This is a genomic window from Gloeocapsa sp. DLM2.Bin57 (assembly GCA_007693955.1).
Classification (GTDB): domain Bacteria; phylum Cyanobacteriota; class Cyanobacteriia; order Cyanobacteriales; family Gloeocapsaceae; genus Gloeocapsa.
Genome location: RECR01000065.1, coordinates 1 through 57,671, shown reverse-complemented (window position 1 = coordinate 57,671; position 57,671 = coordinate 1). Strand labels below are relative to the sequence as shown.

The following is a 57,671-nucleotide window of genomic DNA, read 5'->3' as shown; positions in this document are numbered from 1 at the left end:
CCAACTATACCAAACTGTACCAGTATCAGCTATTTCTCAAGCCGAACAACAAGATCGTTTCTTAGAAAATAGCGAACTCAACGAATTAACTACCTATTTTGCATCTGGTAGCAAACGTCTAGAAATCGCCGAAACAATTACTGAAAACTCGGATCTAATCGTCTCGCGAGCAGCTAACCGCATTTTTGTAGGTGGTTCTCCCATGGCTTTCCTAGAAAAACCACCTGTAGAAGAAGCCCCCCAAATGGCGATGGCGGGAGTAGGAGCAACTACAGAATTAAAAGAAGGAATGAAATTAGGCACTGTTACTTACGCTGAAAGTAGTAGCGGTGGCGGTGGTTTATTCAGTGGATTACGTTCTCTATTAAGTACTACAAATACTGGAGCAACTCCTCCTGGATTTCGTCCTATTAATATTGCTCGTTATGGTCCTGGCAATATGCAAAAATCCTTACGGGATTTATCCTGGTTTTTGCGCTACGTAACCTATGCAATTGTAGCGGGAGATCCTAACATTCTCGTGGTTAACGTCAGAGGATTAAGGGAAGTAATCGAGAACGCTTGTTCTACAGACGCTACCATTGTGGCTTTACAAACCATGAAAGCCTGTTCTGTAGAATACTTCAGAAGAGATGATGAAGCCAAAAGCATTATCAACCAATATTTTGACGTCTTAATTAGCGAGTTCAAAGCACCTACCCCCTCTAATAAATTACGCCAAAGATCTAAGAGCGATCAACAGGGCTTAGAATTACCCCAGAGCTATTATAACGCTGCTCAAAAACGCCAAAAGTTCGTAATGAAACCAGGACTTTCAGCTTTAGAAAAACAAGCAGTAGTTAAAGCAGCTTATCGCCAAATCTTTGAAAGAGATATTACCAAAGCTTACAGTCAATCGATTTCTTATCTAGAATCTCAAGTTAAAAACGGCGATATCTCTATGAAAGAGTTTGTCCGTCGTTTAGGTAAATCTCCTCTCTATCGTCAACAATTTTTTGAGCCATATATCAATAGTCGTGCTCTAGAATTAGCTTTCCGTCACTTTTTGGGACGTGGACCTAGTTCTCGTGAAGAAGTACAACAATACTTTGCGATCGTTTCAGAAGGAGGTTTAGCAGCTTTAATCGACGCTTTAGTAGATTCTCAAGAATACTCCGATTATTTTGGAGAAGAAACTGTCCCCTATCTTCGTGGTTTGGGTCAAGAAGCTCAAGAATGTCGTAACTGGGGGATGCAGCAAGACTTGTTTAACTATAGCGCCCCCTTCCGCAAAGTTCCCCAATTTATTACCACCTTTGCTAAATACGATCGCCCCTTACCAGATCAACACGTTTACGGTTCAGGTAATGACCCCCTAGAGATTCAATTTGGCGCTATTTTCCCCAAAGAAACTAGTAACCCCGATACTCGTCCTGCACCATTCAACAAAGATACTAAACGGATTTTAATCAATCGTGGTCCCGGTATCTATAACCAGAATAGCAACCCCAAAGCCAGAGGTTTAAATCCTGGTTCATTAGGTCCTAAAGTTTTCCGTCTCTCGACTTTACCTAATAGTGGAGGGAGTAATGGTACTAGCGTCAAAGCGACAGAAGTCTCTACTCAAAAGGTAATCGAAGCTGCTTACCGTCAAGTGTTTGGACGTCTTCTCTATGAAGGTCAACGTCTCTCAGTTGCCGAAATTCGCTTAGAAAATGGTGATATTCCTGTACGAGAATTTATCCGTATCTTAGCTAAGTCGGAAGTCTTCCGCAGTATGTATTGGTCTTCTCTCTACATCACCAAAGCGATCGAATATATCCACCGTCGTTTATTGGGTCGTCCTACCTATGGTCGTCAAGAGATTAATAGTTACTTTGATATCTGTGCCAGAAAAGGTTTCTACGCTCTCGTAGATGCGATTATCGACAGTCCTGAGTACAACGAAGCTTTTGGGGAAGATACTGTACCTTATGAGCGCTATTTAACCCCTGCAGGCTTACAATTACGTCAGTTAAGACCTGGTAGTCTTGGTCTGGATGTAGGTGTTAAAGTTGAACCCGAAACAACTCCCCGCTTTATCGAATTGGGTGCGGTTACCGAGGTTCGCTCTGACAATGACATTCAAAACCGCATTAAACAAGGTGTTAGCACTCAACGTGAACAGAGCAAAGTCTTTAAACTGACTAATCTACAGGATCAGGTAGCTTTCAAAAATCTAGTTATGGCGGCTTATCGTCAGATCTTTGAGCGGGATATCGAACCTTACTTAGTTAAAGAACAATTCACTAATCTAGAAAGTAAGTTACGCAACGGTGAAATAACCGTGAGAGAGTTTATTACTGCTTTAGGTTGTTCTGAACTATATATCAAAGAGTTCTATACTCCCTTCCCTAATACCAAGGTAATTGAACTAGGCACAAAACATTTTCTCGGACGTGCTCCACTCAATCAGCGCGAAATTCAGAAGTATAACCAGATTTTAGCTTCCCAAGGAATTCGTGCTTTCATCAATGCCATGGTTAATAGCATGGAGTATCTGCAAGTGTTTGGTGAGGATACTGTCCCCTATCGACGTTTCCCTACTTTACCCGCGGCTAATTTCCCCAATACCGAAAGACTGTACAATCAATTGACTAAGCAAAACGACGAGATTGTTGTACCTAGCTTTAAACCAGTCCCAACCAAAATGTAGTAACTAAACCTACCTACTCATAATCTCCTAGTCAGTTTAACTAGACTGGGAGATTTTTCTGTTTACCTTCATTTACATTTATATAATTGTTACAGTGTATTTTACTGTTTCTGAAAAATATGTTAAAAAATGTTAAGAGATCATAGCAAAGATGGACATAATATCGCAAAATGATTGCGATGAGGTTTTTTTGAGTCCCGCCAAATTGGTGAAAAATAAGTAACCAATCTAGGGTATAGTTGACTAACTAACTCAAAGATCTTGTTGATATAACAACCAGTTTTAATCACTCTGGTTTGATTTTTAAGTTAAATCTCTTTTTTACGGAGGAATTTATCCATGAGTATCGTCACGAAGTCAATCGTGAATGCTGATGCTGAAGCTCGCTATCTCAGCCCCGGTGAACTAGATAGAATCAAAGCATTTGTAACAGGTGGTGAAAGCCGTTTACGCATCGCCCAAACTTTAACCGAATCTCGCGAAAGAATCATTAGACAAGCAGGCGATCAACTATTCCAAAAACGTCCTGATGTAGTTTCTCCTGGTGGAAACGCTTACGGCGAAGAAATGACCGCTACCTGTCTTCGTGATATGGACTACTACCTACGTCTTATTACTTATGGTATCGTAGCAGGAGATGTAACTCCTATCGAAGAAATCGGCTTAGTAGGTGTTCGTGAAATGTACAAATCTCTAGGTACTCCTATTGAAGCGGTAGCTCAAAGTGTACGTGAGATGAAAGATGTAGCGATCGGTCAAATGTCCGCTGACGACGCATCAGAAGCGGGAGCATACTTTGACTACGTTATTGGAGCTATGCAGTAATTTACACTGGTCCAATCAACTCTTTACCTAAGCAAAACCTTCAAATTAGGAGAAAATCATGCAAGACGCTATTACCTCTGTTATTAACAGTGCTGACGTACAAGGTAAATACCTTGATTCCACAGCTCTAGATAAGCTAAAAAGCTATTTCCAAACTGGTCAATTACGAGTTCGTGCTGCTAGCGTAATCAGCGCTAATGCTGCTACCATCGTTAAAGAAGCTGTAGCTAAATCTTTACTATACTCTGATGTGACTCGTCCCGGTGGCAATATGTACACCACTCGTCGTTACGCAGCTTGTATCCGCGACTTAGATTACTATCTACGTTACGCTACCTACGCTATGTTAGCAGGAGATCCTTCTATCCTAGATGAGCGCGTACTCAATGGTTTAAAAGAAACCTATAACTCTTTAGGTGTACCTATCTCTTCTACCGTGCAAGCTATCCAAGCGATGAAAGAAGTAACCGCTAGCTTAGTAGGTCCTGATGCTGGTAAAGAAATGGGCGTTTACTTTGATTACATCAGCTCTGGCTTAAGCTAGAAGCTTGAGACGTAACTCGCTCTTTCTCGATTAAGATAGAGGGTCGGGAAGTCTAAAGTGAGTGCTAGCTCTTGAAAAGCTTAGTCTTTGCTTATGAAGATGAGTTTTGTAGATCTGGTATTTAGGTTAGACTCCCGACCTTTGTTTTATCTCTACATAAAAAATAACCATATCAACAAGGAGAAAAACCACCATGCGTATGTTTAAGGTAACCGCTTGTGTTCCAAGTCAAACCAGAATCCGTACTCAAAGAGAGTTACAAAATACTTATTTTACTAAGCTCGTTCCCTATGAGAATTGGTTCACTGAACAACAAAGAATTATGAAAATGGGCGGTAAAATTGTTAAAGTTGAACTGGCAACTGGTAAACCAGGCACTAATACTGGACTTTTATAAGTTAGGGTTGAGGGTGGGAGTTGCTACCCTCTATCTCTATAGATTGAATCCAACCTAAAGCGGTAGGTTGTTGGTAGATTTTTTTTAAAGTATTAATATCCCTAGGGGAAATACCCGAAAACTGCTGAGATTGAGCGTAAAATAAAGCGTCAGTAGCTACTTGACTGTGTCCCCAAATACCTAAAGCGTGTCCTAATTCATGGGTAAGAGTGGCAATAACTGCTTGCTGATTTTGTCCTGGATTAATCTCGATGAGCATACGATGAGAGAGAATACCTTGGTTAAGATAGAGTTTATATGTAGTAAGACCTGCTCTAGCTCGGGTAATCTCTAATAAACCTGTATGGGGGTTACGCTCAATTTTAGGACTAGGAGGCGATCGCTTAATGATAATATCGGCTTCTGATTCCTCTTCTATTTGAGTTAGGGGTAAATATTCTCCCCAAGAAGCGATCGCCTGAACAACTCCTTCATTCCAGAGGTCATTTCCCCCTTCTAGATAAACTCTGACGGGAAATTGTGACCAGATTAAATATTCGACAACGGGAATAACTTTAACCTCTTCAAAATAATCCCCCTGGTTTGAATCAATCACCCATGCTCCCAGAGTAGGGGGTAAAGCATGAACCCCAAGGGTCGGGTATTCCTTCCCTTGAACCATTAATTTACTCAAACTCGCCACCAACAAGCTAGTACTGATGAGCAATACTAGCCAGTGGGTTACTCTGATAATTAACGTAGCCAACCTGCGCTCAAAATAATGCTTAAACTAATGAATATAGCAGCTAAAACCCAGGTAATGCGGTTAAGACTAGTTTCGGCACTTTTAGCACTAGTAAACAATTGTGCTTGTCCTCCAATTCCACCGATACCATCTCCTTTAGGACTGTGTAGTAAGACCATGACTATCAGCAATAGGGCTGAAATAGCCCAGATAATTTGAACGAGTTGTTCTGCTTGCATTGTTTTTGCTTATCCTTAATTTTGGGGTAATTATTTTTTTAGTTTACCCTTGCTTTTTCAAAAAAGCTATGTTATTCTGATAAAGGTGTGCAGATAAAGGGTCGCTAGCTCAGCGGTAGAGCACTCGGCTTTTAACCGATCGGCCCTGGGTTCGATCCCCAGGCGACCCATTTAATAAGTTAGCAACTAGTCTAACTGTTCCCAGTTGCGGGGTTTCCAGTTCCCTTGGAAAGTGGCGCTATATCGTAAGGTTGTGATTCTATCTCCCTGATAATCGCTAAACTATGTTGTAAAGCTACCAAGCGATCGCCCAACCAATTCTGAGGAGGGATAAGGTTACTAATCCCCAAACTTTCTAAACGGCGTTTAACCTTACCACCTGCGCCAACGATAAACACCTGACGACCATTATCTACGGCTTCACCAACAGCATTTTCAATCGCTAAAGAAGAAGTTACACCCAATAGAGGAACTTCGCTTAAATCTAAAATCAAGACGTCATACTGATTAATAGCGTTATGTTGACGAGAGATCGCTTTAGCTACTCCAAAAATCATCGGACCACTCAAATGGAATAAAAGAATACGACCTTTAGCTACATTGAGTATTTGTCTTTCTTCAGGAGTTAAGACAATCTCATCATCAGCATCAGTAATAGTTTTAACCGATTTAGAGCGCAATTCTGAGAGTTTATCGATGGTTAACACGTTAGCGATAAATACACCTACACCCACAGCAGCGATTAAATCCACAAAGACAGTCAAACCAATTACACCATAGACAATAGCCGCTGCTTTCCAAGAGATACGGTGGACTCTTTTCAGAAATTGCCAATCCATAATATTGATACCAACCTTAAAAGCGATACCCGCTAAGACTGCTAGAGGAATACTCGCCGTTAAAGGTGCAGCCCAAAGCACTACCACCAACAAGATTAAAGAACGTGATATACCAGATAAAGCGGTACGTCCACCAGATTGAATATTAACTACCGTACCCATAGTAGCACCAGCACCGGCGATACCACCAAACAAACCAGAAGCTATGTTACCCAAACCTTGACCGATTAACTCTTTATCAGAATTATGCTCAGTACGAGTCAAACTATCAGCTACTACTGAGGTTAACAAAGCATCGATACAACCTAGCATTCCTAAAACTAGAGCATCAACAACCATCAGTCTAAACTGACTAGCACCAAAAGTAGGTACTTGTAGAGAGGGCCAACCAGTAGGAATCTCCCCAATACGACGGATATCTACGTTACTGAAAAATAATAAAGAAACCGCTGTACCAATGATTAAAGCTACTAATTGGGGTGGGACAAATTTCTTGAATTTAGCCGGCATAAAAAACAGGATACCCAAAGTCATTAAAGCTAATCCCGTCTCTACTGGATTAATGTTCGCTATTAAATTAGGTAAATTCTGCAGAGTTCCTATTACCCCACCCTTAGGGCTAGCTTGTCCTAAAAAAGGTGCTGTTTGTAGTATAATAAGTATGACACCAATACCCGTCATAAACCCTGAAATAACGGTATAGGGCATCATCGTGATGTATTTACCCAACCGTAACAAGCCAAACAACACCTGAAATAATCCCGCTAGCATGACTACTGTGAAAGCCATCGCCATACCTTTCTCAGGAGTTTCTGCTGTTAGGGTTAACTCAGCAATAATCGCTGTCATTACCACTGTCATTGGTCCTGTGGGTTCAGAAATTAGCGTCGGTGTTCCCCCAAATAGGGCTGCAAAAAAGCCTACTAACACCGCACCCCATAAACCTGCACCCGCACCCGCACCACTAGCTACCCCGAAGGCTAAAGCCATGGGTAAAGCTACTACCGCTGCTGTGATTCCGCCAAATATATCACCCTTGATGTTTCTAAAGTGTATTAAATTGGTTATCTGCATCTTGTTTTCCCTAAAGATAAGTAAAAATTATCTGTTTGATATTTGTTTAATATCAGCATTTGTCTATGAAGATAATATTAAACATTGATTAAATTCTATGTTAAAAATCATATATTAAAACTTAAATTATTAAAAGACTATTAACATTTAAATTTTAAATTAAATAATTAGTTTTTTTTATATTACAAAGCAAGAGTTATTTAAAACCGTCGAAATTATTGCTATACTGGCTCTATCTACGATTCAATCAAGCTTTTTTTATGATATGGAAAATTCTGCATTAGATCATGTTCTTGTGGTGGAACGTGAAGGAAGTAGTACAGTTTTTATGCTGAATAATGAATCATTTTCGATTGGGAGACATTCTTCTAATTCCTTGGTAATCAAATCAAGGGTTATCTCTCGTTGTCACGCAACAATTTTACCGATTAAGTCTTATGATGAAGAAGTTACCTCTTTTTGGATTATTGACGGTAACGAACAGGGTATTGTCAGTACTAATGGTTTTACTGTTAATAGTGAACCCTGTTTAATGCACCAATTAAAACCAGGAGATCAAATAGATTTCCCTGATGGCACAAAAATTACTTATCAGGTTAAAGACAGATTTGAGGAAGAAGATAATAGCGATGATTTAGCCCCCACAGGCAATCTTTTACAACCAGATAAACAACCAGTAAATAATCAATTACCAGTTAAAACTACCTACGCAGATTTTTTCCCATCTTCTCGTTTAGATACAAGAATCTATGTACAAAACATAAATATGCTGTGTCTGTTGTTAGAAAAAGAATTAGAGATGGTGAGAGCTAAAAATACTATTTTATCTCTTATTTTTATTTACTATAACTCTAAAAAAATGCAGCAAATATCCCCAAAAAGTTATAATAAAATTTTAAGACTATATCAATTAATTGTTAATCAGAAAATTACTAACCCTTATGATTTTATCCTCTCATTTAATGATTTAGAAATAGCCGTTTTACATAACTGTAACCAAAAACAGGTTGCTGAATTAGCCCAAAATATAGCTATAGATATCTATATGACCTCTAAAAAGATTAACTTTTCTGAAACAGAGAATGTGATCACGGGAGCTTATAGTCAAGTACCACAAACCGAACGTAACGGTAAAGTTTTAATCGAAAGAGTCAATCAATTGTTAACAGAAAAAACTGATGGTAACTTATTTATTAATTTGAATTTATTAAGAATTTAATTCTGTAGTTGTTTTCATGGCCATAACGCAAGATGAGTTCGGTATTAGGTATTAGGTGTTATTCCCTAATGCGCGAATTAATTATTTTTTCGCACATTCTACATTCCCCTCTCCCTACTGTTATAAACTTCGTCGAACTGAGGTTAAAGCAACTAAAATAATTAACAAAAACCCCAGTAAATCAGTGCCTAGATGTTGATTAAATAGTAAAAAAGTAGCCACAAATAATAATAATCTTTCTAGCCAATTACTGGGGTTGAGAAAATAACCTTGAGTTGCAGCAGCAAAAGCAAACATCGCAATCATAGCAGTAATAAATACCCAAACTCCCTCCCACCAATTATCAACACCGATTAATAATAACTTACTATTAAAAATAAACAAAAAAGGTAAAATAGCCGTGCGCAAATCATAGATAAAACCCTGAATACCAGTAGCAATAGGATTACTACGAGCGATCGCCGCCGCAGCGTAAGCAGCTAAACCCACTGGAGGAGTATCATCAGCTAAGATACCAAAGAAAAAGACGAATAAATGAGCACCTAATAGAGGGATATTAAAATTAAACTGTTCAGCTAGTTGGACAATTACAGGAGCAGTTAAACTAGCCATAACGATATAATTAGCAGTAGTAGGTAAACCCAAACCCAAAATTAAACTAGCAATAGCAGTAACCACTAAAACTAATAAAAACTGTAGATAATTGCTAAAAACTTCAGGATTACCCCCCAACAAATTAACCACAGGTAAAACCAACCAGACGATACCCTGAGTTAACCAAGCGCTAAGAAAATCGATAATTTCGGTTAAGCGTAAACCCAAACCAGTTAAATTAACAATCCCCACAATAATTCCTGCCGTAGCAACAGCTACTGCGATACCAATCATATTGCGCGCACCCGATTCCAAACCCATAATTAGGGTATTGATAGTCTTACTCAGAGATAATTTAACAGACTCAGAATTTCTAAGGGAGATTAACAGAGATTTGATTAGTTGTAAACCAGCTACTAAGGCGATCGCATACATCACCGCGCCACCAGGGCTAAAACCTCTAATGACAATACCCCACATTAAAAAAGCCAGAGGAATCAGGTTATCAACACCCTGGAAAAAAGTTTCACGACGAGGAGGTAATTCAGAACGAGGTAAACCCCGTAAACCCAATTTCAGAGCCTCTAGATGTACAATATAAAATAATGCTAAATAAGAAATAATTGCTGGTATAAAAGCCGCCCGAACGATCGCAAAATAAGGTTGACCCGTAAATTCAGCCATAATAAAAGCAGCAGCCCCCATCACAGGGGGCATCAATTGACCATTAGTAGATACAGCCACCTCTGTAGCAGCAGCTTTAATCGCTGGATATCCCGATCGCTTCATCAAAGGGATAGTAAAAGTTCCCGTCGTCACCACATTAGCTAGAGACGAACCAGAGACTAAACCAGTTAACCCCGAAGCCACTACCGCCGCTTTAGCAGGTCCACCCCTAAACACACCCAAAAAAGCTGTAGCCACATCAACGAAATACTTACCCGCACCAACTTTATCTAACAGAGAGCCAAATAATACGTAGAGAAAGACAAATTGAGTAGAAACCCCCAAAGCTACTCCAAACACTCCCTCAGTAGTGATATACATTTGACTGACAATCCGTTTGAGATTATAACCCCGATGGGCGATCAGTTCAGGTAGAGTAATGGGAATCATTCCCCGTGGACCTGTTAAAGCGTATAATAAAAAGATTACAGCAATAATAGCTAAAGCAGGTCCTAAAGTACGACGAGTAGCTTCTAGAAGTAATATTAAAAAAACCGTACCGATAATTACCTCTCTATCCAAAGGGAGACCAAAACGCTGTTGAATACCTAGATAGTCAATCACCAGATAGAGACTAGTGAAACCTGCTGTTATAGCTAATAGATAGTCATACCAGGGAATTTTGCTTAAATTGCTCCTTTTGTGGCAAGGAAACAGTAGAAAAGTGAGTACTAAAGCAAAGGTGATATGGATAGCACGAGATCGCGTAGCATCTAACACCCAGAAACTAGCGATCGCCAATTGAAAAAGCGACCAACCTACAGCCAGACACACAATAACCCATTTCATCACACCATCGGGGTTACGTGAGCCTGTTTCTGTTTCCGCTACCAAACGTTCAGCTTCAGTTGTCCCGCTATTTTCTACCATGCTATTCTAACAATCCCGCCTCTTGGTAAGCCTTAATAGCACCAGGATGAAGGGGGGCGCCAATCCCTTGGATAAAGTCTTCTGGAGTGAGATTAGCTAAAGCAGGATGGGTAGCTTGAAAAGTCTCCAGGTTATCGAGGATAGCTTTAACGATTTTATAAACATCCTCATCAGGTACATCAGTACTAGTAACGAATAAAGCTTTGACACCAAAGAGGGTTAAATCCTGATCTTGTCCTTGATAAGTTCCCGCGGGAACTGTGGCATAACTATAATAGGGATATTGTTCGATTAATTCTTGTAATTCGGGATCATTTAACTCTACTAGATTAACATCAGCCGTAGTAGTGATATCTTGAATCGCAGCTGCACCAATACCTACTACGTAGAAAAAACAATCAATTCGACCATCTCTAAGGTAATCTGGTGCTTCAGCAGCTCTGAGATACTCTGCTTGGACATCTTGTTCACTCATGCCAAAGACTGTTAACATAGCTTGGACGGTATTTAATTGACCTGAACCTGGATTACCGAGATTGACTTTTTTTCCTGCTATATCGCGAAAGCTATTGACTCCTGCGCTACGATTACAGACTAGGTGCATTGGCTCGGGATGAAGTCCTATAACTGTGCGCAATTTTATTACAGGATTGCCCTCAAAAGCTTCCTGACCATTATAAGCTTGATAGACTACATCAGACTGTGCTACCGCTAGATCTAATTCTTGAGCATTAATCGCTTCAACGTTAAATACCGAACCTCCTGTAGATTCAACCGTTAAGCGTAAACCTACTTGAGCATCATTAACAATTTTAGCCGTAGCGCCACCCACTGGATAATATACCCCAGTTACTCCACCTGTCCCAATAGTGTAGAATTCTTGAGCGAGACTTTGATAACCAGGGATAACAGCGGCGATCGCCCCCACAACACCTAACCACAGTGATTTTTTCAACATAATTTCTCCTCACACAGTAAAATATCAATACAGGTTAATGTTAGTACATTTTCAGGTTGTCAAACCCAGATCAAGAGTTCCTAGGGAGGAGTTAATTAACTATTACATCTCTTGCCTTATTCGCGCATTCGCGCATTTCCCTCTTCCCTGGGCTACTAGATTAGAACCTAAGTTAGCATATTTAGGATAGCTACAGCTGCGCGATCGCACACTCCTACCTCTCCCAAACTAGTCGCCATAACTTGATAATCCGCTTTAATTTGGTTAATTTTAGCTGAATTAGTCAAAATTGCCAGAGCTTCTGTGACGATACCTTCACAACTAGCCTCTTCCTGCAATAATTCTGGCACAATAGCGCGATTCATTACTAAATTAGGAGGAGACATAAAAGGAATAGAGAACTTCAATAAATTACGAGCTACCCACATAGTCAGAGGATTAACCCGATACAAGACTACTTGAGGTACATTAAGTAAAGCAATCTCTAAATTAACCGTACCGGATTTAGTAATCGCCAAATCAGCAGCTGCGATCGCCGTCAGAGAACTTTCTCTAATAATTCTCGCTTTTAATCCATAAGTTGCGATCGCTTCTGCAATAGCAGCAGCATACTTAGGTAAAGATAGAGGAATCAGATACTCTAGAGGTTGAGACAACCTATCTTGGATAACTTTAGCCGCAGCAAACATCACAGGTAAAACATACTTAATTTCCTGTTGACGAGAAGCAGGAAACAGAGTAATAACCGTTGTTTGTGCGTCGATACCCAAATTTTGGCGCGCCATTTCCCGAGAAGGTGAATCAGCCAAACGATCCAAGAGAGGATGACCTACCCAGGTTACCCTAACACCTTGAGCGGAGAAAAAACGAGCTTCTTCAGGAAAAATTGCCAAGAGATGATCAGTAATTTTAGCTATTTCCTTAGTATCAGCGTTATTAGGAGACCAGACCCAAGCTTGAGGAGCGATATAATAAATAATAGGAACGTGGGGATATTTTTGACGAAGATAACGACCTATAGCTAAATTAGGACCGAGATAATCGATTAAAACCACTAAATCAGGAGGATGAGAGTTAAGATAAGCCTTAGCTTGACGTTGTACCCGCCAAGTCGGTAAGACTAGAGGTAGAGACTCTACAATACCCACCGAACCAATAGCGCTAGTATTCTCAATTAACTTAGCACCCTGTTGCACCATTTGTTCTCCACCTAAAGCCACAATTTCTAGATTGAGATTAGCTAGTTTAGCTTGACGAAACAAAGCAGCTACCAACATAGCGCCCTGTAAATCTCCCGAAACTTCTCCAGTACTAATAAAAATACGCATGATCTAACGTCCAGGAATAGGACCTCTGCGCCCTTGTTCAGTAGTTGATTTTAGTAAAAACTGATATAAATGTTCTAGACAGGAATCATCCCCGAGAGTTGGTAAGTTTGCCAAAGCTTGAGTAAAACTGTCACCCTTACGATATAGTAAAGAAAAAGCCTGTTTCAGTGATTTAATACCTTCAGGACTCACCCCACTACGTTTAAGACCAACTAAATTCAGGGTTCTTACCAAAGCGGGGTTTCCTTCTACCAACATATAGGGAGGAACATCGCGATCGATTCTACTCATACCCCCCAACATAGCCATAGTACCAATATGTACAAATTGATGAATACCCAAAACACCTCCAATTACAGCTTTAGACTCAATCACCACATGACCAGCTAAAGCCACACTATTAGCAATAACAATCCCATCTGCTAAGTTACAATTATGGGCAACGTGAACATAAGCCATTAAGAGATTATGATTACCAATCTCGGTAACTTCCCCCTCTGCGGTAGCCCGATTAATCGTCACGTATTCACGAATAGTATTATTATCCCCAATTTTTACCCGAGATTCCCCCCCACGATATTTTAAATCTTGAGGCTCTAAACCAATAGCAGCTCCTGGAAAAATACGATTTCCTGAGCCAATTTCCGTAGGTCCAGATATAATTACATGAGCACCAATACTAGTATTCGCACCAATTTTAACCTTATCTTCAATCACTGTATAAGGACCAATCTCAACACTGGGATCTATTTCAGCTTGAGGATGGATAACCGCTGTAGGATGAATTAGTTTATTCAAGAGAATCTCTCCAACTAATCAAGCAAGGAAAATAACATCTCACCATGAACGGTCAGTTGACCATCTACTGTACCTTCTCCTTGCATTTTAGCAATACGATTTCTTTTAAAACTCAATAATTCTACCGTCATGATTAACTGATCTCCAGGTACAACAGGACGACGAAAACGCACTTTTTCAATACCCGCAAAAACAAAGAATTTACCCTCCATTCCTGGCATTTTGGTTAAAACTACTCCCCCCACTTGTGCCATAGCTTCAACCATTAATACTCCAGGCATTAGAGGTCTTCCTGGTATATGTCCTTGAAAATATTCTTCATTAAAAGTAACATTTTTCAGTCCTACCGCTTTTTGACCTGGTACATATTCAAGAATGCGATCGACTAAAGCAAAAGGATAACGATGGGGTAAGATTCGTTGGATTTCTTCTACGGTAAATACAGTTTGATTTGCTGGCACAATGGTATTTTCTGACACATTTACTCCTTAATAGCTTGGGCTAACTGAACGTGTAATTGATGACTAGCTTTATAAGCCAGATAATGAGCAACAGGAATAGTTCCTAATAAACTAAGATCCCCTACTAAATCTAAAATTTTATGTCTAACTGGTTCATTCGTAAATCGTAAAGGAGGATTAAGCCATTGTTTTTGATCACAAACCAAAGCGTTTTCTAAACTCCCACCTTTGATTAAACCCGCTTGTTGTAAAGAGAGGATTTGACTAGCTAAAGCAAAAGTGCGCGCAGGGGCGATCGCCTCGCTGAAACTTTCCCCTTGAGGATTCCAGCTATACCATTGATTCCCTATCGCTGAGGTAGGAAAATCAATCCCGTAACTAAAACAGGTATAACTAGAGGGTATAGCAGCTACAAAAGCATCCCCCTGATGTCGCCAAATCGGTTCTGTAATTACAGGAGTGATTAGACTAGAATTCTCTATCTCAGTCAATCCTACTTTGTTAATTGCTTCTACCCAGATTTTAGCTGAACCATCTAATAAAGGTACTTCTGGTCCATTAATAGTGATACAGACGTGATCTACTCCCGTGGCTACTAAAGCAGCTAAGAGATGTTCTACTGTTCTTACCCTAGCTTCTCCTACCCCTAATTCTGTAGATAGTTGGGTTTGTTGGACATTTTGCACTACCGCGGGTATTTCTGCTGTTCCTGGTAAGTCTATACGCTGGAAATAGCGTCCTGTTGCTTGATGACTAGGTTGGAGAGTAACTATAGTTTCTACCCCTGAATGTAACCCGATTCCTGTTAGGGTAAAACTATCTTTGAGAGTATATTGCATTTTAGAATCTCTCCCCGATACCAAAGTGTATGCGACCATCTCCTTCATTGTTAATACCGTAATCTATTCTAATTGGACCTAAAGGGGATTGAATCCGAATTCCCAACCCATAACCGAAACCACTTCCAGGTAAATCTCTAATTGCAGAAGGATTCCCTGGTACACCGCTAGCAGTCCCTAAATCTGTACCTGCATCAAAAAATATTGCACCTCCGACGATCGCATAAACGGGAAAACGATACTCTATTGTAGCTTGCAAATAACTTTTTCCACTACCTACCTCACCTTCAGCATAACCTCTAACCGAGTTACTACCTCCTAAGACAAAAGCTTCATAAGGTGGTAAATCCCCAAGTACCGTCCCTCCCTGGACGTTAAACGCCAAAGCTTGAGGTTTATCTCTCATAAACTCAAAATTAAGGAACTTAACAGGAATAAAATAACTATAACTAGCCCTAACTCTATTTAAGAGAATATTTCCTGAACCAACCGGTACACTTTGTTCCATCCCTACCCTAAAAATAGAACCACTCGTGGGTTGAATAGGATTATTGCGTAAGTCTTGAGTAGCACTAAAGCGTAACAGAATTAAATCATCCACACCGCGATCGCTGAAAGCCAAATTAATGGAATTATCCTGTTTACGCGCGCGAGGAGAAAGATCCCCATCTGCATTTTCAATGCGCACGTTTTCGTATTGTATCCCTGTAGATAATACCCATACAGGACGTTCGTAAGGGGTTTCGGTCAGAGGTCGGGAAAAGTTAATCCCTCCCCCTGTTCTCACTATTCTAGGGCGATCATCTCCATTGGCGGTTCTAATCGCACTATTATCACCATCATAAACTAGAGAAATCGACCGACGTCGGAACAGATTAACGGTATAAGAAGTTCGATCATCGGTAGTAGCGATCCAAGGATCGGTAAAACTTACATCGAATAATAACTCTCTTTGCCCTACCTGAATTTCTGCTCCTATAGTTTGGTTGTTTCCTCCTAGGTTACGTTGTTGAAAACTGATCGTTCCAAATAAACCACTCGCTGAACTAATCCCCGCACCTGCTGCGATTGAACCTGTTCTACCTTCTACTACTTCTACGTTAACTATGACCTGACTAGGATCACTTCCTGGACTAAAGGATAAACGAATATCTTCAAATAATCCTAACCCAAATACCCTTTGTAAATCTCTTTGAGCTATATTACGGTTAAAAACATTACCTGGTTTTAGTTCAATCTCTCGGGTAATAATAAAATCTCTAGTTTTTCCCTCTACTGGTTCATTTTCTGCGTCAAAAAATTTAACCTGAATATCTTCTACTACCCCTTCGGCTATAATCAGGGTAACTACCCCGTCTGGTGAGATTTGGGGTGATCCTACTACCTGGGCTAAATCATAACCATTTTCTGAGTACCATTCGTTAATTCTAATAATTCCTTCTTGTAACTCTCTGAGATTGAGGATTCTACCGTATTGGGGAGAGAAAATCTCTTCGACTAAACTATCTGGTAAAGCTCGATCTTCTTCAGCAAAAGGAACGGTTTCAATGGCAACTTTGCTTAAAATGGGGTTAGCTTCTACTATAAAGGTTAACCTTACACCCAAGGGGGTATCTTCGACATCTACTTCTACTTCAGAGAAAAACCCTGTTACATAAATAGCGTTAATATCTTCTTGAACCTGTGAACGAGTAGTAGTTCTTCCTGGTCGCGTTTGAATGGTATTGTAGATTAAGGTTTCTAGTTCTCCATCTACCCCCACTACGTTAACTTCACCTACTAATACTCTTGGCTCTGCTTGAGGTGTAGTTCCTTGTGCTATTAAAGCTTTTCTGCCAGGTTTGTTTAGGGTTATACTATCAGCTTCTGGTCTAGGTATTTGGGCTATCAGGGTTTTTTCTGGTTTAATTAGGGATATCTCAGGCTCAAGTGTGGTATTCTGGGCTATGAGAGTTTTTCCTGGTTTGGTTAACTCTAATATTGTTTTCCCTTCACTTGGTTGCGTCAATAGGCTTGTACTGAGACTAACTGCAAAAAATAACAGAAAAAAATGGTTTTTAGGCACTTCCACACACCAAAAATAGGTTAATTTAAATTAGTCTAATGGTTAATTACTCTAGTTTTCACTTTTTGATAAGCCGCTTCGATCGCTCCTAGATCTTGTCGGAATCTATCTTTGTCTAAAACTCTAGCTTGGGGATCGCTTTCGTTTTGATCCCAGAGTCTGCAAGTATCAGGGCTAATCTCATCGGCTAGAATAATCTGTTTATTACCATCAAAACCAAACTCTAGTTTAAAATCTACTAGGGTAATCTCACAACTATCAAAAAATTCTTGTAAAGCTAAGTTAATTTTGAGCGCCATTTGCTTAATTGTCTCTAATTCTTCACTAGTAACCATTTCTAGTAAAGCTAAGCGATCGCTCGTTAATAACGGGTCTCCCAACTCGTCGTTTTTGAGGTAGAATTCTACTAGGGGTTGGGGTAAGATCCTACCGAGTGCTAAACCAGTCTCACGACATAAACTACCAGCGGCAATGTTTCTCACCACCACCTCTAAAGGAATAATTTTAACCCCTTTGACGCGCATTTCATTTGGTTTTGTTTGTTCGAGGTAATGGGTGGGTATTCCTTGAGATTCTAACCATTTAAAAATAGTCGCTGATACGGTACAGTTTACTTCCCCTTTCCCTTTGATTGTACCTCGCTTTTGAGCGTTAAACGCTGTTGCATCGTCTTTAAAATAAGTTAAGAGTACTTCTGGTTCAGTAGTACGATAAATTATTTTGGCTTTGCCTTCGTAAAGTTTCTCTAATTGTGACATAGTAATTATAAAAAAAAGGAGAGATTATGACTGATAACTTCGCTAAAAAAAATTTTCTCTATCCTAAAGCTAACTATAGAGGGGGTTTCTCCCCTGAAAATTTAGTTTTTAACGCTAATTTACAAGAATTTGCCCAAAAGGTAGTCTTTATCTGTAATCTAGAAACCAATGGGAAAATATCTACTAATGAAGCTTATCACGAAATTAAGCAACTCTGGAAAAAGCTTAAACAAAGTAAAAAAGAATTGAATATTAACAATGATTCACCTGACACTCAAGAGTAACTAATGCCTAAAACTAGCGCTATTAATACTATCTTTGTTGCTTTCCTGGTTATAGCTATTATAGTAGGTGCAGGTGGCGATCGCCTTGCTGAAGTAACTGAGGCTAGTTTTGAAGCAGCTAAAAATGCTGTTACTCTAGCTATTAATTTAATCGGTGTGATGGCTCTGTGGCTAGGTTTAGTCAGAGTCTTAGAAGCAGGTGGGTTAATGTACACGATCGCTAAGTTGCTTAAACCCATCATGCTCCACTTATTTCCCGATGTTCCCCCCAATCATCCCGCTATGGGTGCAATTACCCTTAATTTTGCTGCTAATTTCTTGGGGTTGGGTAACGCGGCTACTCCTTTAGGTATTAAAACCATGTTGGAATTAAATAAACTTAATCCGACTCCTGGAGTAGCTACTAATGCTATGTGTCTGTTTTTGGCGATTAATACTTCTAGTTTGACTTTATTTCCTTTAACGGTAATTGGGATAAGAGCTGCAACTAATGCTACTAATCCCGCGGCTATTTGGTTACCTACTCTATTATCTACTCTTATATCAACTATAGTCGCTATTGTAGTTTGTTTCTCTTTGACTTGGAATAGTCAAGTCTCTCCTATCCAAGATTCTATCTCCTCTGAAGCTTATTATCTAGATAATAATTATCAACATCTCCTCTCTTCTCCTAGTAGAGTTGGTAGAATTTGCGCTTGGTTGTTTGTGATTGCTTTTTTAATAGCGGTTATCTTTAATTTAGGTCGTCAAAATTGGTTAGAAACCGATATTCTCTCTCATTTGCTGATTCCTGCACTAATACTCTTAATCATTGCTTATGGTGTGGCTAAAGGGGTTAAAGTCTATGAAGCAGTTACCGAAGGCGCTAAACAAGGCTTTGAGGTAGCTATTAGCATTATTCCTTTTTTGGTTGCTATTTTAGTGGCGATCGCCATGTTTCGCGCTTCTGGGGCTATGGATATCTTGATTAATCTACTTGATCCTTATACTAACCTAATTAATATGCCTCCTGAAACCTTACCTATGGCTTTGATTCGCCCTCTTTCTGGTAGTGGAGCTTTAGGAGTGATGACAGAGTTATTAGAGCAATCACCCGATTCTTACCCTGCTTTTGTGGCTTCAGTAATGATGGGTAGCACTGAAACTACTTTTTATGTCTTAGCCGTTTATTTTGGTAGCGTTGGGATTATTAATATGCGTCATGCTATTATCGCTGGACTTCTCGCGGATTTGGCAGGGTTATTATCCGCTTGTTTTTGGTCGAGTATTTTCTTTAGTTAATTTAAATACATTAAGCTCATTAATAATGATCAAATAAGCATAAAATCTTAAATCTATGCCGAGAAAAATACGAGAGTTAAGGTAAAAATTGCCCGTGAAGGATTTGTTTATTTAGCCAAAAGAGGAAAAGGCAGTCATGAACGTTGATAGCATCCTTTAATCAAAAAAAACCTTAACAATTTACGGTAAAGATGGCGATGATGTTCCTCTTTATTTAGAAAGACAACTAACTCAATTACTCATTGAATTGCACCAATTAAGAAATAATGAAGATTTATGAATCAATATAGTATGCTTATTGAATGGTCTCAAGAAGATCAGTTATTTTTAGTAACTATTCCTGAGTTTTCGGCACAAGTTATCATGCCTTGTACTCATGGTAAAACTCGTCTAGAAGCCATTCGTAACGCCGAAGAAGTAATCGAAATGTATTTAGAAGCCTGGCAAGCAGAAAATCAACCTATTCCTCAACCAAAACCCCTACAAATTCTCTAAATGAAGAATGAAGATAAGACACTCTTGGATGCTAGCAATAGGGAAATGAAGAATGAGCGAATGTAGAATGAGACATTCAGGCAAAAGGCAAAAGTAGCATTATATATAAAACCTAACCCCTAAAACCGTTCCACCTAAAACCTAATACCTAACTCATTTTATATGACTAGTATCACCATTTAATAACATTTTCCAGCCTTCGGATGTACGCTGTATCTGTATTAAACAACAAAAACTGGTTTTGATTTCTGGAGTTTCAGGAACTAAAGTTTTAGCACTACCCACTACAGAAGCTGCATGACCAATAATTAGTATATCTTCAGAAAAGCTCTCGATTAAATATTTAGTAGTCATACTAACTCGTTGATTAAGTTGTGTTTCTGTTTCGGGATATTGGGGAATAACAGCGGATTTGTAACTATTGTCTATACGTGAATAACTTTGTGCTAAAATTTCCAGAGGGAGTGTTTCTGGTTGGGAAGACATCCAGTCAGGATTTAGCCACTCACTTAAACCTGCTTCTAATTTTAGGGGTAAATCCAGGATATCAGCAACAATATGAGCAGTTTGTACTGTACGTAAAAAGGGAGAAGCGAAAATATGGGCTATTGTAGCTGATTTTAGCTTTCTCCCGAGTTGTTGAGCTTGGATTTCTCCTTCTAAAGCTAAAGGAGGATCATAAGGTCTCTGGGCTTGATTAAACCAGTTTAAATCGATAAAGTCAAGGCGACTACCGTGTCTAGCAATCCAAATGGTTTGGCTCATGTAAATAAATCTCAAAAAACTTTACAAATGTTAATGAATTGATGTACTATTGTAAAGGTAGAGTTAATAAGTAAGTTTTTCGCTGAAATCAAGTCGATTTGGGTAAAAATACTTATCACTCATTATACCAGTAGTCAATATAGCAAAAATTGAATTCAAAGTTTGATTAACTAATTAAGCTGATATTAGCTCCTATCTCAATATCCTCACACTTACTGTGTTCTATTAGGAGGAATAGACTCCCCATTATGAAAACTGCTCAAAACGCAACTGACTCAGTTCGAGCTTACCTCAAAGAAATCGGTCGAGTTCCCCTGTTAACTCACGAAGAGGAAATTATTTACGCTAAACAAGTACAACGGTTAGTGGAATTAGAAAAATGCCAAGAAGAATTAGAAGCAAAAAGCCAAAAAACTATCTCAGAAGCCGAATGGGCAGAAGCTGCTAACATTAGCGTTCGCCAATTACGCCAAGAAATTTATGCAGGAGAAACAGCTAAACGTAAAATGATTGAAGCTAATCTACGTTTAGTTGTCTCTGTAGCCAAAAAGTATCTCAAGCGTAACTTAGACTTACTAGATTTAATCCAAGAAGGAACAATCGGAATGCAGCGAGGAGTAGAAAAATTTGACCCCACTAAAGGGTATAGATTTTCTACCTACGCTTACTGGTGGATACGTCAAGCTATCACTAGAGCGATCGCCGAAAAAAGTCGCACGATTCGTTTACCTATACATATAACCGAAAAACTCAATAAAATCAAGAAAGCACAAAGACAAATAGCTCAAGAAAAAGGTCGCTCAGCAACCATCACTGAGTTAGCCGAAGAGTTAGAATTAACTCCTAAACAGGTGCGAGAATACCTAGAAAGAGCACGTCAACCTCTCTCCCTCGATTTACGCGTAGGAGATAATAACGATACAGAATTAGGAGAATTGTTAGAAGATAGCGGACAATCACCCGAAGATTTTGCCAATTATGCGTCTCTCCAGTTCGATTTAGAACGATTGATGTCTGATTTAACACCACAACAAAAAGAGGTAATTAGTCTCCGTTTTGGTTTAACAGATGGTAAACCCCTAACATTATCTAAAATTGGTGTACAGTTAAACATCTCTCGTGAAAGAGTTCGTCAAATTGAACGAGAAGCTTTAGCTAAATTAAGGAAGCGTAAAGCTGATATGAGTGAATATATCGCTAGTTAAATTTAACTAATCCCCTCAGTTAGGGGATTTTTTCTGTCTATCAATTAAAATTATGGATAATTATTGGCAACTTCTTTTAGAATTGACCTTAGGCGTAACACTGAGTGCAGCGGCTGGATTTCGCGTCTTTGTCCCTCCTTTAATTCTCAGTCTAGGAGCACTGTTTGGTAATATTCAACTTAGTGATGATTTTCAATGGGTTAGCTCTCCTGAAGCGGTGATTTTATTAGCTATAGCTACCGTTGTAGAAATAATGGCTTATTATATACCAGTAGTAGATAACCTATTAGATACGGTACAAATTCCCCTAGCCTTAGTAATTGGAACTTTGTTAACCGCTAATAGTTTAGGGGATTTAGACCCAGTGGCGCAATGGACTATAGCTGTAATCGCAGGTGGTGGAGCTTCTAGCGCTATAGCGGGTATCAATGGAGCAGGTCGTGTTGCTTTAACTGGATTAACGGGAGGATTAGCTAATTTTTTACTAGCTACCCTAGAAGCAATTAGCGCCACTGTTTTAGCCTTAATAGTGGTAGTTGTGCCGATTTTAGCTCCTTTTGCTTTATTATTAGTAATAAGTTTAGTTGTATATATCCTGTTAAACTTTGCCAAAATCAAAGCCAAATTATTCTCCAAAAATGAGCCAAAAGGTAAAGAAACAACTTAAGATAGCAATAATAGGCGACGTCCATGACCAATGGGAAACAGAAGACGAAATAGCCCTAGATTATCTAGGGGTAGATTTAGTTTTATTTGTCGGAGATTTTGGTAACGAAGTAGTCCCATTAGTTAAGAAAATAGCCGCGTTGCCATTACCCAAAGCAGTGATTTTAGGGAATCATGACGCTTGGTACACAGCATCAGACTGGGGAAGAAAAAAAAGTCCTTATGATCATAGTAAAGAAGACAGAGTACAACAACAGTTAGACTTATTAGGAGAGAGTCATGTTGGTTACGGTCAAAAAGATTTTCCCGAGTTTAACTTGTCTGTAGTAGGAAGTCGTCCTTTTAGTTGGGGAGGACCAACTTGGAAAAATAGCGAATTTTATCAAGAACGTTACGGAGTGACTAACTTTACCGAATCTACCCAAAAGATAGTCACAGCAGCCAAACAAACCCAAGGCGATCGCCTAATTATCTTAGCCCATAATGGACCATTCGGATTAGGAGATCAACCAGAAGATTCCTGTGGTAAAGATTGGCATCCCCTAGGTGGGGACTTTGGCGATCCAGATTTAACAGAGGCGATCGCGCAAATAAAAGGTATGGGTAAAGAAGTGTTATTAGTAACCTTTGGACATATGCACCATCGTTTACGTCATACTCAATCAAGATCACGTCAAGCTATCAATAAAAGTCTAGATGGAACAATTTATTTTAATTCTGCTTGTGTTCCGAGAATTAAACAGACAGAAAGTGGTAAATTGCGCAATTTTTCCCTAGTTTATCTAGAAAATTATCAAATTAGCCAAATTAGTTTAGTTTGGTTAGGGGAAAAATATCAATTAATTTCTGAGCAAATATTTTATAATATTCAGAAATAATCACTATTGCAGAAAAAACCAAAATGTTGTAAATTGATCGAGACAAAAGTTAAGATCTTAACGGTGTGGTGTCATAGGAAAAATTTATGAGTAATACTAAAGAAACAGACTGGGAACTTTTCCAAGAAGGGTCATTTGTTGTTATTGAAGGTACAAATGGAGACGACCTCCTCACAGGAGGTGAAGGTAATGACTCCATTAGAGGTTTAGGTGGTAACGATACTCTTCTTGGTCTAGGTGGAGATGATATCCTCGAAGGTGGAACAGGTGACGATAGTTTAGAGGGTGGAGAAGGAGACGATACCCTAGACGGTGGTCCTGGCAATGATACCATGATTGGTGGACCAGGAGACGATACTTATCTAGTGAGAAGCTCTAACGATATCATCATAGAGCAACCTAATCAAGGGCTAGATACAGTCCTAGCTTTTGTTGATTACACTTTACCTGACAACGTCGAAAACATTGAGTTACAAGGTCGCGACAATCTCTCGGCTACGGGTAACGACTTAGACAACAGAATTCTTGGTAACAGAGGTGATAACTTCCTCTCAGGTGAAGGAGGAAACGACACTCTCATCGGTGGAGGGGGAGATGATACCCTAGACGGTGGGCCTGATGCTGATACCATGATTGGTGGACCAGGAGATGACACCTATATAGTCAGAAATACTGAAGATAGTATCATAGAGCAAGAGAACGCAGGGATAGATAATGTTATCGCCTTTGTTTCCTATACTTTACCTGAAAACGTCGAGAACTTGAGCCTAGAGGGAGATCAAAATATTGATGGGACAGGTAACGATCTAGACAATATCATCAATGGTAATAGAGGGAACAACCTACTCATAGGAAATGGAGGTAACGATACCCTCAGAGGTGGAGTAGGAGACGATACCCTCAATGGGGTAGAAGGTACAAACCTGTTAATTGGTGGAGCAGGAAATGATACTTATGTGCTTTCGAGTCGTCGAGATAGAATTGTTCAAGTCAGGGGTAATAGAAACGATCGCAACACTGTTATAGCACCATTTAGTTACATACTAGGAGACAATCTACATAACCTAACCCTAGAAGGAGATGACAATCTCAGAGGTGTAGGTAATGAACTAGATAACTTAATCGTAGGTAACGACGGTAACAACCTGTTAGTAGGTCGAGACGGAAATGATACTCTCATCGGTGGGGAGGGTAATAACACTCTCAACGGTGGACCTGGTGTAGATAGTATGATAGGAGGATCGGGAAATAACGTTTACTTTGTAGATGATCCCGAAGATATAGTTGTCAAACTATCACCCACAGGAACAGATCAAGTTCGTACCACCGTAGATTATACCCTACCTGAGAATGTCCAAAGATTAAGCATCATTAGTGACGATGATGTAGTAGGAATAGGCAACGATTTAGATAACTTTATCGTAGGGGGAGCAGGGAATAACCTACTTATTGGAGGAGAAGGAAGTGACACTCTCATCGGTGGAGATGGTGACGATACCTTAGATGGTGGTGGTCCTGTTCCTGATACCATCATCAATGAACCAGATGATGATGATAGTTTAAGTATCTCTAATGAAGAAGAGGTAAACGAAGGAGGTGAGACTCCTGACCAAGGAGAAGGAGGTGAGACTCCTGACCAAGGAGATGATGACGATACTTCTAACGGTGGAGATGGCGTTACTCGGGGTAACCGTTTAGTTGGAGGAAGAGGTAATAATACTTACATTGTCCGTAGTGAACTAGACGAAGTAATCGAACGTAGTACTGACCCCAATGAAATCGATACGGTAGAATCATTTATAGACTATACTCTCGGAGATAATCTCGAAAACCTGACATTACTAGGACAAGCGATTAACGGTACAGGTAACGCAGCTAATAACGTAATTATTGGTAATAGTCGAGATAACTTCCTCCAGGGTTTAGGAGGAGACGATAGCTTACAGGGTGGAGAAGGAAACGATACCCTCGATGGTGGAGAAGGTACAAATACCCTCAGAGGTGGACCTGGGGATGATACCTATATCATCAATAATTCTGAAGATGTAATCATCGAAAACAGAGATGAAGGAACTGATACAGTAATCACCACTGTTCCTTATACACTTCCTCGTAACGTAGAAAATATTATCTATGAAGGTGAAGGACCAACCACTTTAGTTGGTAATGATAATGATAACGAAATCACAGGAGGAGAAGGTAACGACTTACTCGAAGGTGGTGGTGGTGATGATACCCTCATCGGTGGAGCAGGAGATGATACCCTTGACGGTGGTTTAGGTGCAGATGTGATGATCGCTGCATCAGGTAGCAATACTTTTGTGGTTAACAGAACCGACGATGTAGTCATCAAAGAAAGTGCAGCCCCTGGGGAAATCGATACCATCATCAGTTCAGTTAGTTATGACATAGTTGAGAACGTCAATAACATCATCTTGACAGGAGACAGAAATCTCAACAGTGTGGGTAACAGTCTCAACAACGTCATGACAGGAAACGATGGGGATAACCTTCTAGAAGGGGGAGAAGGTAACGATACCCTTATTGGTGGAGAGGGTAATGATACCCTAGACGGTGGACCTGGTGCAGATGTCATGGAAGGTGGTCCTGGAGACGATACCTATATTGTCGATAACCCACAAGACCGAGTGGTAGAACTTCCCGACGAAGGAACAGACACAGTGATATCTTCTGTTGACTATGTTTTACCCGCTAACGTAGAAAATCTCACCCTGACAGGTAATGCTAGCCGAGGTACAGGTAATGATTTAGACAACGAAATTATCGGTAATGAAAATGACAACAACCTGATTGGGGGTGCAGGGAATGATACTCTTGACGGTGTTGCAGGTACTAACCGTCTTGAAGGTGGTCCTGGAGATGACACCTATATTATTCGTAGTACAGAAGACACGATCGTGGAAGCTCCTAATGGTGGAACAGATACGGTTATTTCCTTTGTTGACTATGTACTCAGCGATAACTTAGAAAACTTAACTTTAGAAGGGGAAGAAGCTGTTAATGGTACAGGTAACGCCCTAGATAACGTCATTACAGGGAATGCTAATAATAACCTGTTGATTGGTGGACCGGGTAACGATACTCTGATTGGGGGAGAAGGAGATGATACCCTAGATGGTACTGTACCTGAAGGAGAAACACCAGGAATCGATAGCTTAGTAGGTGGTCCTGGAAATGATACCTATCTCATTGACCATGAGGGAGACGTGGTAGTTGAAGAACGAGATGGTGGTATTGATACGATCTTTTCTTCTGTACCCTATGATTTACCACGCAACGTAGAAAATATCATTTTTACTGCTTCAGTGGGTGATATTGAAGTAACAGGTAACTCAGCTGATAACAGAATAGTTACTATAGATGGTAACAACCTTTTAAGAGGTTTAGAAGGAGACGATACCCTAGAGGGTGGCGAAGGTAACGATACCCTAGACGGTGGACCTGGAGCTGATTTAATGATTGGTGGTCCTGGTAGTGATACCTACATCGTTGATAACGAAAACGATCAAATCATAGAAGAGCCTAAAGGTCCCGACAGCGAAGACGTTGATGAGGTATTGGCTTCCGTTAGCTATCGACTTCCAGATAACGTCAATAATATTACCCTGACTGGTCGAGCCAACATCGACGCTACTGGTAACAATCTCGATAACGTTCTCACTGGTAATAGCGGTAATAATCGTCTCGATGGTGGACCAGGTGCAGATACCATGATAGGTGGTCCTGGTGGTGATAATACCTATGTTGTGGATAACGAAGGTGACGAAGTCATCGAAAGTAGTAGCAATAATGTTAGTACAGTTGAATCTTCTATCGACTATACCCTAGGGGATAATCTCAGAAACCTCATACTCACTGGCAACAATAATATTAGCGGTACAGGTAACCGACTAGACAACCAAATTACTGGTAACCAAGCCAATAACGTTCTTACAGGAGGTGCAGGTAACGACACCCTTGATGGTGGAGCAGGTGCAGATACCATGATAGGTGGTCCTGGTGATGATACCTATATTGTGGATAATTCCAATGATGTTATTATCGAAGAACCAGGGGAAGGAACTGATATTGTTCTGGCTTCAGCTAGTTATACTCTACCCGCTAACGTAGAAAACCTTACCTTAACTGGCAACGGTGCAATCGATGGTACAGGTAATGATCTAGATAACGTGATCATTGGTAATGATAACGCTAATACCCTCGAAGGTGGTGATGGGGATGACACCTTGATTGGTGGTCTCGGTAATGACAGTTTAGTAGGAGGTCCAGGAAACGATCGCCTGATTGGTGGAGCTGGTCAAGACACCTTGGTTGGTGGTCCTGGTGAGGATGTTTTTGTGTACGAATCTCCCGACCAAGGACCTGACTTAATCGTTGGTTATGTACCTAATGATGATACAATCGAAGTGTCTGCCCGAGGTTTTGGCGGTGGTTTAGAAGCAGGACGTACTCTGTCTGCTAATCAGTTTACTATAGGCTCTAGTGCAACTACCAGAGAACAACGCTTTATCTATCAGCAAGAAGGTAATCGCAACGTTCTCTTCTACGATCCCGATGGTAGTGGTCCATTACCACAGGTTCGCTTACTAGAGATGAGTGGACGTGTTGACTTAACTAACAACGATATTGTCATAGTCTAATTACTCAACAAATATCAACTAAAAGGGGGTAGCCAAAACTACCCCTTTTTTGTTATGATTTATTCCTGTCTGGAGAGATGGCAGAGTGGTCGATTGCGTCCGACTTGAAATCGGATGAAGCGCAAGCTTCCGGGAGTTCGAATCTCCCTCTCTCCGTTACTACTAATTAGGGCTTTCCTCAATCACCTTGTCGATGAGACCATAAGCTTTAGCCTCTTCGGCTGACATGAAGAAATCACGATCTGTATCCCTTTCGATTTTTTCTAAGGGTTGACCAGTATGATGACTCATCATTTGATTAAGTTCATCACGAATACGTAAAATCTCATTAGCTTCGATTTCAATATCTGTTGCTTGTCTTCTTCCTTGTATTCCACCTAGGGGTTGGTGAATCATAATCCGAGAATGGGGTAAAGCTAAACGTTTTCCTGGTGCACCTGCAGCTAATAAGAAAGCCCCCATAGAAGCAGCTAAACCTACACAAATAGTCACTACTTCTGACTTGATGTACTGCATCGTATCATAGATAGCTAGACCTGCGGTTACCGAACCTCCAGGAGAGTTGATATAAAGATAAATTGGTTTACCGGGATCTTCAGAATCTAGATACAACATCACCGAGATAATCTGGTTAGCTAAACCGTCATTAACACCTCTACCTAGAAAGATAATTCTTTCTCGATATAAACGGTTATATAAATCAATCCAGTCACTATAGGGTTGACCGGGTAAACGATAGGGAACTTTGGGAACACCAATAGGCATATTAACAACTTAAGTAAGTGAAGGTACAGGGGTAGGTAAGTCTTTACGACTAGTCAAAATCTTATCAATCAAGCCATATTCTTTAGCTTGTTCAGGATTCATGTATAACATTCTGTCAGTATCTCGCTCAATTTTTTCTAAGGGTTGACCAGTATTTTGAGCAAACATTTCTAGCATCATCTGACGATTAGCGAGAACTTCTTTAGCACGGATTTGAATATCTGTTGCTTGTCCTTGAGCACCTTGACGGGCTTGATGTAAGATTATAGTCGCATGGGGTAAGCTGGCTCGACAACCTTTTGAACCAGAAGCTAAAATCATTGCCGCAGTACCCATAGCTTGTCCAATACAGATAGTATGTACAGGGGGCTTAATGTATTTAAGGGTGTCATAAATAGCAAAAGCCTCTGTTTCAAAACCAATAGCTTCTCCTCCATACCAAGAAGTACCAGTGGAATTGATATACATATAGATTGGTTTGTCGGGATCTTCAAACTGAAGATAAAGTAATTGAGCGATAATCAACTCAGTAACATCTATCCCAATCTGATCCTTATACTCATCAGGAGAAATCAGAGGTAACCCCAGATAAACGATCCTTTCCTTTAATAGTAAAGAAGGTAAATCTGGTGGAGGGGTTCGATAAGAAGCATCCCCTGTATAGGGAGCTTGTACAGCTTGAATCGGTGAATCCATCATCAATAAATTAAGTCGTAACTCTTATTTGATTGTGACACATTTAACCAGATTTAGATTGAGAAGGTAAAATCGCTACGAGAATTACGGCAAAAAAATTAAAAATACCCCCCAAGAAAAACCATAACCAAAAATCTCTGTTCTTTTGTACAGCTATAGAACCACATAACCAACCAACAAAAAGACCCAAGGGGTTAGCAACCAGAGCGATACAGGCAAATACCCCCATTACGGTTCTGATGGTAATCAATGATGGATCTGTAGTTTGGACATTTACAGGAGTCACAGGGTTAGTTTTGACTACTGGTTGGACATTTTCTTTGACATATTGTGGACTGACAGCAGGTGAGGGACTGGATTTAGGTTTGATGTACAATGGTTTAATCTGATTAACTTCGGGGTTTAAATCGGCTAAAACCTCTTCTACAGATTGATAACGCTTTTTAGTCGCCTGTTGTACTAACTTATCTAAAATCTTGGCTAAATCATGGCTAATAGGATTATTCTTAGCTAGATAATCTCGCCAAACCCAATCATTTTCCGTAGTGCTAAACAAATCAAAAGGGTTAACGTTGGTCAATAAATGTAAACAGGTTACCCCTAAACTATATAAATCACTACTGAATCTGGATTCACCCCGCATTTGTTCTGGTGCTGCGTATTCGGCTGTACCAACAATGCAAGAATGATTATATCTGACATTGGGTTTAAACTCCTTAGAAGCACCAAAATCCACCAAAACCAACTTGTTATCTATTGCACGTCTGATGATGTTTTCTGGTTTAATATCTCTGTGGATGACTTGTTGAGAGTGAATAAATTGCAAAATTGACAAAATATCCGCTAAAAAAGCGCGTATTTCCTGCTCATTAAAAACCCCTTTACTCTCTAACTCCTGAGCTAAATTTTGACCTTCGATATATTCTTGGACTAGATATTGTCTCCCTTCATGGTTACAATAGGATAATAACTCGGGGATTTGGGGATGATCTCCTAATTCGTCCAGACGATGAGCCTCTCTTTTAAACAATTCAGAGGCTTTGGCGATATATTCTGGCTCTTGACTATCGGGAAGAGATTGCTTAATTATACAATAAGGTTTAGAGGGTTTAGCTTGATCAGTAGCTAAAAAAGTTTTACCAAACCCACCCTGTCCTATAATTTTAACCCCACGATAACGATCTTGTAGTAAAAGCTTTGAACCACATTTTTGACAAAATTTAGCCTCAGGGGGGTTTTTAGCGAGACATTCTGGTACAAGACATAGACTCATGGCTAATTGTGAGAGGGGAGATATATTAATATTATATCTTTGTTAATTTGTGTAAGCGGGGAAGAACTTATTAACCACGATCGCCAAAGGTATCATCGGTAACATCGGAATCAAGCAAATCAACCATTGGTTTAAATTCAAGGGAACGGTTTTAAACAAGGTATTGAGTAAGGGAACTTGACTAAACAAAATCTGTAAGGCGATCGCCCCGACAATACCCAAAATCATCGCGGAAGCATTACCTTTAGGAGTAGCTATACCGCGCAACTTATGAACTAAATCCACACCAAGTTGACTAATACTGAGTAGATAGACGATTCTCGCTGCTACTAAAGCTTGAATAGCCATAGTTCTAGCTAAATCCAAATTACCAGTACTAATTCTAATCCATTCAAAAATCCCAAAAATCAAGATCCAATTAAACACAGAAATCGCTAAAACCCTTTTAACCAGATTACCCGATAATAAAGGTTCATTAGGATTGCGGGGGGGGTGCTTCATTAAACCTAGTGAAGAGGGTTCAAAAGCCAAAGGAACGGTCATAGTCACCGAATTAATCATATTTAACCACAATACCTGTAAAGATAAAATGGGTAAATCTCTAGCTAATAAAGCACTAATCAAAATAGTCATGGATTCTCCACCGTTAACAGGTAAGAGAAAAGAAATAGCTTTTTGCAGGTTTTGATAAACCGTTCGTCCTTCTTCTACAGCAGCTTTAATAGAAGCAAAATTATCATCAGTCAACAACATATCAGCCGATTCTCTAGCTACGTCTGTACCCGCTTTTCCCATAGCAATACCGATATCAGCTTGTTTTAAAGCCGGTGCATCGTTGACCCCATCTCCCGTCATCGCCACGACTTCCCCTTTTAATTGGAGGATTTCTACTAATTGTAATTTCTGTTCGGGGGCGACTCTAGCAAAAACTACACCATCAACTACCGCCTCATTTTGTTGCTGATGATCCATTTTAGCGATTTGTACTCCTTCAAAAGCTAATAACTCGCCATTTTTCTGTATTCCCAAACGTTCAGCGATCGCTTTAGCCGTAGTCACATGGTCACCTGTAATCATTTTTACTTGAATACCCGCTTGTTGACAAGCCCTAACCGCGGCGATCGCTTCTGGGCGTGGTGGATCAATCATTCCCTGTAACCCTAGAAAAATCAAATTATCCTCTAAATCATCATGATCTAAGGAATGTTGATGAGAATTAGCTACTTTTCTGGCTAAAGCTAAGACACGTAAACCCTGAGAAGCCATTGCTTCTACCTCTTGATTAATCGATTGAGGATTGATAGGCATAATTTGACCTTCTGAGTCAAAAGTCTGCTGACAACGTGCTAGAATCCTTTCTACTGAGCCTTTGACGTAGATTAAACGGGGGGTATCCTCATGAGGTTGACTAGCATCGTGTAAAGTAGCCATATATTGAAACTCAGATTCAAAGGGAATAGAGTCTAAACGAGGTAAAGAATTATTAACAAAAGACTGAGTTAAACCCGCTTTATCAGCTACGGTAATTAAAGCACCTTCTGTAGGGTCTCCTACTACCTGCCAATAGTTACTTTTTTTCTCTAAGTGAGAGTCATTGCATAATAAACCTGCGATTAAACATTCTTTCAAGCTAAAATTTAAATCAGATACAATCTGATCAGATTCTGGAGAGATAATCTCACCCTCGGGACTGTAACCACTTCCTGTCACATTGTATCTTTGACCTCCTGTATAAATAGCTTGTACAGTCATTTGATTTTCGGTGAGAGTACCTGTTTTATCCGAACAGATAACCGTTGCACTGCCAAGGGTTTCTACTGCAGGTAATTTTCGTACAATAGCGTTACGAGTAGCCATACGATTAACCCCAATCGCCAAAGTAATAGTAACTACCGCGGGTAATCCTTCGGGAATCGCACTCACTGCTAAAGCTACAGCAGCTTCAAACATCTCTACATAGTCTTGACCACGTCCTATCCCTATAGATAAGGTTAAAGTAGCTAAGGCTAAAATTATATAGAGTAGAGTTTTGCTGAATTTAGCAAATTTACGAGTTAGGGGAGTAGTTAAATTAACTCGTTTTGACATTGACTGAGAAATTTTACCTACTTCTGTATTACTTGCGGTAGCAACTACGATACCTTTAGCTTGTCCAAAAGTGACAAAAGTCCCTCCATAACCCATATTAGTACGTTCTGCTAAGGGTATATCTCCATCGAGTAATTCTGTGGTTTTATTGACTGGTAATGATTCTCCCGTTAAAGCAGATTCGTCAACCTGTAGATTGCGAATATTGGTTAATCTCACGTCTGCGGGTATTTTATCTCCCGAGGTTAAGATGACTATATCCCCTGGTACTAAATCTCCTGAAGGAATGCGGATTTTTTGACCATCTCGTATGGTAATCGCTTCGGTGGTAACTGCTTTAGCTAAAGAGGCGATCGCACTTTCTGCTTTTGATTCTTGCACAAATCCAATTACCGCGTTGATAACCGTTACACCCCAAATTACCCCAGCATTAGTCCATGATCCTAAAAAGGCTTTAATCGTTCCTGCAATCAGCAGAATATATAATAATGGTTGATTGAATTGTAATAAGAATCTTAACCAAGCAGGTTTTCCTGGTTTGACTTCTAATTCATTCCTTCCGTATTGTTCATAGCGTTTGGCTACTTCTTCTGGACTTAAACCCGTATCTAGATTAGTCTTAAATAATTGACATATTTCTCTATCCGTAATTTCGTGATAGCTGTTGTCCTTTATTTGATTCATGATTTGGCATTATTTCCATCTCTCTTTTTCTATCTTAATAGTGCAATTAGATAAATTTGCTGTTATAATGATAAGTGACCTGGACCCATGGGATTGTAACGCCTAAACCTTGTCAGGACCGGAAGGTAGCAGCAATACGGGATGCTTATGATACGCGTGGAATCCGGGTCTTTTATTGTTTGAGATTAGCTTTAGCGTTACGTCTAAGCATATCTGGTTTAATTCTGCGTAACGAAGAACTTCTAAAGCGATCGTCCCATTCTGTCTCAGTAATCTCGGCTAATTCGGTTAGTTTTGGCGCTATATTTTCAGGATAGGGAAAAAAATCTTCACAATCCGTTACTTTAGCAAATCTTTGATTCCAAGGACAAACATCTTGACAAATATCACAACCCGCTACCCAACCTTGTAAATTTTCGGCGATGGTTGTAGGTAATTCTGGTGCACGATTTTCGATGGTATGATAAGCTAAACAGAGATTAGCATCCACCACAAAAGGTTGAGTAATCGCTTGAGTAGGACAAGCTTCTAGACAACGGGTACAACTTCCACAATGTTGAGTATGGGGTTGATCTGCTTCTAAGGGAATATTAACTAAAATTTCTCCTAAAAATACCCAACTGCCATAATTTCTAGTAATTAAATTGCCATTTTTAGCTATCCATCCTAAACCGGCTTGTTGTGACCAGACTTTCTCTAATATTGGTCCTGTATCTACATAATAGCGAGTTTTAATATCTTCTCCTTGACTTGATAACCAAGAAGATATTTGTTTTAATTTCTTACTAAGAACTTTATGATAGTCTCTCCCCCAAGCATAACGAGAGATTTTAGCGTATTCTGCTCCTTCGGGATGTTCAAAGGGGGTATAATAATTTAAGACAACACAGATAACTGATTGTACTTCAGGGAAACAGGCGCGAATATCTTGACGTTTGGGATTACTCATCCAAGTTAGATCGCCATGATACCCTAAATTTAACCAAGTCTCCAGGTGAAAGATAGCTTCAGTATTAAGATCATCTACTGTCGCTATCCCCACTTGGTGAAACCCTACTGAGAGAATTTTAGCCTTTATTTGTTCAGCATTGGGGTAAGTCATGAGGTTAAAGCTGATTTACGGGCTAATTGTTTAAAGTCTTTAATTGCTTGCCAATATTTGGTATCTCCTACCCTACTAACATCATTATGACCTGCTCCTGGTACAATTAATAACTGTTTGGGTGGGTTAGCGATAGCGTATAACTTTTTACTCATCTCTACAGGTATCAGGTTATCATTACTACCATGGATAAATAAGAGAGGCATTTTCAGTAAGGGGACTTTACTAAGAGAATCAAAACGCTGATTAATCAAAATTCGAGTAGGAAAGAAACTATATAAACCACCATGATAATTAGCCACTTCTAGTATAGAAGTAAAAGAACTTTCGCTGATTAATCCCGCCATTTGGGGTTGACGTACACCTAAATCAATGGCGATCGCCCCTCCTAAAGAATGTCCATAAACAAAGATTTGTCCCGGTTGTAACCCTCTATCTTTAACTAAATAATCCCAGGCTATTTGTGCATCTTGATAAACGGTAGCTTCTCTAGGAAAATTACCTTGACTTAAACCATAACGGCGATAATCAAGTAATAAGATCGAAAACCCTAAATTATAAAATTTGACAGCTAAGTCTAGATTACCACTAATATTAGAACCATTGCCATGGAGATATAATAAAACATCCTTACTAGACTCATTAGGTAACCACCAAGCGTGAATCTTTTCGGTTTCTCCCTGTTGATTAGTAGCAGATAACCAGATATCCTCATAGGGTAAACCTAATTCAGCTGGTGTTGCTTCAATCATAGCTGTAGGAAGGAAAATCAAGCGATTTTGCCAACGAAACAGAGCTAGACACAACAAAATATAGATAAGATAAACTATACTAAGCAGAATGATTAGATATTTTAGCCACATAAGATTAAAAACAGGTTAATTTTAAGGATAACATTTTACTATTTTTGGACATGGAAACAGAAAAAAAAACTCAAATAAATTTTATTCAAGAAATAATTCAACATGAAGGCATAGAAACAAAAATTGTCGAAGCTATCTCAGAAATAGGACTACCTTTTCAAAGCTTCTTACAAGCATCTCCAACAAGTAGAGAACAAGTACAACTATTAGTTAGGTTAGCTCACAGTCATAATTTTAGTCTCTATCCTATCTCACGTGGTCGCAATTTGGGTTATGGTTTTAACTTTCCCTGCAATCAAGAACAGGTAGTAGTAGATTTAGCTTATTTTAAGCAAATTGGCGATTATGACGCAGAATTAGGAGAAGTCAGAATTGAAACAGGAGTAACTCAAGAACAATTGTACTTGTTTCTCCAAGATAAACCATATTTAATGGATTCTACAGGAGCAGGGCCATTAGCTAGTGTACTAGGTAATGCTCTCGATGGAGGAATTGGTTATTCTCCCTATGGAGCGAAAAGATACGCTATTTTTGATCTAGAGGTAGTTTTAGCCAATGGTGAAATTATTTATACTGGTCATCCTTTTGCCATTGGTCCATCTTTAACACCTTTGTTTGTCCAGGGTAATTTTGGCATTGTTTTATCTGGTAAACTGAGGTTATTTCCTCAACCAGAATGTTTACTAGGATTAATTATTCAAGTTAAAGGGAAAGAGACACTCCCTGAAGTCTTAACAGGGTTAAAAAGCTTAAAAATTAATGGGGAAGTGAAAAATATCATTCACTTTGGTAACCCTATGCGTATATTTATGTCTTCTGTATCTTTGGAAAACCCGAGATATGCTTCTTTATTAGCCAAAGATTTAATTAGCGAAACAGATATTCCCTCTCAAGATTATTGGACGGGATTTGGTGCACTTATAGGCGATCGCGATATGATTAAGGTCTATCGTCGTAAAATCCAGAAAACCATCGGTAAATTAGCCAAAATTACCTTAATGGATGAAGGGAAAATTAGGTTATTACGTCGTTTTATTGCACCCTTTAGCCCTGGATTAGAAGATAAATTAGCGGGAGTAGAACAATTAATCAAGTTGCAATCTGGTTACCCAATCGCTAAACCTTGGGAAAATGTCCGTTGGCGTTATCAAAGCATCGAAGCAACGGGTATTATTTGGGTGGGAGTACTTATACCTAATAAACCAGAGGTAATTAACAATTTTTATCGAGAGTTAGAGATAATTTTTAATGAAGCTAAATTAGAATTACCTGTGACTCTATCTTTATTTGAACCTCAATCTCTAGTAGGAATCATCACCATATTTTACTCTCGTTTAGAGAAAGAATCCCTGCAAAAAGCCCATAATGTCTATGGAGAGGTTTTAAAAATGGTAGCAAGACAAGGATTAAGTCTGTATAGACAAGCAATTTTACCCGAATATACAGGAATTCCTCCAGAAAAACTCGCTTTTCTACAACAGATTAAAGCAGGAGTAGATAGTCAAGGAATTATCGCCCCAGGTAAATACGGAATTATTGCATAAGGAGTCAAAATGAGCAACTTCACACGTCAAGAATATGACAGTAGGGGAGCAATAGCTGTACCAAGCGATCCCTGCGGTATCGCTAGAATTGAACAGAGTTTACCAGAATTATACGAGTTAACTTTAAGTATTACGTCGGTGGGTACGGGCTTAAATTCTCATCCAGATTTTGCCGTCAAAGCAGCAGAGGCGTACTGCGTAGCAGCGAGTCAGGGTAATTTTGAACTAAACGTCTTTAAACCCGTAATTATCCACAACTTTTTACACTCTGTGGAATTATTACGAGATGCTTGTAGATGTTTTACTGATTATCTAGTAGTAGGAATTGAGGTTAATGAGACCAAAATTAACGAATTTCTCAATAATTCCCTGATGTTAGTAACAGCCCTTAATCCCCATATTGGTTACGATCGCTCGGCTCAAATCGCCAAAAAAGCCTATCAGGAGGGTAAAACCCTCAAACAAGCAGGAATAGAGTTAGGTTTTCTTACCGAGGCTGAATTTGATCATTGGGTGCGCCCTGAAAAAATGATTAAAAATATCTAAACCTGAACTACTCTAATCCTTGTTCTAGATTAAGGTTAAAGAGTAGTTGAGTAAATGAACTTATGCACAACCCTAAATCTTTACGAGTTTTTGGACAACCTGCCGAAAAGGGTAGATGGTTCTATGTTGTACTAGGACTACTGTTACTACTGTGTTTGGGCACGGTTTACTCTTGGAGTATCTTTCGTAAACCCCTAGAGGATTTATTTCAAATCAGCGCCACAGAGAGTCTTTTACCTTTTACGGTATTTTTAGTTTTATACTCTATGTTAATGCCTGTAGCAGGGTTTTATATTCAAAAGTTTGGACCAACTAAAATCGCTGCACTAGGAGGAATAGTTATGGGTATTGGCTATATTCTCTCTGGTTTTACTAATAACTTGCTGATGTTGACTATAACCTATGGGGTGATTGGTGGAGCTGGTGTGGGTATTGCTTATGGAGTTCCCCTAGCGGTTTCGGCTAAATGGTTTCCTGAGCGTAAGGGATTGGCTGTAGGTTTGACGGTGATTGGGTTTGGACTTTCTCCTCTGGTAACTGCTCCTCTTTCTACTAAGGCGATCGCTACTTTTGGTCTTCTGCCTACTTTTATTATCCTAGGAGTGAGTTTTATAATCATCATAGTAGCCATATCTACTACTTTAAGACTACCTCCGACTGGTTGGCAACCCCAAGGCTGGAATCCTCCTCTAACTAGCAATACAAACACAACAACACCAAAACAAGCTTGGCATTTTCGGGTATTTTATATTCTCTGGTTTTGTTATGCTTTAGGTACGTTTGCTGGTTTATCAGCTATTGGTATTTCTAGCCCTGTTGCTCAAGAAATCATTAAACTTGATCAAAATACAGCGGCTTTTGCTGTGTCTTTATTCGCAATTTTCAATGGTTTAGGAAGACCTCTATTTGGTTGGTTAACAGATAGACTCAAACCCAAGGGAGCGGCGATTATCGCTTATACTTTAGTCTTAATCGCTTCGATTTTGATGCTCAACGCTCAAGAAGGTCAAAACTTGACTTATTTAGTCGCTTTTAGTTTATTTTGGATGTCTTTAGGAGGATGGCTGGCGATCGCTCCTACTGCAACTATCAGTTTATTTAATCCCGATGACTATGCTAAAAATTATGGGTTAATCTTTACAGCTTATGGTGTAGGTGCTTTATTTGGGACTGTAATCGCTGGTCGCATTCGTGATTTCTTTGGTAGTTATACTTATGCTTTTTACCCTACGATTATTTTAGCTATCATTGGCATTATCGTTGCTCAATTTAATCTTGCTCCTGCTCTAAAAAAGGATCTACCCTCTTGACATCCTTACCAGTAAACGATTGCTTAAACTACTAATAATTTCATGCTTAAGTATATTGACCTTATACTCTAATATAGGGTTTAGAATCAAAATCAGAACATCGTTAACTTTTCAAGGAAACTAGAGATGAAAGTAGAGATTCTCGGTATAGGTTGTAAAAAATGTCACGAATTAGAAGCCAATGCTAAAGAAGCTTTGCAAAAGGCTAATTTAGTAGCTGAAGTTGACCACATTACTGACACGATGGAAATTGTCAAACGAGGAATAATGAAAACCCCCGCTCTAACTATTGATGGTAAAGTAGTCAGTCAAGGTAAAGTGCTAAATTCCGAAGAGATTCAAGAGTTATTAACTACTTAAAAACATTTAAACTCAACCCTAGGGGGCAATTTTTGCCCTCATAATAGCTATTTTTGATAAATTGAGGACAAGATGATGAAAACTTCTATTTTTTGGAAAGAAGAAGGTAAAGCATTATTACTAATAATCGTAACTTTTTTGATTTGTTTTTACCTACCTGTGGAAGCAATCCAAAATAATCAACGGCTAACAAATGCGGTTTGGGAAGCCCTTTATTTAGTACGTTGGTACGCCCAAGAACACGTTTTACTATGTTTAATTCCCGCTTTTTTTATAGCAGGAGCAATAGGTGTTTTTATTTCCCAAGATTCGGTCTTAAAATATTTAGGAGCTAAAGCTAATCCTATTTTAGCTTATGGTGTTGCCTCTATTTCTGGAACAATTTTAGCGGTTTGCTCTTGTACAGTTTTACCTTTATTTGCGGGAATATATAGAATGGGAGCGGGATTAGGTCCGGCGATCGCTTTTCTTTATTCTGGTCCGGCGATTAATATTTTAGCGATTATTTTAACAGCTAAAATTTTAGGTATTAAACTAGGAATCGCTAGAGCAATTGGCGCGATTATTTTTAGTGTAATTATCGGTTTAATCATGGCTTTTATTTTCCGCAAAGAAGAGTTAGAAAAAATCGAAGCACTACAAAATACTGAAGAAATAGAGGTAAATCGTCCTTTATGGCAAAATGCCCTGATTTGTGGAGCAATGGTGATAATTTTGGTCTTAGCTAATTGGGCTAAACCAGATGCTTCTGTGGGGATTTGGTTTACTATTTATAGCTGGAAATGGTTATTAACTGGTTTAGCTTCTTTACTCTTAGCAATAATGCTAGTTTTATGGTTAGAAATTAAACCCTCAAAAATGTTATTAATAGTTGGAGTTGTTGGAGTTTTAGCTTGGCGTTTTCCTACTCAACCGTTAATCCCTTTTGGTATGGGAATTGTCGGCTTATCTTGGTTAACGATGACTACAAAAGGAGAGCCTAGAGAATGGTTTGAGGCTTCTTGGGATTTTGCTAAACAGATTTTTCCTTTGTTATTATTAGGGGTATTAGTGGCGGGATTATTATTAGGAAGACCAGGACATGAGGCTTTAATTCCTTCAGTCTGGATTGCTAATGCTGTGGGTGGTAATTCCCTTTTTGCTAATTTTTTCGCTGCTTTTGCGGGAGCTTTTATGTACTTTGCTACCCTAACGGAAGTACCTATTTTACAAGGTTTAATTGGTAATGGTATGGGTTCAGGACCTGCATTGGCTTTACTATTAGCAGGACCTGCTTTATCTTTACCCAATATGTTAGTAATTAAAAGCGTTATTGGTCTAAAAAAAACAGCTTATTTTGTTGGTTTAGTGGTGTTGATGGCAACTTTTACGGGTTGGATTTATGGATCTTTGGGATTATAATAAGAGGAAAAACCATGACTTTTTAACTTTTTTATTGTTCCAAGTCGGTCATATCTTGCAGTAATTCCCTTAAAGTCAAGGTAACACCACCATCGGGACGAGGTTTTCTATCCCAATTTTGCACAGCTTCTGCTAACTCTGGTTGAGTAAATAAAGTAGTTAGATTCTCCTCAATTTTTTCGTCTTCTTGATATTCTGCTAAGGTAGGACCGATAATATCTTTCCACATTAATTCAATCAGAAGATAGGGCGATCGCTTTTCTACGGATAAGAGAAACCATTCTAGTATATGTAAGATAGTGACAGAGGATTTAACCGAATCAGGGAATAAATAATCACAACCCTGTTTACACTGACAATAAAAATCAATAAAGGTTTGAGAGGCTAAATCAGTATATTTCAACTTCAGGGATTGCATTTTAACGATGAGTTCTTTAGTATTGTTAGTTACGTCCATAAGATTGAGTAAAAATAGATTTGCTCTAATCTTAAGCTAAAAACCCCTAAGTTTTTAACCCAGGGATTCTTGACTAAAGTTACTGCATTTGTTCGAGAGTCTTACCCTTAGTCTCCTTGACTAAAAATAGCACAAAGAAAATAGAAATAGCAGCAGCGGTTGTATATAACCCATAAGCTGCTCCTAATCCTAAAGTTTTTAACAGAGGTGGGAAAGTGGTAGAAACGACAAAATTAGCAACCCACTGCATACCTGCAGCTACAGACAAAGCAGCGGCTCTGATTTTATTATTAAACATTTCCCCTAGTAACACCCAAACCACAGGACCCCAAGAGAAACCGAAACAAAAGACGTAAAGATTAGCAGCTAAAAGGGCTACTATTCCACCTGCACCAGTTAAACTAGGCTCACCGGTAGCGGGATTGATTGGTGCATTAGCAAAAACTGTCGCTAAAGTACCTAGGGTGAAAAACATCCCAATTGAACCCAATAATAACAAGGGTTTACGTCCAAAACGGTCAATAGTAGCGATCGCGATTAAGGTAGTGATAATATTGACTAAACCAGTAATCACGGTAATCAAGAGTGAGTTACTTTCACTGAAGCCAACAGCGCGCCAGAGAATGCTACTGTAGTAGAAAATGACGTTAATACCCACAAATTGTTGTAAGACTGATAAACCAATACCCAGCCAAACGATTGGTAAGAGATTGTTTCTCACGATGAGATCGCCGAAACTAGGTTTATGTTCTTGAGATATGGTCTCTTTAATTTTAGCAACGGTATCCCAAGCGTTTGCACCTTCTATCTTTTGTAATACAGCAGCTGCTTCTTGATCTCTCCCTTGGGCGATTAAATAACGGGGTGATTCAGGAATACGCAGAGCAGCTATACCATAAATGGCAGCAGGAATCATTTCTGACCAAAACATCCAGCGCCAAGCGGTGAGATTGAATAACCAGGGGTTTTGGGCTGAACCAGCTAAAGAAGCGATGACAAAGTTACTCAACAGGGCGACAAAAATCCCCACCACGATCGCCAATTGTTGTAGAGAGCCTAAACGTCCTCGTAATTTAGCAGGTGCTACCTCAGCGATATAAGCAGGAGCAATCACACTAGCTACACCTACTCCTACACCTCCTAAAACTCTCCAGAAGATAAAATCCCAGATTGTCAAGGGTAAACCTGAACCTAGAGCACTCACTAGAAACATCGTGGCTGCTAGAACCATTATTTTCACACGTCCAAAGCGATCGGCTAGAGAACCTGCGATTAACGCTCCTACAGCTGAACCGATTAAAGCTAGGGATACCGATAACCCTGTTAATAAAGGGTTACTTTGAAAGTGATTCTGTAAAGCAGCTACTGCACCGTTAATGACTGCGGTATCAAATCCGAATAAAAAGCCTCCTAGAGCTGCTGTACCTGCAATCAAGACAATAAAGGTCAAATTACTTGAACCCGATTGAGGTAAATGTTTTGCTGAATCGCTCATCTGTTTATTTCCTAATTTCCAAGTTGTAAAGCGCGTAAAGATGCTCCAATCAGTCCTACTCTAGAGTTAACTACGGCGTAGATGGGTATTTTGCTCATGAGTGAACTTAAACGACCTTTGAGGTGAAATGCCTTTAAAAAGTCTCCTTGAGTAATCAAATCCAGATTTTTACCCGTGATTCCTCCTGCTAGATATAAGCCACCGTAGGATAATAGTTTTAAAGCTAAGTTACCTGCTTCGGCTCCATAAGCTTCCATAAATATTTTCATGGTTTGCTGACAGAGATAGTCGCTTTTAGTTTGAGCTGCTTGTGATATTTCTGCTGCTAAATCTACGGTTTTATCGTCTTTTCCTAGTTCTTGTTCCCAATTTTTATAAATCTTGGCTAGTTTTGGTGACTCTAGTTCTCGATTTTGGTCTCGTAAAAACTGGTAAATTATGGTTATACCTTGACCTGAGACTACTCTTTCTACGGAAACTCTCTCTAGTCCGTATTTTTCTTTGATATAGTTTAATAGTTGAAATTCTAGACTAGATCGCGGGGGAAAATCGGCGTGTGATCCTTCACTCCCAAAGACACGATAATTGCCATTTTGATCGGGTATTAAGAAACCTTCCCCTAAACCTGTTCCTGCTCCTAATACGGCTATAGGGGCTTGAGGATCTTGAGGGGCGGCTTGGATTTGATAAAAGTCTTCTGCTTCTAAGCCTAGAATACCATAACCTATGGCTTTAAAATCGTTGATTAATTCTACCTTGTTTATACCTAGTTCTTTTTCTAGGCGATCGCCACTTAAAACCCAACTTAGGTTGGTTAATTCTGAGGTATTATTAACTACTGGTCCTGCTATACCTATACAGGCGTTGACTACTTTGATAGTCGTTTTTGTTTCTTTTTCTACTCCTGTAATAAATTTCTTGATGATTGGTACTAAATCTGAGAATGATTGACTAGGGTAATCTTCCTCAGCTAAAGTTGTTAGTGAGGATTTTGTACATTTACCATTAGTTGTTGTTCCTTCAACCAATCTTAATCGTGTATTTGTACCTCCGATATCTCCAGCTAAAATAGTTGTCATTTGATTTGATTTGTACTTTTGATGACATTTTTCTTTTCTTTTTTATTTTAAGCTATTCTTACTTCTCTACTTTTAATTTTTTAAGCAGTTTTTCACGATTTTCTTAATAAAAATTAATATAACTTTATTAACTTTTTGTTAAAATTAATGCCCCCAAGGGGGCAATTATGGTAAGTTCTCTTAAAGCAGACCTGCGTTAGCGAGTCCTAAAATCATACCTGTACCAAGGATATGACCAAAGCTGACGGTAGCTAATAACTCAGGAAGACCAAAATTACGCCACAAACCAGGTTTAGTCACGGGTAAATCAGGACCAACCCCAGGACGTTTAATCGCAAAACGACCAATAGCGATAGCAAAAGCATTAGTTAAAATCATCACCAGCGCAACGGAAAAATTCCATTCGACGGTTTGGGGAATAGCTGCGATCATCATGTCTGTTTCTTGCTAAACTGTGTTTATGAATCTTTGTGCATTATAAAGATTTGTTGTGAATAAAAAACAAAATTGTTTTAATATTTAACATTGTGAATGCGTTTAATAATCGGTTATGGTAATACTTTAAGAAGTGATGACGCTGTAGGACAAAAAATCGCAGCTGTTGTCGCTGATTGGCAATTACCCGAAGTGCGATCGCTTAGTGTTCATCAATTAACTCCCGAATTAGTTACGGAGATAGCGATAGCCTCGTTAGTTATCTTTGTGGATGTTGCCATAGACAAGACAACAGTAGAAGTAAAAAAAATAGTCCCAGATGTAGCTATACTAGATACTCTAGGACATAGTAGTAATCCCTATACTTTATTATCTTATAGTCAAATTCTCTATAATTATGTTCCCGAAGCTTATTGGATTTTGGTACCCGGGGTTAATTTTGCCTTTGGTGAAGAATTATCTAATCTTACCCAACATGGTATGACAGAAGCTTTAAGAGAAATCGAAAAACTACTCATCTCCTTCTAATAGATTTTCCTTGGATTCTTGCAATTTATCCCAGAGAATCTTAATTCTCTCAAAAGCTTCTATCGGAGAAATTTTACCATTAACTTCTAAACCACAGATAAAGCCAACTTTTTGCGCAAATTCCTGAAGATTAGCGTTCAAAATCAGATTTTCGGGAGTAAATTCACCTTTGTAATTACGGATAGGATAGAGAAAGTTATCTTTATTGGGATCATTATTAACCATAAATTTTTAGAATAGAAGTTAACTCTAAGCAAATTTTAGCGTAACTTAACCTTAATATGAAAATAATCAATATCTTAGCTCAGATCATAATTATGATAATTATATCGAGCTGTGAGCTGATTTCTCCTGATTGTCCCTCCAATTTAACTCTAAAAGCCGAAAATATAGAGGAAATTAAGCGATATAAAGATTGTGAGGCTACTATTTCGGGAATCATCTCTAGTACCTATATCGATCCTGATGGTAAAGTTGTCTTTATCAATGTGGGTAATATTGATTATAAAAAAGCTTTTAATGTTGTCATTTTTAGTTCAGATTTTCCTAAATTTAATTCTCTAGAAAATATAAAGGAATATGAGGGTAACTTTATTCAAGTTTATGGTACAATTAGTACTTATAGAAATAGACCTCAAATTATCGTTAATGATCCTGAACAAATAACTCTACAAGTAAGGTTGTAATGAAATTATGAATCAACAACAGAAAATTTTTCCAGGTGAAGTTTTTGCTAATAATGCTGACTTTGATTTAGGTATTCGTCAATTAATACCTCGTTACGATGAGATGTTAGAAGTTATTAGTCTTTGTGTACCCTCTGAAGCTAACCACTTATTAGAATTAGGGTGTGGTACAGGTGAATTAACTTTAAAACTATTGCAAAGATGTCCTAACGCCAAATTAATTACCTTGGATTATTCACCGCGAATGGTAGCTACTACTCAAGCTAAAATTACCGCTAATGGCTATCGAGATCGTTGTCAAGTCTTACAAGCTGATTTTGGGGAGTGGGCTGATGGTAAACTTGAGTCAAATATTGGGACTGATTTTAACGCTTGTGTCTCCTCTTTAGCTATCCATCATCTTAGTGATGAAATGAAACAACAATTATTTAATTGTATCGGTAAACATCTCCAACCAGGAGGGTGTTTTTGGAATGGCGATCCTATTTTACAAGAATCCCCTGTATTAGTTGACATCTATGAAACAATGAGAACCAATTGGACTCAACAACAGGGTATCAATAGGGAAGAAGTTAGAGGTAAACTAGGACAAACTCAACCCTATGGTTATTCAGGACAAGATCGCTTAGCCACCTTAGCCACCCATTTTAGTTTACTAGATTGCGCTGGTTTTAAAGTAACCGCTGTACCTTGGAAATACTTTGGTTTAGCTGTCTTTGGTGGTTGGATTTAACCAGTAGTGGGGGTATTACCCCACTTACTTTAAGAAGCTGTAACAGAAGTTTGAGGTTTAGCAAAAATCATCCGTCCTGCCGAAGTTTGTAACGCTGAAGTAACGATTACTCTAGCTTCTGCACCAACGTAGTTGCGTCCCTCCTCAACTACTACCATTGTACCATCTTCTAGGTAACCAATCCCCTGAGTGGGTTCTTTCCCTTGTTTAATGATTTTAATGTCGATGGGATCTCCTGGTAAATAAATAGGTCGCATCGCTTGGGCTAAATCATTAATATTGAGAATTTGCACCTTTTGCAGATTGGCAACCTTACTGAGATTATAATCGTTAGTCAGTAAAGTACCGTTGATTTCTAAGGCTAGGTGTACTAACTTAGCATCGACAGTAGCAATGTCATCATAATCTACAGGGTTGATAATAATTTGTTGCGGGAAAGCGTCTTGGATACGATTGAGGATATCTAAACCTCTTCTCCCTCTGACTCGTTTTTGATCGTTATTGGCGTCAGCGAGTTGTTGTAACTCTTGGAGAACAAATTGAGGTATAATTATTTGTCCTTCGAGAAACCCTGTGTTGAATAACTGTTCGATACGTCCATCAATTATGCAGCTAGTATCTAGTACTTTAGAGGTAGCAGGTTCAAGAGTTCCCTCAGATACTAGAATTGATTGCATGCTATTAGGGTTAATAATCCTTAAAAAAGCGCGACCATGAGTATCCGCTAGACTAATTCCCAAGAAAGCGAACATAACGCTACCTAAAATCGCCATTAAGGGTTTAATAAAAGCGAATTCTTGGGGTATGGGGAGTAGAAAAATAGGCGCTAACATTAAGTTGGCTAACAGTAAACCGATGACTAACCCTACAGCGCGAGTTAAAATTACCTCAATGGGTGTGTGGCGTATCTGGGCTTCAAGACGACGGTAACTGGTTTGCGCGACTAAACCTACTCCTAAACCAATCATAGCAGCAAAGCCCGCCGTTACTAAACGAAGTGCTTCAAGATTAGAAACTTCTGCTAAAACTGAGTCAGGAAGTAATTTAACGCTGTCAAAACCGACACCGCCTCCTGCTATGATAAAGAGAATAATAATGATTGCGTCTAGCATATTTGCCATCCAATAGTTATATGGTTGCTAAAAAACTTGTCTGAGTCTTCTGATTGTCTCTATTATAATTGAACATGGTTAGGGAAATTAACACCAAGAATGTATGATTAATGAATCATGTTTAGCTTTAGAGATTCCTCAAGCAGCTTATATACATATCCCTTTTTGTCGTCGTCGTTGTTATTATTGTGATTTCCCCATCTCGGTTGTGGGAGTAAAAGCTTTACCTGACGAGTCAGAGATGATTCGAGAATATGTAGAAGCTATAGGTAAAGAAATAAATTTTCTTGATGTTGGAGATAAACCCCTAACTACGGTTTTTTTTGGTGGAGGGACTCCCTCTTTACTATCGATTTACAATCTAGAATATATCTTAACAAAATTAAACCAAAAATTGGGCATAGCTCAAGGTGCGGAAATTTCCCTAGAAATAGATCCTGGTACTTTTGATTTAGCTAAGCTACAAGCTTATCAAGAATTGGGGATTAATCGTCTAAGTTTAGGTGTACAAGGGTTTCAAGCTAAATTATTAGAAACTTGCGGACGATCGCATAATCTAGAGGATGTTGTCGAAGCGATCGCTCTAATCCAGAATATAGGAACATTTAACTTTAGTCTAGACTTAATTTCGGGTTTACCGAACCAAACTTTAGCAGATTGGGAAGAATCATTGACTAAGGCGATCGCGGCTAACCCTGATCATCTTTCCTGTTATGATTTAGTTTTAGAACCGGTTACAGTCTTTGGTAAGCGTTATCAACCAGGAGAACAACCCTTACCTACCGATACTACCACAGCCGCCATGTATAAACTAGCACAACAAATGCTTACCACTGCGGGTTATCAACATTATGAGATTTCTAATTACGCTAAACCAGGTTATCAGTGTCGTCATAATCGGGTTTATTGGGAAAATCGTCCTTATTACGCTTTTGGTATGGGAGCAGCTAGTTACGTCAATGGGGTTCGTTTTACTCGTCCACGCACTCGCCGAGAATATTATAACTGGTTAGAGTCCAATTGTCCTATGGAATCAGAGCCTCTTAGAGAGTCTGATCGGGTTTTAGAAACCCTGATGTTGGGTTTACGCTTAACTGAAGGAGTAAAGCTCTCATCCTTCTCTAATCCGATTCGCGAGATTATCCTAGAGACTGTTTCTCCTTATTTAGAAAAAGGATGGGTAGAAATTGTTGATCAGAGAATGAGGTTACAAGACCCCGAAGGTTTATTATTTTCTAATACCATCCTCGCTAGTTTATTTGCCAGATTAGACTATTAAGATAAGATTAAGGAATAATGACAGTAACAGCAGCAACAGCGATCAACATATCGGCATTTTTATCATTTAGAGAAGCAATGGCTCTACCTTCGACGATCATACCACCTTCACTCAGGGTAAGGGTTTTTTGACCAAAAGGAAGTACTCCTAGTACCTCTTCTTCTCTAACTTGATTAGCATAGGGTACAGCTACTTTAACTTCTACAATCATTTGCTCGGGATGATCTAAACCTGCGACTTCCCAAACTCCTGGTAAAGCGTTATGAGCGATCGCGTTACGTACTGCTCTAGCCGCAGCTGTGGTAGGATCTTGTCCATGTTGATCCACTCCCATACCCATTTCAATAATTAAGCGTTTTTGAGTCATAAAGAAGATAAGATTTGAGCGTGATGACGGAGATGATCGCCAATAAAACTAGCTACCATAAAGTAACTATGGTCATATCCTGGTTGTAAACGCAATTCTAACTTTTGTCCTGCTTTTTGACAAGCTTCTTGAAATACTTCGGGTAATAATTGTTGCTCTTGATAAAATTGATCAGCTGTACCCTGATCTATGAGTATAGTAGTAGGCAGTTGATTTTTGCTCACTAATTTAGATGCGTCATAATTTTCCCAGAGACTAGGATCTGATCCCAAATAGGTAGTAAAAGCTTGTTTTCCCCAAACCCCAAGAGAGGGAGCAGTTATAGGCGCAAAAGCTGAAACCGAGAGATATTGATTAGGATTGCGCAAAGCGGCGACTAAGGCGCCATGTCCTCCCATAGAATGTCCGAAAATACCTTGTTTTGTGGGAATAATGGGGAAGTTAGCTTTAATTACTGCTGGTAATTCTTGGGTTAGATAACTGTACATCTGATAATAATCACACCAAGGGGAGATGATAGCATCTACATAAAAACTAGCACCAGAGCCAAGGTCGAAGCGATCGCTTTCTCCTGGTATTCCCGTGTCACGAGGACTAGTATCAGGAGCAACTATAATTAAACCATGTTCAGCGGCGTATCTTTGCGCACCGGCTTTAACCGTAAAATTTTCAGGAGTACAAGTCAAACCAGAGAGATAATAAAGTACTGGTAATGTTTGCTGGAGGGATTGAGGAGGTAAAAAGATGGAAAAAGACATATTACTATTACAGCAGTGGGAATAATGACGGTAATAGGCGAGGTTACCTCCAAAACAAAGATGTTCACTTACTAGATTAAGTTGAGACGACATTAGTTAATAATTCCCTCTAAAGATAGAACAAAGTTAGGCAAAATAGCTTCGCCTGAGAGTTCACTAGGATTATGCAGAACCTGTTTAGCTTGTGAAGGACGATAAATTTCTACCTGTTTATTATAAGGATCAATTAACCAACCTAAACTAATTCCATTATCAATATATTCTTGCATTTTTGCCTGTAACGAGGTTAGATTATCACTTTGACTACGTAACTCAGTCACAAAATCGGGACAAATTCGGGGAAAACCTTCTCTAGCAGTTTTCGGCAAAAGTTGCCAACGAGAGGATAATATCCAAGCTGCATCAGGGGAGCGTAATGCGCCGTTAGGAAGTTGAAACATAGTAGATGAATCAAAAGCAACTCCTGTAGCGTTTAACTCAGCCCAGATACCTAAACGCATCGTTAATTTTTGGTTACGTATTCCACTTTCTCCACCTGTAGGAGACATAATAATCAAATCTCCCTGAGCATCAAGTTCTAATTTAGTATCGGGATTAGCGACGCACAATCGATAAAACTGTTCAGGGTTAAGGACAATTAGAGGTTTGAGATTAAGTGTGATCATTGCTAGAAAGTAACTACGGTGCGAATCGACTCCCCACGGTGCATCAAATCAAAAGCATCGTTAATTTTTTCTAAAGGCAAAACATGAGTAATCAAATCGTCGATATTGATTTTACCCATCATATACCAATCAACGATTTTAGGGACGTCAGTTCGACCACGCGCACCCCCAAAAGCTGTACCTTTCCAGACTCTACCTGTAACCAATTGAAAAGGACGGGTTCTGATTTCTTCTCCTGCACCTGCAACGCCAATAATGGTGCAAACACCCCAACCCTTGTGACAACATTCTAGAGCTTGACGCATTACATTAACGTTACCGATACATTCAAAAGAATAATCAGCTCCTCCCTTGGTCAAATCTACTAGGTATTTAACTAAATCTCCCTCTAAGTCTTGAGGATTAACGAAATGAGTCATACCAAATTTAGTAGCTAATTCTTGTTTACTAGAGTTAATATCTACCCCCACAATCATTTCAGCCCCTACCAGACGCGCACCTTGAATCACGTTTAAACCAATTCCCCCTAATCCAAAGACTACTACTTTAGATCCTGGTTCGACTTTCGCGGTATTAATCACCGCACCTATTCCTGTGGTGACACCGCAACCAATGTAACAAACCTTCTCAAAGGGTGCATCTGGGTTGATTTTGGCTAGGGCTATTTCTGGCAATACTGTATAATTAGCAAAGGTGGAAGTCCCCATATAGTGATAAATTTTCTCCCCATTTAAGGAAAACCTGCTTGTACCATCTGGCATTACTCCCTGTCCTTGGGTTAACCGAATCGCTTGACAAAGGTTGGTTTTAAAGCTTAAACAATATTCACATTGACGACATTCGGGGATATAGAGGGGAATAACATGATCCCCAGGTTTGAGACTGGTTACCCCTGGTCCAACTTCTACGACTATTCCTGCTCCTTCGTGTCCTAAAATAGCGGGAAAGATTCCCTCTGGATCTGCTCCTGACAAGGTATAAGCGTCAGTATGACAGACTCCTGTGGCTTTGATTTCTACTAGTACTTCTCCTGCTTGGGGGGGATCTAGTTGTACTGTTTCGATACTCAGGGGTTGTCCTGGACCAAAGGCGATCGCTGCTTTTACTTCCATACTTTCTTACATTGACTCCTAGACTTGATGTTAGGCTAAAACATCTTTTCCTAGCTCTATTGTTACAGTTCTTGACATTTTGATCAGAGAGTGAAAAAGGAAGGGTAATATAACCTAAAGTGGAGCTTGCTATTATCCACCGTTTAACTTAACAAAAAATCAGTGAGAGAAAGTTATGACAGAACTTACAGGACAAACTCCTAAATTTGGCGGTAGTACTGGTGGTTTATTATCTGCTGCTGACAGAGAGGAAAAATACGCGATCACTTGGACTAGTTCTCAAGAGCAAGTTTTTGAAATGCCTACAGGTGGGGCGGCAATTATGCACGAAGGTGAAAATCTTCTTTATTTTGCTCGTAAAGAACAATGTTTAGCACTCGGTACTCAGTTACGTACCAAATTTAAGCCCAAAATGGAAGACTATAAAATCTATCGCGTTTATCCCAATGGTGAAATACAATATCTTCACCCCGCTGATGGTGTTTTCCCTGAAAAAGTTAACCAAGGACGGGAATATAACGGTAAAATCGAGCGCAAAATTGGTAACAATCCTGAGCCTGCTACCTTGAAGTTCTCGGGTAAAGCTCCCTACGAAGTGTAGTCAATCAATTAGTAATTTCTTCCCCTTCCTGATCGGGATGGGGATTTTTTTGTCCCTTAATATTTATAGCGCTACTTGAGTTAGGGAACTCTACAAAAGGGAGGAGGAAGAGATGGGGGAGTGTGGGAAGAATGAAGGTTGCTGCTTTTGTTTCCACCACTTGATCATGCTCTCACTGTACAATTCGATAAGCGATCGCCCTTATTCCCTAGTGCTATATATTTGAAACTAAAGCTAAGTCGGGAAAATCCACTCTTGACAGTGGACTTTCCAGTGTGTTTTGATTAGATGTTAGAATCAATTTGAGCTTATTTTTGGTTCAAAGACGGGACAACAACCATCGGGTGTAACCTTAAATCCATATAGGGGAGATGCTTGATTCCAACAGCGTTGACCCCTAAAATAATAACAAGTATTGCAACAATCGATATCAGTAGGTTTTTTACCTTGATTGCTTTGTTGGACTAATTCTCTTTGAGATACACCCCTAATAAGTAACTCTTCTCCTTGCCAACGTGCTTCTACGATACCAGTATCAGAGAAACTCAACCAACGAGGATCGCTAGTAATTTGTTGGGGTAGAGTGATGGTGACTTGAGAGTTATCTTCGTTTAATTCTCCTTCGTATTGGTTTTGACGGGGTATGGTAGGTTGAATAAATTTTTCCCCTAGGGGTAAATCCACTAAAACATTTTGATTGGGGGAGTGTAATTGATAACGGTTTTGTAACTCTTCTAAACTAGTTAAATCCCCTAGATAATTAGGTGATCCGTGGACAAAGATGATATGCTGTGGTCGAAGGTTATGGATTAGTTGAATGGTATTGCGACTATCGCTGTGTTCAGCTAGTAGGTAAGTGTCTAATTTCAGGTTATCTCTGGTTTCTGCTAGTTGGGCTAAATCTTCTGTATAATGTTGTTGGGGAACTAAGATTAACCAGTTACCAGAGTGACAATAATTCAGCCAATCACTTTGATAATAAGCGACGACAATTGAGGGATTTTGACCTAGGTTAGGAATCTGTTGAGGAGATAATTGACCCATTCTTGGACATACTCTATCATCCCAGAATAAGGGTTGATGTTTAGCGAAATTTTGCACAGTAGAAGGTAAATAGGGGAGAATCTCCAGATATTGGTTACAAGCGATCGCTACTCTTTGATCTACCCAAATATCAATATCTTTCCCTGTGAATAAATAATGCGATCGCAGTAATTTGAGAATTTCTTGGGCTAAACCTAATAGAGGAACAGGTAGTAAAATACTTCTATTGCTATCAATCCCTTGTTTAAGAATTTCCATTAGGTGTTTTTCCTGTTGACGTCGATGGGGATGACGAGAAGTACCATAAGTTCCTTCTACAATTAACACATCGGGATTAATTCCCCTGATAGTATCTAGAGATAATCCTTCTACTAGTTGTAAATTGGAGAGACAAAAATCACCCGTATAAAAGATTGTATAAGTACGTATAGGAGTTTTATACTTTAATAATATACAAGATGCTCCAGGTAAATGTCCCGCGGGGAATAATTCTACTGACAGATGTTGATTAAGTTGCAAAGGCGATCGCCATGGGATAGTCTGACATAAATTGGGGGGAACTTCTGAAGTTAACCAATTGAGAGGGAGGAGTTTAGCTGTGACTTCACTAGCGTAAATAGGGATGTCAGGATAAGCTTGATGTAGTGCTAATATACCTTGAGCGTGGTCACTGTGAGCATGACTACAGATTACCCAATCTGCGGGGGTTTTATCCTCTCTGAGTAATGATTCTATCGTTTTTAAACCGCAATCGAGCAAAAGACGATACGTACCGAAATTGATTAATAAACAGAGTCCTTCGGTACTGTTATGACCTACACCATAGGTATAGCAAGATAGCTGATGTTGGGCAAGGGTCATAAATCGGTAGAATGTTAATTATCACCTTTTGAGCTAATATTGTACACTGCTGTTAACCTAACTAATGAGAGATCAACAACAACAACTTAACTTAAATTGGCTAAAACGCGGAACTGTCGAGATTTTTCCCGATCAACCCGAAGAAAATTTAGTTAACATTTTGCAACAAAGCGATCGCCCTTTGCGGATTAAACTAGGGATTGATCCTACAGGAACACAATTACACTTAGGTCATAGTATCCCTTTTCGCAAATTGAGAGCTTTTCAAGACGCAGGACATACAGCTGTGGTTATTATAGGGGATTTTACCGCCAGAATTGGTGATCCAACGGGAAAATCAGAAGTTCGTCGTCAATTAACCCCAACAGAAGTACAAGAAAATGCTCAAGATTATCTCAATCAGTTAAAACCAATTCTCGATTTTGACAATCCAGAAAGGTTAGAAATTCGTTATAACTCTGAGTGGTTATCGAAGCTAGATTTAGGAAAGATTCTAGAGTTATTATCTACTATGACTGTTTCCCAAATGCTAGCTAAAGAGGGTTTTTCCCAACGTTATGAACAAGAAAACCCGATTTTTCTCCACGAGTTTCTCTATCCTTTGATGCAGGGTTATGATTCAGTAATGGTAGAAGCAGATGTAGAATTAGGGGGAACTGATCAAAAATTTAATATCGCTGTTGGTCGTGATTTACAACGTCATTTCGGTAAAAAACCTCAATTTGGTCTATTATTACCTATCTTGGTTGGTACAGATGGAGAGCAAAAAATGTCTAAATCTCTCCATAATTATGTAGGTTTAACCGAAGATCCTCTCTCGATGTACTCTAAATTAGAGAAAACCCCCGATAAGTTATTAAAAGACTATTTTGAGTTATTAACCAATCTTTCCTTAGAAGATCTTCCCGATAACCCTAGAGAAGCGCAAAAACTTTTAGCATTGAACATAGTTAGTCAATATCATGGGGAAAATGCAGCAATTCAAGCGCAAACTAACGCGATGGAAATAGTCTTAGGAGGTAAAACCGCTTCCACAGAAGGGATTAAGGAATATTCTCTGTCTGAAGTCAAATTCCCTGTGAAGCTATTTTATCTGTTAAGTGCGAGTGGATTATGTCAAAGTAGCGGTGAAGGGAGAAGACAAATTCAAGGAGGTGCTGTAAAATTAGATGGCGATCGCCTGGATCAGGTAGAGACGACTTTTGCTACTCCCGAGGAATTGTGCGATCGCGTTTTACAAGTAGGTAAAAAGAAATTTGTGCGTTTAGTACCATGAGTAATAATCTCGATAAAATTATTGTACCTTTAGACGTACCTACTCTAGAAGAAGCGATCGCCCTAGTTGATCTTCTTCCTGAAGTCAGTTTCTGGAAAGTAGGTTTAGAACTCTTTGTCGCTACAGGTCCTGTTATTCTAACTAAACTCAAAGAGAGAGAAAAACGGATTTTTCTAGACCTAAAATTACACGATATCCCCAATACTATAGCTGGTGCTTGTCGTTGTGCGCAACGTTATCAAGTAGATTTACTCACTCTCCATATTACCGCGGGGAGAAAAGCCTTACAAGCCGCTCAAACAGCTTTTGATCCTAGACAACCTATCCCGAAACTATTAGGAATTACCCTGTTAACTAGCTTAAACTCTCGTGATTTAGCCTTTGATTTAGGAATACCCCTAGAATTACCCGAATACGTCTTAAAAATGGCGCTTTTAGGTCAAGAAGCTGGTTTAAATGGGGTAGTTTGTTCACCCCAAGAAGTCCAACAACTTAGAGAAAGCTGTAACCAAGACTTCTTATTGGTTTGTCCTGGAGTAAGACCAAAATGGTCAAAATTAAGTCAAAATGATGACCAGAGTAGAACTCTAACACCTTCAGAAGCGATTAAAGCAGGTGCTGATTATTTAGTGATTGGACGTCCTTTAACTCAAACCACTAACCCTCAAATAGCGTGGGAAAATCTTCAAGCTGAGTTAGCGGTAATCTAGATGTTTAAAACAGTTATCCAGGCTATGATTATCTTATTAGGGATTAATCTCATGACTATACCTAGTCATTCTCAACCCATTTGTACTGAAGATATCAACCAACTGACAAAACAACTGTTAGAAGACTTACCCAACTATACCAATAGAGTTATACGCAGTGGACAACCTTTAGATATTTCTAATCTACAAATTCGTCATATCATAGCGGTATCTCAACCAGAATTTCAACCTTTACCCTTACCTCAACTTCAATATACTAGAGTCTTTGACGATTCACCCACACAAATATTTTTTACCACCCTAGAGAGAATATATGTACAAAATCGAGGAGTAGAAACCCAAGGTTTCCATTGGTTATTTTTAGTAGAAACTCAACAAGGGTGGGATTTTTTCTTTTTACTTTCAGCTAATCAAACCGATCAACTACTCACCCCACCCCGTGAAAGTAATCAAAGTGCGATCGCTTCTGCTATTCGTCTCTGGTTAAGGGATTATCAATCCTCTTGTTTATAGAATACTATCAGATAAACCATTGAGTCCATAAACATCCTCTGTCGATTCCATGGGAATCCAAGAATTGCTGTTATTATTTCTACCCAATTGATCAGAGTTAATAATTTCCTCAGATAAAGAACTTATTCGGGAACTATTACTACTAGTCTCAATTTCAATGCTATAGTTTAACTCATCTTCACCACTATTAAGTTTAGAAAAACCTACATGAGCAAAGTAAGTACCTCGTGGTACTGTATCTGTGAGAACTTCTCTACCTCTTTGATGATCAGAGGTTTCGATGAGATCGTCATCTCTGTCTAATACCCCATTATTATTATCGTCTTGATATAGTTCTAGGGTAACTGAACCATTAAAAGGACGCGCAGATATTCTGATTTGTTCTCTACTATTTAGTTCAATCTTGTAAATATCGTGTTCAAATTCATTAGGAATCAGAAAACTTTCATTACTATAACTACCTCGACGGAATTCTACTTCATAATTAGTAGCTTTTTCCTCAAATAATAAAGGTGGTCTAGAATTATTATTGCTATTGGTGTCTATTTCTATCTCGTAATTTAACTCGTCTTCCCCACGATTAAGTCTTCCTAAACCTACGTGAGTAAAATAAGTACCTTGTGCTAATCTATTATTGAGAGACTGATTTCCACTGGTATTAGATCTATCGATACGTTGATCATCTCTATCTAGTCTTCCATTATTATTGCTATCTTGATAAAGTTCTAAGTCAACACGTCCACCATTGGGAAAAACATCGATATCTACATTAGTTCTGCGAGTTAGTTCAAAAGTATAAATATCGTGTTCAAATTCATTAGGAATCAGAAAACTTTCATTACTATAACTACCTCGACGGAATTCTACTTCATAATTAGTAGCTTTTTCCTCAAATAATAAAGGTGGTCTAGAATTATTATTGCTATTGGTGTCTATTTCTATCTCGTAATTTAACTCGTCTTCCCCACGATTAAGTCTTCCTAAACCTACGTGAGTAAAATAAGTACCTTGTGCTAATCTATTATTGAGAGACTGATTTCCACTGGTATTAGATCTATCGATACGTTGATCATCTCTATCTAGTCTTCCATTATTATTGCTATCTTGATAAAGTTCTAAGTCAACACGTCCACCATTGGGAAAAACATCGATATCTACATT

At 39.1% G+C, this 57,671-nt stretch carries 55 protein-coding genes, 2 tRNA genes and 1 other RNA gene (1 of these 58 running past the window's edge); 28 read left to right on the top strand and 30 right to left on the bottom strand.

The genetic code is table 11. From position 1 onward, the window contains the following. The 4 genes from EA365_07705 to EA365_07690 form a co-directional block, all read left to right on the top strand. Positions 1–2,674, top strand: the 3' portion of a protein-coding gene (locus EA365_07705; GenBank protein TVQ45543.1) for a photosystem I reaction center subunit X. It extends 41 nt beyond the left edge of the window; only the last 2,674 of its 2,715 coding nucleotides appear in the window; the start codon falls outside the window, past its left edge; it ends in the stop codon at positions 2,672–2,674. Positions 2,675–3,013: 339 nt separating this feature from the next. Then, positions 3,014–3,499 (top strand): allophycocyanin, encoded by a 486-nt coding sequence (locus EA365_07700; GenBank protein TVQ45542.1) that lies wholly within the window; start codon positions 3,014–3,016, stop codon positions 3,497–3,499. 58 nt (positions 3,500–3,557) lie between these two features. Beyond that, positions 3,558–4,043, top strand: a complete 486-nt coding sequence (gene apcB / locus EA365_07695; GenBank protein ID TVQ45541.1) for an allophycocyanin subunit beta — start codon at positions 3,558–3,560, stop codon at positions 4,041–4,043. 193 nt (positions 4,044–4,236) lie between these two features. After that, complete coding sequence (locus tag EA365_07690; protein ID TVQ45540.1) at positions 4,237–4,440, top strand: photosystem I reaction center subunit XII; 204 nt, start codon at positions 4,237–4,239, stop codon at positions 4,438–4,440. A gap of 1 nt (position 4,441) precedes the next feature. On the opposite strand, the gene EA365_07685 is transcribed toward EA365_07690, so the two are convergent. Both EA365_07685 and secG read right to left on the bottom strand, forming a co-directional pair. Then, positions 4,442–5,101 carry a peptidase gene (locus tag EA365_07685; GenBank protein TVQ45539.1) on the bottom strand — a complete coding sequence of 220 codons (660 nt, stop codon included), beginning with the start codon at positions 5,099–5,101 and terminating at the stop codon, positions 4,442–4,444. Between the two features lie 71 nt (positions 5,102–5,172). Next, positions 5,173–5,403 carry a preprotein translocase subunit SecG gene (gene secG / locus EA365_07680; GenBank protein ID TVQ45538.1) on the bottom strand — a complete coding sequence of 77 codons (231 nt, stop codon included), beginning with the start codon at positions 5,401–5,403 and terminating at the stop codon, positions 5,173–5,175. Between the two features lie 98 nt (positions 5,404–5,501). Here secG and EA365_07675 point away from each other — a divergent pair. After that, positions 5,502–5,573 (top strand) — tRNA-Lys (locus EA365_07675). A 21-nt stretch (positions 5,574–5,594) separates the two neighbouring features. Here the strand turns inward: EA365_07675 and EA365_07670 are convergent. Further along, positions 5,595–7,316, bottom strand: coding sequence for a SulP family inorganic anion transporter (locus EA365_07670; protein TVQ45537.1), 1,722 nt, complete (start codon positions 7,314–7,316; stop codon positions 5,595–5,597). 265 nt (positions 7,317–7,581) lie between these two features. Here EA365_07670 and EA365_07665 point away from each other — a divergent pair, with 265 nt between their 5' ends. Beyond that, the gene (locus EA365_07665) at positions 7,582–8,535 is read left to right on the top strand and encodes an FHA domain-containing protein (GenBank protein ID TVQ45536.1); all 954 of its coding nucleotides are present in this window, start codon (positions 7,582–7,584) and stop codon (positions 8,533–8,535) included. A gap of 120 nt (positions 8,536–8,655) precedes the next feature. Here the strand turns inward: EA365_07665 and EA365_07660 are convergent, their stop codons facing one another. From EA365_07660 to EA365_07625, 8 genes are all read right to left on the bottom strand, one after another. Next, entirely contained in the window at positions 8,656–10,725 is a 2,070-nt protein-coding gene (locus EA365_07660) for a TRAP transporter permease (protein TVQ45535.1), read from the bottom strand. 1 nt (position 10,726) lies between these two features. Beyond that, on the bottom strand, positions 10,727–11,683 hold the full coding sequence (locus EA365_07655) for a TAXI family TRAP transporter solute-binding subunit (GenBank protein TVQ45534.1): 957 nt from the start codon (positions 11,681–11,683) through the stop codon (positions 10,727–10,729). A gap of 167 nt (positions 11,684–11,850) precedes the next feature. Beyond that, positions 11,851–13,011, bottom strand: a complete 1,161-nt coding sequence (locus tag EA365_07650; GenBank protein TVQ45533.1) for a lipid-A-disaccharide synthase — start codon at positions 13,009–13,011, stop codon at positions 11,851–11,853. A gap of 3 nt (positions 13,012–13,014) precedes the next feature. Then, on the bottom strand, positions 13,015–13,809 hold the full coding sequence (locus EA365_07645; protein TVQ45532.1) for an acyl-ACP--UDP-N-acetylglucosamine O-acyltransferase: 795 nt from the start codon (positions 13,807–13,809) through the stop codon (positions 13,015–13,017). Positions 13,810–13,823: 14 nt separating this feature from the next. After that, a complete protein-coding gene (gene fabZ / locus EA365_07640; GenBank protein TVQ45531.1) occupies positions 13,824–14,288 on the bottom strand; it encodes a 3-hydroxyacyl-[acyl-carrier-protein] dehydratase FabZ in 465 nt (154 codons plus the stop codon). A 2-nt stretch (positions 14,289–14,290) separates the two neighbouring features. Further along, positions 14,291–15,109 (bottom strand): UDP-3-O-acyl-N-acetylglucosamine deacetylase, encoded by an 819-nt coding sequence (locus EA365_07635; protein TVQ45530.1) that lies wholly within the window; start codon positions 15,107–15,109, stop codon positions 14,291–14,293. 1 nt (position 15,110) lies between these two features. Then, positions 15,111–17,180 (bottom strand): hypothetical protein, encoded by a 2,070-nt coding sequence (locus tag EA365_07630; protein TVQ45529.1) that lies wholly within the window; start codon positions 17,178–17,180, stop codon positions 15,111–15,113. A gap of 29 nt (positions 17,181–17,209) precedes the next feature. Beyond that, positions 17,210–17,932 (bottom strand): phosphoribosylaminoimidazolesuccinocarboxamide synthase, encoded by a 723-nt coding sequence (locus tag EA365_07625; GenBank protein ID TVQ45528.1) that lies wholly within the window; start codon positions 17,930–17,932, stop codon positions 17,210–17,212. Positions 17,933–17,958: 26 nt separating this feature from the next. On the opposite strand from EA365_07625, the gene EA365_07620 reads away from it, so the two are divergent. From EA365_07620 to EA365_07610, 3 genes are all read left to right on the top strand, one after another. Beyond that, the gene (locus tag EA365_07620; protein TVQ45527.1) at positions 17,959–18,216 is read left to right on the top strand and encodes a hypothetical protein; all 258 of its coding nucleotides are present in this window, start codon (positions 17,959–17,961) and stop codon (positions 18,214–18,216) included. Between the two features lie 3 nt (positions 18,217–18,219). Further along, positions 18,220–19,497: a spore maturation protein gene (locus EA365_07615; GenBank protein ID TVQ45526.1), complete on the top strand. Its 1,278-nt coding sequence runs from the start codon at positions 18,220–18,222 to the stop codon at positions 19,495–19,497. Positions 19,498–19,773: 276 nt separating this feature from the next. Continuing rightward, positions 19,774–19,992, top strand: a complete 219-nt coding sequence (locus EA365_07610; protein ID TVQ45525.1) for a type II toxin-antitoxin system HicB family antitoxin — start codon at positions 19,774–19,776, stop codon at positions 19,990–19,992. Positions 19,993–20,145: 153 nt separating this feature from the next. Here the strand turns inward: EA365_07610 and EA365_07605 are convergent, their stop codons facing one another. Further along, positions 20,146–20,763 carry a histidine phosphatase family protein gene (locus EA365_07605; GenBank protein TVQ45551.1) on the bottom strand — a complete coding sequence of 206 codons (618 nt, stop codon included), beginning with the start codon at positions 20,761–20,763 and terminating at the stop codon, positions 20,146–20,148. Positions 20,764–21,005: 242 nt separating this feature from the next. On the opposite strand from EA365_07605, the gene EA365_07600 reads away from it, so the two are divergent. From EA365_07600 to EA365_07580, 5 genes are all read left to right on the top strand, one after another. Continuing rightward, the gene (locus EA365_07600; protein TVQ45524.1) at positions 21,006–21,962 is read left to right on the top strand and encodes an RNA polymerase sigma factor, RpoD/SigA family; all 957 of its coding nucleotides are present in this window, start codon (positions 21,006–21,008) and stop codon (positions 21,960–21,962) included. 52 nt (positions 21,963–22,014) lie between these two features. Next, positions 22,015–22,629 (top strand): DUF4126 domain-containing protein, encoded by a 615-nt coding sequence (locus EA365_07595; GenBank protein ID TVQ45523.1) that lies wholly within the window; start codon positions 22,015–22,017, stop codon positions 22,627–22,629. Further along, positions 22,601–23,506, top strand: a complete 906-nt coding sequence (locus EA365_07590) for a TIGR04168 family protein (GenBank protein ID TVQ45522.1) — start codon at positions 22,601–22,603, stop codon at positions 23,504–23,506. Before EA365_07595 ends, EA365_07590 begins: the two co-directional genes overlap by 29 nt. 86 nt (positions 23,507–23,592) lie before the next feature. Next, positions 23,593–28,167, top strand: a complete 4,575-nt coding sequence (locus EA365_07585) for a calcium-binding protein (GenBank protein TVQ45521.1) — start codon at positions 23,593–23,595, stop codon at positions 28,165–28,167. Positions 28,168–28,238: 71 nt separating this feature from the next. Beyond that, positions 28,239–28,323: transfer RNA gene (locus EA365_07580), tRNA-Ser, on the top strand. A 6-nt stretch (positions 28,324–28,329) separates the two neighbouring features. Here the strand turns inward: EA365_07580 and EA365_07575 are convergent. Genes EA365_07575 through EA365_07560 form a run of 4 tightly spaced genes read right to left on the bottom strand, consistent with a single transcriptional unit; the run spans position 28,330 to position 33,673 of the window. Further along, positions 28,330–28,932: an ATP-dependent Clp protease proteolytic subunit gene (locus EA365_07575; protein TVQ45520.1), complete on the bottom strand. Its 603-nt coding sequence runs from the start codon at positions 28,930–28,932 to the stop codon at positions 28,330–28,332. A 9-nt stretch (positions 28,933–28,941) separates the two neighbouring features. Beyond that, a complete protein-coding gene (locus EA365_07570; GenBank protein ID TVQ45519.1) occupies positions 28,942–29,628 on the bottom strand; it encodes an ATP-dependent Clp protease proteolytic subunit in 687 nt (228 codons plus the stop codon). 43 nt (positions 29,629–29,671) lie between these two features. Next, entirely contained in the window at positions 29,672–30,901 is a 1,230-nt protein-coding gene (locus EA365_07565; GenBank protein TVQ45518.1) for a protein kinase, read from the bottom strand. Positions 30,902–30,943: 42 nt separating this feature from the next. Then, positions 30,944–33,673, bottom strand: coding sequence for a cation-transporting P-type ATPase (locus EA365_07560; GenBank protein TVQ45517.1), 2,730 nt, complete (start codon positions 33,671–33,673; stop codon positions 30,944–30,946). Between the two features lie 76 nt (positions 33,674–33,749). Between EA365_07560 and ffs the strand changes: the two genes are divergently transcribed. Next, positions 33,750–33,846: signal recognition particle sRNA small type (gene ffs, locus EA365_07555), an RNA gene on the top strand. Here ffs and queG read toward each other — a convergent pair. Both queG and EA365_07545 read right to left on the bottom strand, forming a co-directional pair. Further along, a complete protein-coding gene (queG, locus tag EA365_07550; GenBank protein ID TVQ45516.1) occupies positions 33,846–34,775 on the bottom strand; it encodes a tRNA epoxyqueuosine(34) reductase QueG in 930 nt (309 codons plus the stop codon). The two genes, ffs and queG, sit on opposite strands and share 1 nt — an antisense overlap. Then, the gene (locus EA365_07545) at positions 34,772–35,638 is read right to left on the bottom strand and encodes a phospholipase (GenBank protein ID TVQ45515.1); all 867 of its coding nucleotides are present in this window, start codon (positions 35,636–35,638) and stop codon (positions 34,772–34,774) included. The genes queG and EA365_07545 overlap by 4 nt, the downstream gene beginning before the upstream one ends. Positions 35,639–35,688: 50 nt before the next feature. Between EA365_07545 and EA365_07540 the strand changes: the two genes are divergently transcribed. The 5 genes from EA365_07540 (at position 35,689) to EA365_07520 (ending at position 40,799) form a co-directional block, all read left to right on the top strand. Continuing rightward, on the top strand, positions 35,689–37,182 hold the full coding sequence (locus EA365_07540; GenBank protein TVQ45514.1) for an FAD-binding oxidoreductase: 1,494 nt from the start codon (positions 35,689–35,691) through the stop codon (positions 37,180–37,182). Positions 37,183–37,191: 9 nt separating this feature from the next. Continuing rightward, a complete protein-coding gene (locus tag EA365_07535; GenBank protein ID TVQ45513.1) occupies positions 37,192–37,728 on the top strand; it encodes a hypothetical protein in 537 nt (178 codons plus the stop codon). Positions 37,729–37,790: 62 nt separating this feature from the next. After that, the gene (locus EA365_07530) at positions 37,791–39,038 is read left to right on the top strand and encodes an MFS transporter (GenBank protein ID TVQ45512.1); all 1,248 of its coding nucleotides are present in this window, start codon (positions 37,791–37,793) and stop codon (positions 39,036–39,038) included. Between the two features lie 126 nt (positions 39,039–39,164). Beyond that, complete coding sequence (locus EA365_07525) at positions 39,165–39,398, top strand: thioredoxin family protein (GenBank protein TVQ45511.1); 234 nt, start codon at positions 39,165–39,167, stop codon at positions 39,396–39,398. 75 nt (positions 39,399–39,473) lie between these two features. Continuing rightward, complete coding sequence (locus EA365_07520) at positions 39,474–40,799, top strand: hypothetical protein (GenBank protein TVQ45510.1); 1,326 nt, start codon at positions 39,474–39,476, stop codon at positions 40,797–40,799. Between the two features lie 31 nt (positions 40,800–40,830). On the opposite strand, the gene EA365_07515 is transcribed toward EA365_07520, so the two are convergent. The 4 genes from EA365_07515 to psaK all read right to left on the bottom strand — a co-directional run bounded on the left by EA365_07515 (position 40,831) and on the right by psaK (position 44,265). Beyond that, complete coding sequence (locus EA365_07515; GenBank protein TVQ45509.1) at positions 40,831–41,256, bottom strand: hypothetical protein; 426 nt, start codon at positions 41,254–41,256, stop codon at positions 40,831–40,833. Between the two features lie 79 nt (positions 41,257–41,335). Then, a complete protein-coding gene (locus EA365_07510) occupies positions 41,336–42,751 on the bottom strand; it encodes an MFS transporter (protein TVQ45508.1) in 1,416 nt (471 codons plus the stop codon). 11 nt (positions 42,752–42,762) lie between these two features. Beyond that, entirely contained in the window at positions 42,763–43,830 is a 1,068-nt protein-coding gene (locus EA365_07505) for a glucokinase (GenBank protein TVQ45507.1), read from the bottom strand. 180 nt (positions 43,831–44,010) lie between these two features. Then, entirely contained in the window at positions 44,011–44,265 is a 255-nt protein-coding gene (gene psaK, locus EA365_07500) for a photosystem I reaction center subunit PsaK (GenBank protein TVQ45506.1), read from the bottom strand. A 96-nt stretch (positions 44,266–44,361) separates the two neighbouring features. On the opposite strand from psaK, the gene EA365_07495 reads away from it, so the two are divergent. After that, positions 44,362–44,793: a hydrogenase maturation protease gene (locus EA365_07495; GenBank protein ID TVQ45505.1), complete on the top strand. Its 432-nt coding sequence runs from the start codon at positions 44,362–44,364 to the stop codon at positions 44,791–44,793. Here EA365_07495 and EA365_07490 read toward each other — a convergent pair. Continuing rightward, entirely contained in the window at positions 44,776–45,018 is a 243-nt protein-coding gene (locus tag EA365_07490) for a hypothetical protein (GenBank protein ID TVQ45504.1), read from the bottom strand. The two genes, EA365_07495 and EA365_07490, sit on opposite strands and share 18 nt — an antisense overlap. Before the next feature lie 56 nt (positions 45,019–45,074). Here EA365_07490 and EA365_07485 point away from each other — a divergent pair, with 56 nt between their 5' ends. Both EA365_07485 and EA365_07480 read left to right on the top strand, forming a co-directional pair. Beyond that, positions 45,075–45,479, top strand: a complete 405-nt coding sequence (locus tag EA365_07485; protein TVQ45503.1) for a hypothetical protein — start codon at positions 45,075–45,077, stop codon at positions 45,477–45,479. 7 nt (positions 45,480–45,486) lie between these two features. Beyond that, the gene (locus tag EA365_07480) at positions 45,487–46,212 is read left to right on the top strand and encodes a class I SAM-dependent methyltransferase (GenBank protein ID TVQ45502.1); all 726 of its coding nucleotides are present in this window, start codon (positions 45,487–45,489) and stop codon (positions 46,210–46,212) included. 29 nt (positions 46,213–46,241) lie between these two features. Here EA365_07480 and EA365_07475 read toward each other — a convergent pair whose 3' ends face one another. Beyond that, positions 46,242–47,324: a PIN/TRAM domain-containing protein gene (locus EA365_07475; GenBank protein TVQ45501.1), complete on the bottom strand. Its 1,083-nt coding sequence runs from the start codon at positions 47,322–47,324 to the stop codon at positions 46,242–46,244. Positions 47,325–47,427: 103 nt separating this feature from the next. Between EA365_07475 and EA365_07470 the strand changes: the two genes are divergently transcribed. Beyond that, positions 47,428–48,603: a coproporphyrinogen III oxidase gene (locus tag EA365_07470; protein ID TVQ45500.1), complete on the top strand. Its 1,176-nt coding sequence runs from the start codon at positions 47,428–47,430 to the stop codon at positions 48,601–48,603. A gap of 7 nt (positions 48,604–48,610) precedes the next feature. Here EA365_07470 and EA365_07465 read toward each other — a convergent pair whose 3' ends face one another. Genes EA365_07465 through EA365_07450 form a run of 4 tightly spaced genes read right to left on the bottom strand, consistent with a single transcriptional unit; the run spans position 48,611 to position 51,505 of the window. Next, positions 48,611–48,970 carry a hypothetical protein gene (locus EA365_07465; GenBank protein ID TVQ45499.1) on the bottom strand — a complete coding sequence of 120 codons (360 nt, stop codon included), beginning with the start codon at positions 48,968–48,970 and terminating at the stop codon, positions 48,611–48,613. Further along, positions 48,967–49,821, bottom strand: a complete 855-nt coding sequence (gene fghA / locus EA365_07460; protein ID TVQ45498.1) for an S-formylglutathione hydrolase — start codon at positions 49,819–49,821, stop codon at positions 48,967–48,969. Before fghA ends, EA365_07465 begins: the two co-directional genes overlap by 4 nt. Further along, positions 49,821–50,393, bottom strand: a complete 573-nt coding sequence (locus EA365_07455) for a Uma2 family endonuclease (protein ID TVQ45497.1) — start codon at positions 50,391–50,393, stop codon at positions 49,821–49,823. Before EA365_07455 ends, fghA begins: the two co-directional genes overlap by 1 nt. 2 nt (positions 50,394–50,395) lie before the next feature. Then, positions 50,396–51,505: an S-(hydroxymethyl)glutathione dehydrogenase/class III alcohol dehydrogenase gene (locus EA365_07450; GenBank protein ID TVQ45496.1), complete on the bottom strand. Its 1,110-nt coding sequence runs from the start codon at positions 51,503–51,505 to the stop codon at positions 50,396–50,398. 175 nt (positions 51,506–51,680) lie between these two features. On the opposite strand from EA365_07450, the gene EA365_07445 reads away from it, so the two are divergent. After that, positions 51,681–52,106 (top strand): Photosystem I reaction center subunit II, encoded by a 426-nt coding sequence (locus tag EA365_07445; protein ID TVQ45495.1) that lies wholly within the window; start codon positions 51,681–51,683, stop codon positions 52,104–52,106. 297 nt (positions 52,107–52,403) lie between these two features. On the opposite strand, the gene EA365_07440 is transcribed toward EA365_07445, so the two are convergent. Further along, entirely contained in the window at positions 52,404–54,011 is a 1,608-nt protein-coding gene (locus EA365_07440) for an MBL fold metallo-hydrolase (GenBank protein TVQ45494.1), read from the bottom strand. Between the two features lie 64 nt (positions 54,012–54,075). Between EA365_07440 and EA365_07435 the strand changes: the two genes are divergently transcribed. From EA365_07435 to EA365_07425, 3 genes are read left to right on the top strand one after another with little or no spacing between them, the layout of a single operon-like run. After that, the gene (locus tag EA365_07435; GenBank protein TVQ45493.1) at positions 54,076–55,287 is read left to right on the top strand and encodes a tyrosine--tRNA ligase; all 1,212 of its coding nucleotides are present in this window, start codon (positions 54,076–54,078) and stop codon (positions 55,285–55,287) included. Continuing rightward, positions 55,284–55,997, top strand: a complete 714-nt coding sequence (locus tag EA365_07430; protein TVQ45492.1) for an orotidine-5'-phosphate decarboxylase — start codon at positions 55,284–55,286, stop codon at positions 55,995–55,997. The genes EA365_07435 and EA365_07430 overlap by 4 nt, the downstream gene beginning before the upstream one ends. Further along, positions 55,998–56,510 carry a hypothetical protein gene (locus EA365_07425; GenBank protein TVQ45491.1) on the top strand — a complete coding sequence of 171 codons (513 nt, stop codon included), beginning with the start codon at positions 55,998–56,000 and terminating at the stop codon, positions 56,508–56,510. On the opposite strand, the gene EA365_07420 is transcribed toward EA365_07425, so the two are convergent. Continuing rightward, a partial coding sequence (locus tag EA365_07420) for a hypothetical protein (GenBank protein ID TVQ45490.1) occupies positions 56,505–57,671 on the bottom strand: 1,167 nt, incomplete at its 5' end. The genes EA365_07425 and EA365_07420 overlap by 6 nt on opposite strands.

Excerpts from the sequence above, each read along its gene's own strand:
- EA365_07700 (TVQ45542.1), top strand. The coding sequence starts at position 3,014 with ATGAGTATCGTCACGAAGTCAATCGTGAATGCTGATGCTGAAGCTCGC.
- apcB (TVQ45541.1), top strand. The coding sequence starts at position 3,558 with ATGCAAGACGCTATTACCTCTGTTATTAACAGTGCTGACGTACAAGGT.
- EA365_07690 (TVQ45540.1), top strand. The coding sequence starts at position 4,237 with ATGCGTATGTTTAAGGTAACCGCTTGTGTTCCAAGTCAAACCAGAATC.
- EA365_07685 (TVQ45539.1), bottom strand. The coding sequence starts at position 5,101 with ATGGTTCAAGGGAAGGAATACCCGACCCTTGGGGTTCATGCTTTACCC.
- secG (TVQ45538.1), bottom strand. The coding sequence starts at position 5,403 with ATGCAAGCAGAACAACTCGTTCAAATTATCTGGGCTATTTCAGCCCTA.
- EA365_07670 (TVQ45537.1), bottom strand. The coding sequence starts at position 7,316 with ATGCAGATAACCAATTTAATACACTTTAGAAACATCAAGGGTGATATA.
- EA365_07665 (TVQ45536.1), top strand. The coding sequence starts at position 7,582 with ATGGAAAATTCTGCATTAGATCATGTTCTTGTGGTGGAACGTGAAGGA.
- EA365_07660 (TVQ45535.1), bottom strand. The coding sequence starts at position 10,725 with ATGGTAGAAAATAGCGGGACAACTGAAGCTGAACGTTTGGTAGCGGAA.
- EA365_07655 (TVQ45534.1), bottom strand. The coding sequence starts at position 11,683 with ATGTTGAAAAAATCACTGTGGTTAGGTGTTGTGGGGGCGATCGCCGCT.
- EA365_07650 (TVQ45533.1), bottom strand. The coding sequence starts at position 13,011 with ATGCGTATTTTTATTAGTACTGGAGAAGTTTCGGGAGATTTACAGGGC.
- EA365_07635 (TVQ45530.1), bottom strand. The coding sequence starts at position 15,109 with ATGCAATATACTCTCAAAGATAGTTTTACCCTAACAGGAATCGGGTTA.
- EA365_07625 (TVQ45528.1), bottom strand. The coding sequence starts at position 17,932 with ATGTCACAATTAGAGAAACTTTACGAAGGCAAAGCCAAAATAATTTAT.
- EA365_07620 (TVQ45527.1), top strand. The coding sequence starts at position 17,959 with ATGACTGATAACTTCGCTAAAAAAAATTTTCTCTATCCTAAAGCTAAC.
- EA365_07615 (TVQ45526.1), top strand. The coding sequence starts at position 18,220 with ATGCCTAAAACTAGCGCTATTAATACTATCTTTGTTGCTTTCCTGGTT.
- EA365_07610 (TVQ45525.1), top strand. The coding sequence starts at position 19,774 with ATGAATCAATATAGTATGCTTATTGAATGGTCTCAAGAAGATCAGTTA.
- EA365_07600 (TVQ45524.1), top strand. The coding sequence starts at position 21,006 with ATGAAAACTGCTCAAAACGCAACTGACTCAGTTCGAGCTTACCTCAAA.
- EA365_07595 (TVQ45523.1), top strand. The coding sequence starts at position 22,015 with ATGGATAATTATTGGCAACTTCTTTTAGAATTGACCTTAGGCGTAACA.
- EA365_07590 (TVQ45522.1), top strand. The coding sequence starts at position 22,601 with ATGAGCCAAAAGGTAAAGAAACAACTTAAGATAGCAATAATAGGCGAC.
- EA365_07585 (TVQ45521.1), top strand. The coding sequence starts at position 23,593 with ATGAGTAATACTAAAGAAACAGACTGGGAACTTTTCCAAGAAGGGTCA.
- EA365_07575 (TVQ45520.1), bottom strand. The coding sequence starts at position 28,932 with ATGCCTATTGGTGTTCCCAAAGTTCCCTATCGTTTACCCGGTCAACCC.
- EA365_07570 (TVQ45519.1), bottom strand. The coding sequence starts at position 29,628 with ATGGATTCACCGATTCAAGCTGTACAAGCTCCCTATACAGGGGATGCT.
- EA365_07565 (TVQ45518.1), bottom strand. The coding sequence starts at position 30,901 with ATGAGTCTATGTCTTGTACCAGAATGTCTCGCTAAAAACCCCCCTGAG.
- EA365_07560 (TVQ45517.1), bottom strand. The coding sequence starts at position 33,673 with ATGAATCAAATAAAGGACAACAGCTATCACGAAATTACGGATAGAGAA.
- queG (TVQ45516.1), bottom strand. The coding sequence starts at position 34,775 with ATGACTTACCCCAATGCTGAACAAATAAAGGCTAAAATTCTCTCAGTA.
- EA365_07545 (TVQ45515.1), bottom strand. The coding sequence starts at position 35,638 with ATGTGGCTAAAATATCTAATCATTCTGCTTAGTATAGTTTATCTTATC.
- EA365_07540 (TVQ45514.1), top strand. The coding sequence starts at position 35,689 with ATGGAAACAGAAAAAAAAACTCAAATAAATTTTATTCAAGAAATAATT.
- EA365_07535 (TVQ45513.1), top strand. The coding sequence starts at position 37,192 with ATGAGCAACTTCACACGTCAAGAATATGACAGTAGGGGAGCAATAGCT.
- EA365_07530 (TVQ45512.1), top strand. The coding sequence starts at position 37,791 with ATGCACAACCCTAAATCTTTACGAGTTTTTGGACAACCTGCCGAAAAG.
- EA365_07525 (TVQ45511.1), top strand. The coding sequence starts at position 39,165 with ATGAAAGTAGAGATTCTCGGTATAGGTTGTAAAAAATGTCACGAATTA.
- EA365_07520 (TVQ45510.1), top strand. The coding sequence starts at position 39,474 with ATGAAAACTTCTATTTTTTGGAAAGAAGAAGGTAAAGCATTATTACTA.
- EA365_07515 (TVQ45509.1), bottom strand. The coding sequence starts at position 41,256 with ATGGACGTAACTAACAATACTAAAGAACTCATCGTTAAAATGCAATCC.
- EA365_07510 (TVQ45508.1), bottom strand. The coding sequence starts at position 42,751 with ATGAGCGATTCAGCAAAACATTTACCTCAATCGGGTTCAAGTAATTTG.
- EA365_07505 (TVQ45507.1), bottom strand. The coding sequence starts at position 43,830 with ATGACAACTATTTTAGCTGGAGATATCGGAGGTACAAATACACGATTA.
- psaK (TVQ45506.1), bottom strand. The coding sequence starts at position 44,265 with ATGATGATCGCAGCTATTCCCCAAACCGTCGAATGGAATTTTTCCGTT.
- EA365_07495 (TVQ45505.1), top strand. The coding sequence starts at position 44,362 with ATGCGTTTAATAATCGGTTATGGTAATACTTTAAGAAGTGATGACGCT.
- EA365_07490 (TVQ45504.1), bottom strand. The coding sequence starts at position 45,018 with ATGGTTAATAATGATCCCAATAAAGATAACTTTCTCTATCCTATCCGT.
- EA365_07485 (TVQ45503.1), top strand. The coding sequence starts at position 45,075 with ATGAAAATAATCAATATCTTAGCTCAGATCATAATTATGATAATTATA.
- EA365_07480 (TVQ45502.1), top strand. The coding sequence starts at position 45,487 with ATGAATCAACAACAGAAAATTTTTCCAGGTGAAGTTTTTGCTAATAAT.
- EA365_07475 (TVQ45501.1), bottom strand. The coding sequence starts at position 47,324 with ATGCTAGACGCAATCATTATTATTCTCTTTATCATAGCAGGAGGCGGT.
- EA365_07470 (TVQ45500.1), top strand. The coding sequence starts at position 47,428 with ATGATTAATGAATCATGTTTAGCTTTAGAGATTCCTCAAGCAGCTTAT.
- EA365_07465 (TVQ45499.1), bottom strand. The coding sequence starts at position 48,970 with ATGACTCAAAAACGCTTAATTATTGAAATGGGTATGGGAGTGGATCAA.
- fghA (TVQ45498.1), bottom strand. The coding sequence starts at position 49,821 with ATGTCGTCTCAACTTAATCTAGTAAGTGAACATCTTTGTTTTGGAGGT.
- EA365_07455 (TVQ45497.1), bottom strand. The coding sequence starts at position 50,393 with ATGATCACACTTAATCTCAAACCTCTAATTGTCCTTAACCCTGAACAG.
- EA365_07450 (TVQ45496.1), bottom strand. The coding sequence starts at position 51,505 with ATGGAAGTAAAAGCAGCGATCGCCTTTGGTCCAGGACAACCCCTGAGT.
- EA365_07445 (TVQ45495.1), top strand. The coding sequence starts at position 51,681 with ATGACAGAACTTACAGGACAAACTCCTAAATTTGGCGGTAGTACTGGT.
- EA365_07440 (TVQ45494.1), bottom strand. The coding sequence starts at position 54,011 with ATGACCCTTGCCCAACATCAGCTATCTTGCTATACCTATGGTGTAGGT.
- EA365_07435 (TVQ45493.1), top strand. The coding sequence starts at position 54,076 with ATGAGAGATCAACAACAACAACTTAACTTAAATTGGCTAAAACGCGGA.
- EA365_07430 (TVQ45492.1), top strand. The coding sequence starts at position 55,284 with ATGAGTAATAATCTCGATAAAATTATTGTACCTTTAGACGTACCTACT.
- EA365_07425 (TVQ45491.1), top strand. The coding sequence starts at position 55,998 with ATGTTTAAAACAGTTATCCAGGCTATGATTATCTTATTAGGGATTAAT.